Source organism: Opitutus sp. sgz309028 (assembly GCF_059821195.1).
On sequence record NZ_JCAMRR010000004.1, the window covers coordinates 334383 to 390573 of the forward strand.

Genomic DNA, 56191 nt, shown 5'->3' on the forward strand with positions numbered 1-56191 from the left:
CGTCGCGAATTTCCGTTCGATCTCCGACAAGGTCGCCAAGGGCGAAGGCACGCTCGGCAAGCTCATCAACGACGACCAGCTGTTCAACACCGCGCAGGCGACGCTCAAGAAAGCCGATCGCGCGCTCGACGGCATGAGCGACTCCGGCCCGATCACCGCCGTGGGCATCGTCGCCAATTCGCTCTTCTAAGCCACCGGTTTGTCCCACGAAAGGAGCCCGATCCAACTCGGGCTCCTTTTTTGTTGTCGGATCAAACCAGCGCTTTGACCAGATCTTCCCGCCGACCCGGCAGCAGGTCCATCGGCGCGATCTCCGGCATCGTATATGCGCCCGGCCGCAGTCGCAGCGCCGCCGCCCGCGCGCACGAGACCATGATCTGCGCGGTCAGCGCGGGGTTGTTGATCCTCATCTTGAACTCGAAGAGCTGATTGTGGGCGATGCCGCTCACGCCCTTGCGCTCCATGTGCACGCCGTGGCCGACATCCTTCAGGCTGTCGATGCTCGGCACGGCGATCACGCGCGTGTCGTCGTTGACGAAATAATCGTCCGACTTGATTGCCTTCTCCACGGTCGCGAAGTCCGCGCCGGGTTCGAGTTCGACATAAACCATTCGGCGGTGAACGCCTGCGCCCGCTGGCATCGTCATCGACAGCGCGTCCTTCACGCCCGGCTTGCTCTTCGCGCAAACGGAGTGGCCCATGCTCATCCCGGGCCCGAAATTCGTATAGGTGATGCCGCGCGGCGCCATCGCCAGCAGCAGCGCGCGCAGAACCGAGTCGCTGCCCGGGTCCCAGCCCGACGAGATCACCGCGACGCTGTTGTGCTCCTTGCCGATGGCGTCGAGCGCTTGCCGCAAGTCCCAGAGTTTTTGCCCGTGAATGTCGAAACTATCGACCGTGTGGATCCCTTTGCGGAGATAGAGGGGCGCGGTCTCCGGAATGCTGCGCGTCGGCCCGCAAAGGAGCACGACGTCGACCTTGCCCAACGCGTCGACATCATCGGCGACTGCGACGCCCGCCAGCTCCGGCGCGGCCACCGAGGCGTGGCGGCGAACGACGCCGGCCAGCTCCATATCCGGCGCGGTCTGCACGGCGGCGACCGCCGAACGACCGATGTTTCCATAACCGACCACTGCGACTCGAAGAGACGTGCTCATGTGAGCCGTCAGAAAAGACCAGCACCGGGCAAAAAGGAAATCCTCAATCTCGCTCGTGTGCGCCGCCGCAACGGAAACGCCTCAACAAAAAAGCCGGGCGAATGACTTCGCCCGGCTCACGTATTCACAAAACTTACACCTTCGGGCCGCCCTGCGCGTAATAACGCGCGCGGAGGCGGAGACCGTTGAGGCGGATGAAGCCGGTCGCGTCGGTCTGGTTATACCAGCTCTTCACGCCTTCCATCGACGCGATGTTTTCGTCGTAGAGCGAGTATTTCGACTTCCGGCCGCAGGTGATGATGTTGCCCTTGTAGAGCTTCAGCCGCACGGTGCCGGTGACGTTTTTCTGGCTCTCGTCGACGAGCGCCTGGAGCGCCTCGCGTTCCGGCGCGAACCAGAACCCGTAGTAAACCAGTTCGGCGTATTTCGGGATCAGCGAATCGCGCAGGTGCATGACCTCGCGGTCCATCGTCAGCGATTCGACCTGGCGATGCGCGTGCATCAGGATCGTGCCGCCGGGAGTCTCATACACGCCGCGCGACTTCATCCCGACGAACCGGTTTTCGACAAGATCGACGCGGCCGATGCCGTGTTTGCCGCCGAGCTTGTTCAACGTCTTCAACACGCCCGCGGGCGTGAGCTTCTTGCCGTTTACTGCGACGCAGTTGCCCTTCACGAAATCGAGTTCGACGTATTCCGCCTTGTTTGGCGCGTCCTCGGGCGAGACGGAAAGCTTGAACATGCCGCGGTTCGCCTTGGTCGTCGGATCGAACCACGGATCCTCGAGAATGCCGGCCTCGTAGGAAATGTGCAGGAGATTGCGATCCATCGAATACGGCTTCTTGAGTGACGCCTCGACGGGGATGTTGTGCTTCTGGCAATACGCGATCATCTCCGCGCGGCCGGGAAATTCGTCGCGGTATTTTTCAATTTTCCACGGCGCGATGATCTGCAGGTCCGGGGCGAGCGCCATGTAGGTCAGCTCGAAGCGGCACTGGTCGTTGCCCTTGCCGGTGGCGCCGTGCGCGACGGTGTCGGCCTTCTCCTTCTTCGCGATCTCGACCTGCGCCTTCGCGATCAGCGGACGCGCGATCGAGGTGCCGAGGTAATACTGGCCCTCGTAGATCGCGTTGGCGCGAATCATCGGGTAGATGAAGTCGCGCGCGAATTCCTCGACGAGGTCGAGCGTGTAGTGCTTCGAGGCGCCGGTCTTCTTCGCTTTTTGCGGGAGGCCTTTGAGCTCCTCCTCCTGGCCGATGTCGGCCGCGAAGGTGACGATCTCGGCGTCGTAAGTTTCCTTGAGCCACTTGACGATGACCGACGTGTCGAGGCCACCGGAGTATGCGAGGACGATTTTCATGAGAGAGGAATTTGGATTAGCCGCAAAAATACGCAGAACGCGCGAAAAAATCAGAGGAGAAATGGTAGAGGTTTTCGCGCCTTTTGCGCCTCCTTGCGGCCATTGTCAGCGCTTCGCGAGCGTCGCGAGAATCGCCTTTTGCATGTGGAGGCGGTTTTCCGCCTCGTCGAAGATGATGCTGCGCGGATTGTCGAGGACCGTCTGTTCGACCTCTTCGCCCGGATGCGCGGGCAGGCAGTGCATGAACAGCGCATCGGGCTTCGCGCCCGCAAATACCTTTGCCGTGACCGTGTAAGGCCGCATCTGCTGGATGCGCGCCGCGGTCTCCTCCTCCTTGCCCATGCTCACCCAGACATCCGTGTAAACGATGTCCGCGTCCCGCACGGCTTCCATGGAATCGGTGGTGAACTCGTAGCCGCCGGCAAAACCTTCCTGCGCGAGGAACGCGTCGAACTCCTTCGACGGCGCAAACTCCTTCGGTCCCGCCAGCGCGATTTTCATCCCGAAGAGATTCGCGCCGAGGATCCACGAATTGGCCATGTTGCACGCCGTGTCGCCGAGAAATGCGATCTTCCGTCCGCGCAGGGAGCCCACGAGGTCGCCCGACGGACCAGCCCAGCGCTCCGCCGCCGAAAACGCATCCGTGAAAATCTGACAGGGATGCAGGAAATCCGTGAGCGCGTTGATCACCGGGATGCTGCCGGCTGCCGAGAGTCGCTCGACGTCGGAGTGATCGAAGGTCCGCACGATCAAACCGTGCACGAAGCGCGACATCACCCTCGCCGTGTCCTCGATCGATTCGCCGCGACCGAGTTGGATGTCGTTGCGATTGAGAAAAAGCGGGTTGCCGCCGAGTTCGTGGATGCCGACCTCGAACGACACGCGCGTGCGCGTGGACGATTTCGAGAAGATCATCGCCCACGTCTGGCCGGCGAGCGGCTGCGGCTGATCTTTTTGTCCACGACCGCTCTTCAACGTCCGCGCGAGTGCGAACAAACCGGGCAATTCGGATGCCTTGAAATCGGTTTCTTTGAGGAAGTGCTTCATGGAAACGGTGAGGTCTAGAGAGTCGATTTCGCTCTCACGAGTGAAAAATGAGGTCCCTCTCGCCGCGCAGCCCTGGTAAGGCGGGGTCGGGAGACCCCGCCCTAATAATCGCACTCCGGCGCGACGAGCGGCTCAGGCCTTCGCCTGCAGCACCGCGCGGAATATCTCCACGGATTTCGCGAGATCGTCAGGCGACACGTTCAACGGCGGCAGCAGCCGGATGACGTTTCCGCCTGCGCTCGGCGCGAGCAAGCCGTGCTCGCGCAGCGCCGCCAGATAGGGCGACGGATCGCTCGCGAGTTGAATACCGACAAGATAACCGATTCCGCGGACCGCGAGCACCTGCGACGGGAAATCCTTCGCGAGTTGCTGCAGGGCCGCGAGCCAGGGCCCGCTGTTCTTTCGCACCTGTTCGAGCAGGCCGTCGCGTTCGATCACATCCAGCACCGCGAGCGCTGCCGCGCACGCGAGCGGCGTGCCGCCGAAGGTCGTGCCGTGATTGCCGGGATGAAAGAGGTCCGCGTAACGATCGCGCACCCACATCGCGCCGATCGGGAAACCGCCGCCAAGGCCCTTCGCCATGCCGATCGCGTCGGGCGTGATGCCCGCCTGCTCGAACGCATAAAAACTCCCCGTGCGGCCGACGCCGCACTGCACCTCGTCGAGCATCAGCAGCAGATTGCGTTCGGTGCAGAGTTCGCGAATTCCGCGCAGAAACTCGGGCGTGCAGACGTTGATGCCGCTCTCGCCCTGGATCGTCTCGAAGAAAATCGCGGCGGTCTGGTCATCGACCAGATCGGCGAAACTCTGCAGGTTGTTGATCTCGCCGAACGCGAAACCCGGCACGAGCGGACGAAAGCCTTTCTGGATCTTTTCCTGCGGCGTCGCGCTCATGCCGCCGAACGTGCGGCCGTGGAACGCGTTTTTCGCGCAGACGATCTTGTAGCATTTCCCTTCCTCGCCGGTCTTCTGCATGCCGTGCAGCCGCGCGAGCTTGATCAACGCCTCGTTCGCCTCGGCGCCGCTGTTGCAGAAAAACACGCGGCCCGGTCCGGCATACTTCACGAGCCGCCGCGCGAGTTCGCCCTGGTTCGGATTGCGAAAAAGATTGCTGACGTGGATCAGCTCGCCGGCCTGACGCTGCACCGCGGCGACCCACTGCGGATGACAATGGCCGAGCGCGCTCACCGCGATGCCCGACGTGAAGTCGAGGTAGCTGTTGCCCGCGTCGTCCCAGACCTCCGTGCCGCGGCCACGCACGAGGGTCAGCGGGGCGCGCGCATAGTTTTTCAACACATGCGCGTCGTAAAGCTCAGCCGTGCTGGTGCGAACGATCGAAGGACTCATGGCGTGAAAGTGAGAGTGAAAGTGAAAACGGGTTTAAAGCTTATTCCCTCCCCCGCTCACCCTCACCTGCCGTCGATTCCTCACTGCACAATTTCGGTGCCGATGCCCTTGTCGGTGAAGATCTCGAGCAACAGCGAATGCGGCAGGCGGCCGTCGATGAAGTGCACGCGCTGCACGCCTTCCTGCAGCGCGCGAATGGCGCTCTGCACTTTCGGCCGCATGCCCTTGTCGATCACGCCCTTCTTTTTCAGGTCGTCGACCTGGCCGACTTTCAGCGTGGAAATCAAAGTCTGCGGATCAGCCGGATTCGACAGCAGGCCCGGGACATCGCTCATGTAGACCAGGCGCCGCGCCCGCAGCGCACTCGCCACCCGACCGGCCACGAGATCGGCGTTCACGTTGTAAGGCTTGCCGTCGTAACCTTCGGCCACCGGCGAGATCACCGGCACGAAACCTTCCGCGATCTCCTTCTTGATCAGCTTCACCTTCACCTCGGTGACGTCGCCGACATAACCGAGATCGACGGCGTTGCCGTTGTCGTCCGTCGTGAGTTTTTGGCAGACGAGCACCGTATCTCCCGGCAGGCCTTTGGGTTTGCCGTTGGCGGAGACGATCGCGTCGCAGACGTCCTTGTTGACGATTTCGTCGAGGGTCCGCTTCACGACGGCGATCGTCGCCTCGTCGGTGACGCGGAGGCCGTTCACGAAATTCGCCTTCAATCCGGACGTCTCCATCGCGCGCGTGATCGCTTTGCCGCCGCCGTGCACGACGACGACGTTGATGCCGACGGCCGCGAAGAACGCGATGTCGTAGGCGACGCGCGTCCGGGTGACCGGATCGGGATCGTCCATGAAGCTCCCGCCGTATTTGACCACGAACGTCGAGCCGCGAAAATCCTGGATGTAGGGAAGGGCCTCGAGCAGCACCTTCGCCTTCGCTGTAACGTCAGCAACGTTCATCAGTCAGTGATCGAGGCTCCGCGGCCGGGCACGGCCACGCGGGAGTGGGATTGACGAGAGGGTGCGTTCACTTGAGTGCGAAGTGGGAAAAGCCATTACGCAGCCGGGCCCCGCTTTTCCACCAAATTCGTGGAAACTTTTGCAGCGTCGGTAAAACCACCGTGGCGAGCAGCAGCCTCCTTGCGGGTGCTCCGGTTCCTGTAACACCCGCGTCGCGACCGCGCGCAAATTCGACTTCACTCCCGCGCTCGACACTCCCACTTGTTGCGCGTGCCCAGCACGACTCTCACGTTCACGTCCCGCGACGCTCATCGCGCCTGGCTCGCCGAACAAGCGGCGCTGCCCGCCGGCTTCAAGGTCGGCACCACGCGCTTCGACTTCACGCCGCGCGAGGCGCCCAAGCCCGCGAAAATGACGCTCACGCTCATCGCGCTCGACCAGCCCACGCGCGACTTCGCCGCGGTGTTCACGCGCAACGCCTTTCCCGGCGCGCCCGTGATCGTCGGACGCAAGCGGCTGCAGGAGGACACGCTCGGTGCGATCCTCGTGAACAACAAGATCTCCAACGTCTGCGCGCCCGACGGCGTGCAAACCGCCGAGAAAATCTGCCTCGCCACCGCGCGGCTCCTCGGACTCGCCAGCGAACAGGTGCTGCCGAGCTCGACCGGCGTGATCGGCTGGACGTTGCCCGCCGACGCGATGATCGCCGCGCTACCCGACGCCGTGAAACAGCTCGCGCCCGGCTCGATCCTTCCCGCCGCTGAAGGCATCGTGACGACGGACCTGTATCCAAAAATCCGACGCGCTGCCGTGGGCAAGGGCTCCATCGTCGGCATCGCCAAGGGTGCGGGCATGATCGAGCCGAACCTCGCCACGATGCTCGTGTATATTTTGACGGACGTCGCCGTGCCGCGCGCCGAACTGCGCGCGATGCTGGTGCGCTGCGTCGATCCGAGTTTCAACTCGATCAGCATCGACAGCGACACGAGCACGTCGGACACCGTCGTCGCCGTGTCGTCCGGCCGTGTGCCCTATCCGGATCTGCGCGAGTTCGAAGCCGCACTCGCGGTGGTGTGCCGCGATCTCGCCGAGGACGTTGTCCGCAATGGCGAGGGCGTGCGTCACGTCGTTCGTGTGGCCGTGAAAAATGCCGCCTCGCGCGAACTCGCCCGTTCGCTCGGCAAGGTCATCGTCAACGCTCCGCTCTTCAAATGCGCCGTGGCCGGCAACGATCCAAATGTCGGCCGTCTCGTGCAGGCGATCGGCAAGCACGTCGGCGCCCACTCGCCTCACACGGATTTGTCGCGCGCCCGGCTGCGAATGGGCGGCATCGAGATTTTCGCCAACGGCGTTTTCCAGCTGAATCCGGACAAGGAAACCGCTCTCGCCGCCCATCTGCGCGGCGCCGAGCTCTACGCCAGCGCGGCGCCGAAGGACGGCGTGTTCGCGCCGCCGATCGATTATCCGCCGCACGAACGCTGCGTGGAAATCGAAGTCGACCTCGGCAGCGGCGAGCATCAGGCGACGATCTTCGGGGGCGACCTGACGCACGAATACGTCAGCGAAAACGCGGACTACCGGAGCTAGGGCGGAGGCGCCGAGGCCGCGAAGTCTCGCCGGGCTCCGATCGCCCGACGCTCTCGGCGTGAGCCACGGCGGACTTGCCGCCGCGGCGCTTCAAATCAAACCCGCCGTTTCGTCGAAGCCGCACCACAGGTTCATGATCTGCACGGCCTGGCCGCTCGCGCCTTTCACCAGGTTGTCCTCGGCCGAGGTGATCACGAAGTTGTTCGTGCGCGGATCGTGCACGGCGGACATGTCGACGCGATTCGTGCCGACCGTGTGCGCCGTATCGGGATACTCGCCGCTCGGCAGCAGTTGAACGAACGGCCGGCCGGCGTAAACCGCGCGCCACGCTTCATAGAGCTTCTCGATCGTCGCCCCGGCCGCGGCGGGCGCGGTGATTGTGGTCGCGATCCCGCGGCGCATCGGCGCGAGGTGCGGGTTGAACTGAATCACGGTCTTGCCGCCGGTGTGCACGGTGAGCTGCTCCTCGATTTCCGCCAGGTGCCGGTGTTTCACGAGGCCATAAGCTTTCGTGCTCTCGGCGCGTTCGACGTAGAGATACATCTCGTCGACTTTCTTCCCCGCGCCGCTCACGCCGCTGAAGGAATTCACGACGATGTGCTCCCGCGCGAGGACGCCCGCCTTGAGAAGAGGCAGCAGCGGCACGAGCACGCTCGTCGGATAACAACCCGGCGCCGCGACAAGCTTCGCCTCGGTTTTCCATGCCGTCGGCGTCAGCTCGGGCAGAACGAAACGCGCCCCGGGCAACAACTCGGGCGCGTGGTGTTCGCCATAGTATTTTTGATACGTCGCGAGATCGGCGATCCGGAAGTCGGCGCTGAGATCGATGACGCGCTTGCCCGCGGGCACGAGCGCCTTCGCATACATCGCCGCCGCGCCGTGCGGCAGCGCCAGGAAGAAAAGGTCGATGTCGCTGGCTGCGAGCGCCGCCGGATCGGAGTCGGTGAACTTCAGGCCCCGATCGGCACCGCGCACCGAAGGAATCACGGCCGCGAGCGGCTTGCCGGCGTGCGAGCGCGACGTCACCGCCGCGAGCGTCACGTTCGGATGGCCGAGCAGGATCTTGACGAGGACTTCGCCGGAATAACCGGACGCACCAACGATGCCGACTTTCATGAGAGGAGAGATTTGAAAATTGCGACGGGTGAATCGAGGCGGATTTCGTGCAAAGGCCAATCAGTGCCGCGGGTTCCGCCGTGGTTATTGTGTCATCGCCCGAGCTGGACACAAAAAAACCGTCCGGCACGAAGCGCGGACGGTTTGAAAGGGAGTCGAGTTCGTCGGGCGCTTAGCGCTTCGAGAACTGGAAGCGCTTGCGGGCGCCGGGCTGGCCGGGCTTTTTGCGCTCCTTCATGCGATCGTCGCGCGTGAGGTGGTTGGCCTTCTTCAGCGCGGGACGGAGCTCGCCGTTCATCTTCTGCAGCGCGCGGGCGATGCCGTGGGCGACCGCACCGGCCTGGCCGGCGACACCGCCGCCGGACACGTTGACCGTCACGTCGATTTTTTCGCGGAGGTCGACCGTGAGGAGGGGCGAGTAAGCCTGCTTGGCAAAATTCTCGTGCGAGAAGTAATTCTCAAAATCGCGGCCGTTGCAGGTCAGCTTGCCGGTGCCCTCGGAGATGCGGACGCGGGCGGTCGAGGTCTTGCGGCGACCCGTGGCGGTGAAAACGTTCGTGGCGGTGCTCATGGGCAATCAGATCAGACGGAAATCTTGGTCGGGTTCTGCGACTCGTGGCCGTGCGCTTCGCCGCGGAACACCCGGAGCTTCGTCAGCATCTTGGCCGCGATCCGGTTCTTGGGCAGCATGCCCTTGACCGCGTGCTCGATGATGAACTCGGGGCGACGCTCGCGCATCTGCGGAATGCTGCGGTAGCTCTCACCACCGACGAAACCGGAGAAGAACATATATTCGTTCTGCTCTTCCTTCTTGCCGGTGAGCGCGACCTTCTCGGCATTGATCACCACGACATAGTCACCCGTGTCGACGCTCGGGGTGTAGGACGCCTTGTGCCGGCCGCGGATCACGTTGGCGGCTTTCACGGCGAGACGGCCCAGCGGAACGCCCGCGGCATCGATCAGATACCACTTGGGTTGCACCGTCTCCTTTTTGGCGAGGAAGGTTTTCATGAGAAAAGAGGCCAAGAGCTAGGGGTTCGGGCAAAGCTGTCAACCCCTGTTTTCGCTCGCAGAGCCGGGCGTCTGCTTTCCGCCGCAAAAGCCGGGCAACAGGCGCACCTTCACGCCAGCGTTTCGGGCCCGCGAGGCAAGTCATGCCGCCGCGGCGCGGCACCGAAGCTTGTTTTGCCCGAAACTTGTGCAAGCCTGCGCCCATGAACCACCGGATTGTCTTGTTGGCCGCGGGAATCCTCGGCGCCACCGGCGTGGCGCTTGGCGCTTATGGAGCGCACGCGCTGCGGGCGTTTTTGATGGAACGCGGGATGAGCGTCGCTTGGGAAACGGCCGTCCGGTATCATCTCTGGCACGCCATCGCGCTCCTGCCGCTCGGTGTCTGGCTGCGGTTCGATGCGCTCGGCGGCGAACGTCTCGCCCGCTGGGCCGCGGGCTGCTGGATCGCAGGCGTTGTCGTTTTCTCGGGTTCGCTCTACCTGCTCGCGCTGGGCGGACCGCGGTGGCTCGGACCGGTCACTCCGCTCGGCGGACTCGCGCTGGTCGCCGGCTGGCTTTTTGTCGCCGTCGCCGCGTTCACGAAGAAGAAAACCTGACGCGATGACGCTGCCGCCGGACCTGCGCACGATGCTCGAGGCGGTCCGTCGCGTCGGACGGCCACGACTCGTCGGCGGCGGCGTGCGCGATGCGTTGCTCGGGCTTGAGCCGAAGGACTTCGACGTCGAGGTCGCCGGCGTCGATTTCGAAACGCTCCGGCGCGCGTTGACGCGTTTCGGGGCCACCGATGTCGTTGGCCGCAGCTTCGGCGTCATCAAGGTCCGCAGCGCCGCCACCGGAGCCGAATACGATTTCAGCCTGCCGCGCCGCGAATCGAAGACCGGCGCCGGCCATCGTGGCTTTGCGGTGGCGCCGGATCCGATGCTCAGCGACGCCGAAGCGGCCGCGCGGCGCGACTTCACCATCAACGCGATCGCGCAGGATCCGTTCACCGGTGAGATCGTCGACCCGCACGGCGGCCAGCGGGATCTGGAGCAACGCGTGTTGCGCCACACCAGCGCGGCTTTCGCCGAGGATCCGTTGCGCGTGTTGCGGGCCTTTCAACTCGCGGCGCGTTTCGATCTGACGCTTGCGCCGGAAACCGCCGCGCTGTGTCGCCAGATTTCGGCTACGTTTGCGGAGTTGCCCGTCGAGCGCATTTGGGGCGAATGGGAAAAATGGGCCGTGAAGTCCATCAAGCCGTCCCGCGGACTCGCCGTCCTCGAAGAGACGGACTGGTTGAGGCATTTCCCGGAGATCGCCGCGCTCCGAGGCACGCCACAGGAGCCAGAGTGGCATCCCGAGGGCGACGTCTTCACGCACACGCAACACTGTGTCGACGCCCTCGCGCGGATCGACGAATGGCAAACCAGCGATCCCGCTCGCCGGCGGCTGCTGATGTTCGCGGTCCTCGCCCATGACTTCGGCAAACCGGCCACCACCGTCCGCGCCGAGAAACGCGGCGTCATGCGATGGCTCAGTCCCGGCCACGAGTCCGCCGGTGGACCGCTGGCGAAAAACTTTCTGCGCCGCATCGGCGCGCCGCTCGAACTCGATCCGGTCGTCTGCGAACTGGTCGTGCACCATCTCGTCCACCACCACGGCACGGGAGAAACCTACACCGATTCGCAGGTCCGCCGGCTCGCGCGCAAGCTCGCGCCTGCGACGATCGACGACCTCGCCCTGGTGATGACCGCCGACTCGTTGGGACGCCCGCCGCTCGATTCTCCGGAAACGTTGAAACTCATCGCCGAGCTGCGCGCCAAGGCCTACGCCCTCGCCCTCGAGCGCGCGGCGCCCAAGCCGATCGTTCTCGGCCGCCATCTGCTCGCACGCGGCTATGCGCCCGGCCCGCTGTTTCGGCCGATCCTTGACGCCGCGTTCGAGGCTCAGCTCGACGGCGTGTTCACCGACGAAGCCGGTGGAGTGGAATGGCTGGAACGCCGTTTGCGCGAAACCAGTTCGCCATTAGGCTGACCAACGCGACCCGCGCCACCCACCTTTTCCCCTAGCCATGAACCAACTCGAACAGCTCAAGCAATTCACCAAGGTCGTCGCCGACACCGGCGATTTTTCCAGCATCAAGGAGTTCAAGCCGCAGGATGCGACGACCAACCCGAGCCTGATCCTGAAAGCCGCCGGGATGCCGGCCTATGCGCACCTCGTGGACCGCGCGGTCAAGGACACCGCCGCCGGTGCGCCGGTCGGCACGGTGATCGATGCGTTGCTCGTGCTGTTCGGCACCGAGATTTTGAAGATTGTCCCGGGACGCGTCTCCACCGAGGTCGACGCACGCTTGTCGTTCGACCGCGACGCGAGCATCGCCAAAGCGCACGAAATCATCGCGCTCTACGAAAAAGCCGGCATCGGCCGCGAGCGGGTGCTGATCAAACTCGCCTCCACGTGGGAAGGCATTCGCGCCGCCGAGCAGCTCCAGAAGGAAGGCATCAACTGCAACCTCACCCTGCTGTTTTCGTTTCCCCAAGCAGTCGCGTGCGCCGAGGCGAAAGTGCAGCTCATCTCGCCCTTCGTCGGACGCATCCTCGATTGGTACAAGAAGAGCACCGGCCGCGACTACGCCGCCACCGAGGATCCGGGAGTGCAGTCGGTCGCCGCGATCTACAATTACTACAAAAAATTCGGCTACAAAACCGAAGTCATGGGCGCCAGCTTCCGCAACAAGGGCGAGATCCTCGAACTCGCCGGCTGCGATCTGCTCACCATCTCGCCCAATCTCCTGGCCGAACTCGCCGCGTCGAACGATCCCGTGCAACGCAAACTCGATCCTGCTCACGCCACGGGCGCGAAGATCGAACGCGTGAGTTTCGACGAGAAGGGCTTCCGCTGGGCGCTCAACGAGGACCAGATGGCCACGGAAAAGCTTTCCGACGGCATCCGGCTCTTCGCCGCCGACGCCATCAAACTCGAAGACATGATCCGCAAAAAGCGCGGGTGAGCCGTTGCGCCGGGCCGGTCTCCGGACCGGCTCGCGTCTCAATGGGGAAAGGGCGGGTTGGAACCCGCCCTACGGGTTGCACCGCCGACGCGCTGCCGCCATGACTGGCGGCCACATGATTCGCTCGTTTCAGTGGGACCTCGCCCGCCAGGTCGAACGCCTCGACTGGCTCATTGACCAGCTGCCGCGCTACGCGGACTGGGGCTACCACGAGCTTCACCTGCATCTCGAAGACGCCGTCGCGTATCCAAGCTTCCCGGACATCGCGCGGGCCGATGCCTACAGCCGGCACGATTTCGCCCGGCTCGTCGACGCGGCGACGCGCGTCGGAATCGGCGTCGTACCGATCGTCAATCTCCTCGGACACACGCAATACCTGATCAAGGTTCCGGAGCTGCGCGATCTCAACGAGCTCCGCGCGCCCGACGGCTCGCCGCTCGAGCGCGGACAGATTTGTCCGGTCCATCCCCGCACGCTCGAAGTTGCCGGAAAACTCCTCCGCGACCTGGCGCCGTTCTGCACGGCCGGCAAGGTGCACGTCGGCCTCGACGAATCGTTTCACCTCGGCCAGCACCCGCTCAGCCGGCGCGAGATTGCGCGCATCGGGCTCGCCGGCCATTTCGCGCGCTACGTCCGGCGGCTCCACGCGCTTGTTCGCTCGCTCGGACTGGAGATGGGGCTGTGGGGCGACATGTTCTATTTCCTGCCCGACGCGATCCCGCTGCTGCCGCGCGGTCTCACCGTTTACGAATGGTATTATCATGCCTTTCACCGCTGGCCGCGCGTGGAGCTGTTCAATTTTCGCGAGATGGACATCGCGACGCCGCTGCGGCGTCAGGGCGCAAAACTCTACGGCTGCCCGATGAACGGCGCGTTTCGTTACGAACCGCTGCCGCACTTCTCCGACCGGATGAACAACATCGTCGCGTGGTGGCAGCACGCGCGGCGAATTGGCGCGACCGGCTTTCTCGTGAGTTCGTGGGAGCCGTATCGGCTCGCGATCGAGTTGACGACCGCAGTCGACGCCGCCGCCGCCAGCCTGTGGCTCGAGCCGGAAATCGCCGATCCGCAGGAGATGCTCGCCCGGGGCTTCGAGCGCACATTCGGCCGCAGCGGGCGCGCCGCCGCGCGCGTCGCGCTCGCCGGTGATCGGTATCCGTTCAGCGGATATCCGCGTTGGGAAATCAACGACGGCTGGGACGTGCTTTCCCGCCGGGAATCGCTCGCGCCTTACCGCGCCGAGGAAAGCCATTTCGCGAAACTCGCCGCGCGCGCCCGGCGGGAGCGGCTGCCTACAACTCTACGCGCGAGCCTCGATTTCCGCCACTACCTCGCGGTGCGCGACCGCGGCGTGCGGGAACTGCAGCGGACCGGCAAAGCCGGGACGGCGCGCGAACTCGCGAAGGCTATTTCACGCGGGTCCCAGGGCGCGCGCGCGATGTGGCGGCGCACGCGCAATCCGCAAATCGCCGGCCCGAACGAGCAGATCCTCCGCCGTGACGCCGAGCGCCTGCGGGCCTGGCAGCGCGGCGAGCCGGTGTTCGGCGGCGAGTGGCAGCTTTGTTATCGGGTCTGCAACTTTGCGCCGGCGGTCCAACGGGTCGGGGTGGAACAACAGCAGCCCGACGGCTCCTGGCGCGTGCTGCAGTCCTGCCACACCATCGAATTTCAAACCGCAGCCGCGCGCCGTCGCAGCGATTTCGTGCGCGAACATGCGGCACCGGTGTCGTGGGACGGCCCGCCCGCAGCATGGCCAAAGCTGCGGATCTTCGTGCGTGGAGTCGGCCGCGTGGCGATTCAGGATGTCGTGCTCACGGATGGACGCCGGAGATTCCATCCATCGATTGGCGGCCGGCAGGTGCGGCTCGGCCGCGCGGCACCGGCGCGGGGGTTTGTCGTGCCGGACTGGTCCCGTGCAACGGGTCTGATGCCGGTGACTTTTCGATCGAGAGCAAAAGCCCGATAGTCCGGTGCGGCGTAAAAAAAACTCCCGGCGAACGAACGCCGGGAGTTTGTCAGAAGATCGGATGACCGGACTACTTATGCGTCGCGATTTAGAAATCCTTTGAAGCGCGAACGTAGACGAACGCCTTCTCCGGAATGCTGATATCCTGATTATAGCCAGTCGGGGAGTGCGGATCGAACGGCGGATCCTGGTTGAAGACATTCCGCGCGCCCAAGGTCAGCTTGATATCGCGGAAGCCGCGGTAGGAAATCTGCGGATGCACCTGCGTCTGACGACCGACGGTGCCAACTTCGGAGTAATTTTCGAACTCGCCGATGTAGTCGACGATCACCGAGGCCGACCAATCGCCTTTGTCCCACGTGCTCACGAACGTGCCGCGCCAGTGCGGATAGTTGTAGGTGCCTTCAAAATCCTCGTCGTTATAGTGCAGCTTTTGCAGATAAGTGCCACCGAGCGAGAAGGTGAACCGACCCGCGGTATCCGTCTGCAGCCGATAACGGAACTCGAGATCGATGCCGCGATACGTCTGGGAGTCGATATTGCGATAGACGTCGTTGATATAGTTGATCACGCCGAACTGTTCACCGGCGCCCGGCGAATTGCGGACGACGCTACCCGGCAGCTCGTCTTCATGCTTCAGGATGTAGTCTTCGCCAAGCTGGGCGATCAGGTTGGTCTGCTTGAACTGCAGCCAGTCCACCGCCACCTCGAAACCGTCGAGCACGCCACCCGGATTGAGCTGGAAGCCCACGTAAACCGAATCCGTATCCTCGGGCTGGAGATCGGGATTTCCGCCGCCCTTGGTTTCGATTTGGCGCGGAGCGTCGTTCGGGCGCTTCGGGTCGGCCAGCGGGCTCGAGCTGAAGGTCGTCACCTGACTCGTATAGAGATAGGCGAGGTCGGGCGCGTGGAACGACTGGCCGTAGGAGCTGCGCAGGAGCAACCACTTCGTGGGACGGTAGGACCAGGCAATCTTCGGCTTCGTGGCGGAACCGAAGTCGCTGTAGTTTTCAAAACGACCCGCGAGCTGCAGCTGCATATCCTGGATCACGGGAACGTGAACCTCGAGATAGGCCGCCTCGACGGTGCGATCGCCAAACGTCGAGGTGCCCTCGGCGCCGCCGACGACGTTGCCCGTGGCGTTGTTGATCGTGCGGATGCTCGCCATCTCCTCGCCGCGCCATTCGCCGCCGACCGCGAGCTTCACCTCACCCGCCGGGAGGCTGAAGATCGGACCGTTGGCGCTGGCGTCGAAGGTGCGGAGCTCGAACGTGGCCGAGTTGGGATCGGTGTTGGTGTAATAAGCGCTCACACGCGGATCTTCCGGACCGAACGGATTGGCGTAGAGAACCGTGCCGCCAATATCGACGCCGTTGAGCGCCTTCTGGTAGAGATTATCGAAGACCGTGCCGCGATTGAGGTTCTCCGTGCGGTTCTTGCTATAGAGAGTCGCCGCCTCCCACTTCCAATCCGCGGGCAGCTCGCCGCCGAGGCCGATGACAAAACGCGGCGTATCGGAGGAGACTTCGTTGACGCGGTTGCCGGCGTTCACCAGACGGGCATACCACTCGTCCTCCAGATCCTCGCCGAACGGGTTGTTGGGGTTGGTCGCGGGGATGTTGAGCGTGCCGGTATTCGGGCCGTCGCCGTTCTCGGTATAGCTGAAAACGGGAGTGGGCGCCGCATTGATGATCGATTCCGTGCGGCGATAGGTGACTTCCGCGAAACCGTAGATCCGGTCCGAGAAATCATATTGGCCGCGTGTATAGAGTCCGAACTGATTGGTCTCGGGAATCTGACCGGCGGCTTCCTGGAAGTTATAGGTGCCGTGGCTCAGGTCCGCGACGACGAAATCGCTGCGCGTCGGATTCACCTTCGGTGCCGGCAACGTATAATAATCGTCGAGGCTCTTGACATAGACCATCGCCGGATAGCCCGCATAACTGCGCAGATCCTCGCCGCCGCGGGACGTCAGGTCCGCGTTGCGCGAAAAGGCGTAGTCCGCCTCCTGCGTGCCGTTGCGCTCCGTCCAGTCGATGGCGGTGGTGAAGGTGAGTTTGCCGGAGGTCGTGCCAAACACCACCGACGCCATCTTCTCGAGCGAATCGGTGTTGGTCGTGTTGCCCACCCCGATCGTCGTCGTGACGCCCTCGTAGTTCTTGCGCATGATCACGTTGACCACGCCGGAGACCGCGTCGGAGCCGTAGATCGCCGAAGCGCCGTCCTTCAGCACCTCGATCGATTCGATGGCAGACGCGGGAATGCTGTTCAGATCGAACATCGTCTGCAGGCCGTTGTAGCCAGGAGTGGCCAGCGGCGCGGCGCGGCGGCCGTTCAGCAGCACGAGCACGTTGTTGACGCCGAGACCGCGGAGATTCACCGACGCGGCGCCTGGAGTGAAGCTGTTGCCCGAACCGGTGGGGATGATCGAAGAGCCGGAAATGAACGACAGACTGCGGAGCGCGTCGCCGACGTTGGTGTAGCCGCCCAGATCAAGGGTGGCGCGGGGAATCGCCGCCACCGGATTGAGGCCCGCCGCATCAATTCCACTGATGTGCGAACCGGTCACCTCGTATTTTTCGAGCGTAACCAAATTTTGCGCCTCTCGATCGTCCCGATTGGCGGACGCATTCTGCGCCCAGACTTCAAGTGGCAGCAGCCCAGCTGTTGCGAGAGCCGCAGCAGCCATGACCCCTCGCGAACGGAGATGGTTCATAGTCGTATCCTGTTGTGTTGTGTTGGTGCAAGTTAACGGGCAGGACGCCCGTTGACTCGTCGCCGGACGTTGCCCGGAATGAAAAGAAAAGCAATATTTTCGTTAAGACACGTTTTTATGACGTCCACCTGTGAGTTACCTGCGGTAAACGGCACCATCTCTCCGTCGACTCCACCCCGTTTTCAGGCCTTTGCCGCGGTTTCCCCTTGGGTGACTTGCCGAGGCGCGACCGGGGAAGTATCCACCTGACTGGCACGCATGCACGAAACCCATCGAATCGCGGAGCGGCTGGATACACGCGGAAACTTCCCCTGCGCGCTGGTCACGCTGGTGGCGGTGAGCGGATCCTCCTACCGCCGGCCGGGCGCCCGGCTACTCATTGAGTCGGACGGAAGCCGGGTCGGCTCGATCAGCGGCGGATGCCTCGAGGCGGACGTGATTGCCCGTGCCGCCCGCGTTCGCGCCACCGGAGCCGCGGAAGTGGTCGTTTACGATACCACCTCGGAAAACGACCTCGTTTGGGGAGTTGGACTCGGCTGCCACGGCGTTGTGCACCTGCTGGTCGAGCGCATTGACGCGGCGCCGGACTGGGCGGCGACCCTTCGCCGAAACGCCGCGCAAAACCGCGCCACACCGCTCCGGACGGTCTGGACCTCGCCCGGCCCGCTGCCGCTCGGAACCTCGTTGGCCGAAGCTCCCCTCGAGGGGGCGGGCGAAATCAGGGTGTTCGAAGAACGCGTGCCACCGCCGACGCCATTAGTGGTGTTTGGCGCAGGGGATGACGTCCAGCCGCTGGTGCGGTTCGCCCGGGAACTCGGCTGGCACATCACCGTGGCGGACCCGCGTCCGGACTTCGTCACGCCTGGACGCTTCCCCGCGGCCGACCGCCTCGTCACCGCCCCTGCCGCCCATCTGGTGGCGGCGGTCGATCCGCCGGCCAACGCCGTGGCGGTCGTGATGACCCACCACTACGTGCACGACCTGCCGATTCTCGGCGCCTTGTTCGAGCGCGACCTCGCCTACCTTGGCCTGCTCGGTCCGAAAAAACGCGCAGCGCGGATCGTTGGCGATTTGCAGCGAAGCGGCACGACCGTCACCGACTCCCAGGTCCGGCGGCTGCATGCGCCCGTCGGCCTCGATCTCGGCGCCGACGGGCCCGCGGAGGTTGCACTCAGCATCGTCGCGGAGATCCAGGCCGCGCTCGCCGGCCGCAATGCCCAATCCCTGCGGCATCGCGACACTCCGATCCACGAGCCGTCCTCCCTCTCGCTGCCCGCGTGAAACCCGCGCCTTTTCGCTTCGGCCTCGTTGTACTCGCCGCCGGCGCATCGTCCCGCATGGGCGAGCCGAAGCAACTGCTGCCGGTCGCAGGCAAGCCGCTGCTCCTGCGCACCGTCGACGCCGCGCTGGAGTCGGAGGCGTGGCCCGTCGTCGTCGTTCTCGGAGCACAGAGCGCGGCGATTCGGCCGCTGCTTGCGCGACATCCCGTGCTCGTCGCCGAAAACCCCGCGTGGGCCGAGGGCATGGCGTCGTCGCTGCGCGCAGGCATCGATGTCCTGCGGCAATTTTCCCGGGCGCTCGATGCCGCGGTGCTGACCCTCTGCGACCAGCCCAACTTCTCGGCGGAAACCGTCTCGCGCCTGATCGCGCGTCAGCGCGAAAGCGGCTGCTCGATCGTCGCGGCGCGCTACAACGATCGCAACGGCGCGCCCGCGCTTTTCCTGCGCGAGCATTTCCCGACGCTGTCCGCACTCACCGGCGAACAAGGCGCCCGCACGCTGCTCAACGGCGTCGATGACGGCCGGATCGCGACCGTCGATCTGCCCGAACTCGCGGTCGATCTCGACACGCCGGAAGACTACGCACCGTTCCGCCCGTGATCCGCGGCTCGATTAGCGCGGCGCGGTCCACCTTCGCAGACGAATGGGCGATCGGGACGATCGACGCTACCAGCGACCTGATTTTGACCACAGAGTGCCAGAACGCACGGAGTGCCGGTCGCCGGAGCCGTCAGCATTCCGTGCACTCCGTGCTTTCCGTGGTTAAGATTTCGGCGGAGCACGCAGCCGGCGCATCCGCAGGCCGCGGTAAGCCCAAACCGGTTTTACAGCGCGGCCTTCAACTCCCGCGCTTTCTCGATCGCGGCTTCGAGGTCGCGATCGCGCACCGTGAAATGGCCCATTTTGCGCCCGGGTCGCGGCTCGGCCTTGCCGTAAAGGTGCAGCTTCGCGCGCGGCTCGCTCAAAATCGCCTTCCAGTTCGGATCACCGGCGACGGCGCCGTCGCGCCACTTCCAGGCGTCGCCGAGGATGTTCACCATCACCGTCGGCTCGCGCACGCCCACCGGCCCCAGTGGCAGGCCGCAAACCGCGCGCACATGCTGCTCGAACTGACTCGTCTCGCAGCCGTCGATCGACCAGTGCCCGGAGTTGTGCGGGCGAGGCGCGAGTTCGTTGACCAGCACCTCGCCGTTGTCTGCGAGAAACAGCTCCACCGCCAGCAGGCCGACGATGCCGAGTTTTTCCGCGATCGCGGTCGCGAGCTGCTCCGCTTCGCGGGCGATCGCGGCGCTCACGCGCGCAGGCACGATCGAGAAATCCAGGATATGTCGCGTGTGGATGTTTTCCGCGACGGGAAACGTGCGCGTTTCACCGGTCGACGATCGCGCCACGATCACGGACAACTCGTTCTTGAAATCCACCCAGCGTTCGACGACGCAGCGACGGCCGCGGAAAATCGCCGCCGCTTTCGCCAGGTCAGCGTCGTCCACGATGCGCATCTGCCCCTTGCCGTCATAGCCGAAATCGGCGGTTTTCACGACACACGGCCGGCCGACCTGCGCGACCGCGGCGGCGACATCGCCGTCCAGCGCTTCGGCGAACCGCACGTGGGGAAATTGATTTGCGCGCAGCCAGGCTTTCTCGCGCTGACGATTCTGACAAATGTGCAACACGTCCGAGCGCGGGTGCAGCGGCACGAGCGGCGCGATGGCGGCGAGCGGCTCCGACGGGATGTTCTCGAACTCGTAAGTCACCACGTCGACCTCGCGCGCGAACTCCTTCAGCGCGGCGACGTCCTCGTAGCCGGCGTTGATTTCCTTGTTCGCGACCGCACCGGCCGGGCAGTTCGCCTGCGGCTCGAAGACATGCACGCGATAACCCATCGTTTGCGCGGCTTGCGCGAACATCCGACCGAGCTGGCCGCCGCCGAGCACGCCGATGGTTTTTCCGGGAGGAATCATGCGAAGAAAGCTGCGCGCTTACAGCTCAGAGCCAAGACCGAAGCGCCCATCACGGCAGCTTCGCCTTCAGCACCTTGCGGGTCTGCAGCGCGCGGAAGCCTTTCCACGCCTTGAGCGTCGCCGGATCCGACTGCGCGAGCATCGCCGCGGCAAACAACGCGGCATTGATCGCGCCGGCCTTGCCGATCGCAAACGTCGCCACCGGCACACCGCCGGGCATCTGCGCGATCGACAGCAGCGAATCCATGCCTTTCAACGCCTTCGACTCGACCGGCACGCCGAGCACCGGCAGCGAGGTCAGCGACGCCGTCATGCCTGGCAGATGCGCCGCACCGCCCGCGCCCGCGATGATGACCTTCAACCCGCGGCGCTCCGCGGTTTCGGCATACGTGACCATCAGTTTCGGCGTGCGATGCGCGCTGACGACCCGCTTCTCGAACGGCACGCCCAACGCTTCCAGCTGCGCGGCGGCATGCTGCATCGTCTCCCAATCCGACGTGCTGCCCATGATGATCCCGACGAGAGGTTTGGCCATAGACGCAATCGCTAGCCGATCTTCCCGGCGCGCTGCAAATCCAACCTCTGCCCGCCAAAACAAAAAAGCGCGGTGCCGAAGCCCGCGCTTTTGTTTTCCGAAGGTTCAGATCGCCGGTCTCACACGAGCGACACGCCGCGCGGCACCTGGACGATGGTCGTGCCGGCGATCTTGTCGTGCCACGACTGTTTCTGGTCGTCGAAGGCCACCCAGATGAACCCGAGGCCGGCGGTGACGAACGACAGGAACCCGCCGAGCGTCCGCACGATCGCCGTCGGCCAGTCGACACGACGGTCGTCGAGCCGCACGATCTTCAATCCGCACACGATGCCGCCCACCGTCGTGCCTTTGAGGCCCCACAGCACGGAGCAATACGTCGCGAACAACAGCAGGAAGTTCGGCTGCCAGAAATGCGGCATCAGTTTCACCGCCATGCCGACCAGCAGCACATCGAGCAGCGAGGCGGCGACGCGAATCCAGAATCCGGCGCGCGGCAGCGTCGCCGCCGAAATCACCACAGTGGGCGCGGTCATCACGGGCGGCGGCGTCGCCGAAGCGGAAGCGGCAGACGGAGCCTCGCCCGGAATCACCGGCGGCACGACCACGCCGGCGGATGCCGGCTCGCTCGACAATGGCACGGCGGAGACGGTCGGCGGAGGCGGCGTCACGATCGCGGGCGCCGCCTTCGGCCGGCGATTCATCGCGATCAACGTGTAAACCACCACGCCGAGACCGAGCCAGGAGGTGAACTTGGCGACCGCAAAACCGACGATCGGAATCGTATAGAGCAGGAGCACCACCACGCCGCCAATCAGGACGGCGAGCACCGGCACGATTGGCTTGCCGCCCATGAGCGGACTGGTGATGCGGCGGCCGATCCACGCGAGCATGACGGCCTTGCCAAAAAGTCCGGCGACGAACAACGCGATCACCAGCGCCGGCGTGCCGATCAGGGTGATCGCCAGCACTACCGCCGCCAACGGCGTGAGCAGCGTAACCAGGAGCGCTGCGAGCAGCGAATACCCGGGACTCTGCTCCAGCGTCGCCGCGCATTTCTCCACGCCGCGCGGGAAGAGCAGCGCGAGCACCAGATAAAGTCCGAGAAACGTCAGCGCGATCCACCACGCCCAGGCCAGATGCGGCCCGAAGGCCAGGGGCCGGCCGAGCAGCAGGCAGCGCGTCACCCACGTGTGCAGCCACTCGAAACCGCCGAAATCGATGCCAAACGAGATGTTGTTGATCTGGCCATGCACCTGCGCCGCGGGATCGCGTTTCACGACACCGCCGACGCACACGACTTCGTTGTGGACGATCGCGTTGGGCCCGAGCTCGACGTTGCCCATCACCGCGATCGCCTCACTCACCTCCGTATCCACATAGGTATTACCAAGCACGGAGACGACGGGACCGCCGACGCGTCCGCCGGTCGCGCGAGAGCTGCCCAGCACCGACACCACCGCGTCGCCCACGGAACCGCTCGAGGTGGAGGAACCGAGAATCGACACCACCGCGTTCTCGACCTTCCCCATGGAGGTCGAAGAGCCGAGGATCGAAACCACCTCGCTCGCCTCCTCATCCGAGGCCAGGGTCGAGTTGCTGAGGAAGGTCACCCGCTGCTCGACCCGGGTGCGGCGGACCGGGCGGGACGTTTCTATCGCCGTCGAGGCGGCTTCTTCCGCAGCCGGTTCGGATTCTTTTTCCGCCATCGCATCCGCCGCCTCGGATTCCGAGGCGGCCGGCGGGGCGGGCGGAGCCACGTCGAGGCGGCGCAATTCGCCGCTGGGCGCCGGTGCCGGCGGCGGGACGGCGTCGTCGGCTGCGGGCTTCGTCGCCTCGGGCGGAGGCGGCGCCGCTTCCTGCGCGCCGACCGGCAAGGTCAACGCCGTCAACCCCGCGAAGGCGAGGCACAGGAAGAGTGAACAAACTGGAGTTTTCATGAAGGACGAAGAGTTGGAAGCTTGGGAAAAATGCGCGGCAGAAGACGGCATGGCTCAACGCGATTGCTGGTAGAGCGCACGGTAAGCCGTCGCCCCGAGGCCAAACAGAAGCGCGTAGACGCCCACGAAACCGGCGAGCGCGCCGTAAAGCCAGCCGGTCGGAATGCTGCGAATCACCAGGCTCGCGAAATCGCGGAGACCGGCCAGTGCCTGCTGCAGCCCATCGATCCAGCCAATGCGGTTCGCGAGCGCGGAGCCGAGCTGCGATGTATCCACATTTCCACTCAGCCACATGAGCGCCGCGACCATGGCGGCGGCGATCGCGGTCGAAAGGGCGACGAAGCCGATGCGCGCGGCGAGCGGCCAGTCGGCAAACGAGTGCCGCCACCACGGGAGCGCGGAACGGGCTTCGATCGCCGCGAGCACGCGCGCCTCGAGGCTGCGCGGAGCGCGCCGGTCCGGCAGCGCACGCAGGGTCTCGTGGATCAGTTTCTCGAGTTCTTCGGGAGAGCGTTTCATGGCGAAGTCAGGCACTGAATTTTTCGTGCGACGCCCCGCTGTGCGCGAGGATGCGCGCGAGGGCGGCGCGGGCGCGGAGGATGTCGGTTTTCACCTTCGCGAGCGAGACGTGCAGGCGTTTCGCGATCTCGTCGTAAGGCATGTCCTCGAAATGGAAAAGGACCAGCGGCACGCGTTGGTGTTCGGGGAGCTGGTCGAGGGCTTTCTCGATCCACTCCCGGCGTTCGCCGGCGTCCATGCCGGCGAAAAACGCGTCCGGCGCGGCGAACTCCACGTCCGGCTGATCGGAATCGTCGGCCGCGTCGTCACGGCGAAATTCCGAAAAGAACTTCCAGCGGTTACGATAGCGCGACAGGTGGTTCAGCGACAGGTTCGTGGCCACGGTTTTCAGCCACCCGCCGGCCGTCGGACTCGACTGGAGCGTGTCGAAACGCTCGTAGGCCTTCAGAAACACTTCCTGCGAAATATCCTCGGCCTGGGCGTCATTACCGACGAGCCGGACGGCCGTGGAGAACACCATGTCCTGATAATTTCGCATGAACGTCGTGAAGTCTGTCGGGGTGATTAATCCCGTGGTTTGGGTCTGCACTGGAATGTCATCGTTCATGTCCAGAACACGGCCGGTGCCGGAAAGTCGCACGAATTCTGAGACGCCGACCCGCCCATCGCGAGCGCGATCGCGCAGGCGGTTCGGCCCGTCGGCACGTGGACGTCCGCTCGTTTTTTCAAACGCGCGGAGATCAGCCGGGCGTTTCCCGCCCAGGCACTTAGGCGGCTCAACCCGCAAACGCATTTCGGCGGCGATTCGCCGCGGACGAATCAACTCACCGCCGCACACAGCGCGGTGTAGTGATCGCGGGCCCGCTCGGCGCATTCTTCGAGCGCCGATTCCGGGATGTGCGCGAGCTTCAGCTCCGCCGGGCTGCTGATCCAGTGGCTGGTCTCGCCGGGCAGATCCAATCCGAAACGGGAAACGACGCCGCACGCGAGGTTCAGCACGCAGGCGCTGGTATTGCCCAGTTCCTTCCCAAACGGATCGAAATGGCACCGCACGCCGTCGACGATCTCCGCCGGGAAACGCCAATGCTCGAGCAGCACGGCGGTCACTTCCGCCGACGTGATGCCGAAAACCGATTGCTCCCACTCCGCCACCATCGGCCACTCCGCTTCGCCGGGATAAACCTGTCCCGCAGCGGCGCCGTCGATGATCACGCGGCCGAGCGTTCGCAGCAGGCCCGCGGTGTAGGCCAGGCCGGCGTCGCAACCGGCCGGCACGGCGAGGACCTCGGCGGCGGCGGCGGTGGCGACGGAGTTTTCCCACAGGCGATCGGCGCGGAGCCGGTAGTGTGCGAGGTCGCGCTGGCAAACCTGCTGCGTCGCCGCCAGCCCGACCAGCCGGTAAATTTCACGGAAGCCCACGCGGCCGACGGCGCCTTCGAGCGAGTCATTCTGCTCGCGCAAGCCGAAGATCACGCTGTTGCTCATCCGGATGACGTGAAAGGTCAGCGCCTGGTCGAGCCGGATCAGCTGCACGATGTCGTTGGTATCCGTGTCGGGATCCTCGAGCAGATGGCGCAACTGACCAAAGGTGGCAGCCGCCGGTGCGAGCTTGCTGCCGAGTGAAAGGATGGTCGCTCGATCGAGAGGCATGGGCAATGCGTTCGCTCCCCAGTCGGCACGATTTGCCCCGACCGTAAGTAAAAAATTCGAGAACCGACGGTTTCGCTGCGCCGCAAGCCCGGTCGCGCCCGCGGCTTGCGCCTGGCGCCCACGGCCTTAGCCGCCTTGCGGCGGCGGATCCACGCGCTGGAAGTCGCCCCAGGAATACTCCACGCGATCGCCGAATTTGGTCACGACCACTTCCGCGGTGCCGTTGGGCTTCGCTTCCGCCGGATGCGGCGAGGGTGGCGGCTCCATCTGGACGTTGAGATCGATGTCGAGGATCCGCGCGAGGCCGAGCACCACGCGAAACGGCTCGCTGATGCGCGCCTGGACCTGCTCCAGCGCGGGCCCGGTCTTGTTGATCGTGACCAGCAGCTCGACCTTGTTGATGGGAAACAGCCACTGGACGCTCGAGCGCAGCGGCAGTTCGTAAACGATGCGCTGCGAGGTTTCGTTCACCACCTTGGCGTGCTCGAAATCGAAATTATCGGCGACCTCCGCCCGCTTTTTGCGCTGCTTGCGGTTCTTGCGGTGCCACCAGGCCTCGCGTTCCGCCGGCGTGGGCGGCCGGCCATCGATCGAAACGAGCTGCCAGCGCGCCTCATAACCGCGCGAGGGGTCGTAGCGCTCGATGCGTTCTTCCTTCAGCTTGTCGCCATCATATTCGCGAACCCGTTGCGTGAACGCCCACCGATCGGCTTCGCCCAGCCAGTTGTCGGCGACCTGCCGCAGGAGCACCGCGTCCGGCGCAGCGGCGACGCCAGCCACGAAGGCCACGAGATAAATCAGGGCAAGTCGGCGCATCATGGGCTGCACCGACTTGGCCTGAGCGCGCCGGTTCCGGCCCGGTGGCCGCGGTCGGGCTCCTCTCCGACCCGCCGATCTGCGCTTTCGCACCCGGCCCGAACCGGCCAGCCCTGATGTCGGGCAGGCAAAACACCTGCCCGACCAGGCGTGCTACATCCGGCAGATCAGCAGCTCGCGTTCGTAGATCATTTCCTTGGGCAGGTGATCGTGGAGATCGATGAACAACTCCTCATGCCCGATCACCTCGGTGCGCCACGCCGTGCGGTCGAAGGCCTGCAGTTCGTCGAACTTCTCCTTCGCGAAATCGAGGCCGGTCCAGTCGATGTCCTCGTAACGCGGCTGCCAGCCGATCGGCGATTCGCAACCCAGCGCCCGCCCATGAGCGCGGTCCACGATCCATTTCAACACGCGCATGTTTTCGCCGAAGCCGGGCCACATGAACTTGCCGTCCTTGTCCTTGCGGAACCAGTTCACGTGAAACACCCGCGGCGTCTCGCTGAGCGCGCGCTGCATCTTGATCCAGTGGCGGAAATAGTCGCCCATGTGGTAGCCGCAGAACGGCAGCATCGCCATCGGATCGCGGCGGACCTTGCCGATCGTGCCGGCCGCGGCGGCCGTCATCTCGGAGCCCATCGTCGCACCCATGTAAACGCCCGCGGTCCAGTTGAACGCCTGATAAACGAGCGGCATCGTCGTCGCGCGCCGGCCGCCGAAGATCAACGCGCTGATCGGCACGCCCGCGGGATCCTCCCACGCCGGGTCGATCGTCGGGCATTGCGAGGCGGGCGCGGTGAAGCGCGCGTTCGGATGCGCCGCCTTCGCGCCGGTCTGCGCGGCAATCTCGGGCGTCCACTCGCGGCCCTGCCAGTCGAGGCATTTCGCCGGCGGCGCTTCGGTCATGCCTTCCCACCACACGCCGCCGTCGGGCGTGAGCGCGACGTTGGTGAAGATGGTGTTCTTCGCGAGCGCCTTCATCGCGTTGGGATTCGTCTTGTGCGATGTGCCGGGCGCGACGCCGAAGAACCCGGCTTCGGGATTGATCGCGCGCAGCTTGCCGTTCGCGTCGGGCTTGATCCACGCGATGTCGTCGCCGACGGTCCACACCTTCCAGCCTTTCTTCTGGAAATGCGCGGGCGGGATCAGCATCGCGAAGTTCGTCTTGCCGCAGGCGCTGGGAAAGGCCGCGGCGACGTAGGTTTTTTCGCCTTTCGGATCCTCGACGCCGAGAATCAGCATGTGCTCGGCCATCCAGCCTTCGTCGCGCGCCATGTTCGAGGCGATCCGCAGCGCGAAACATTTTTTCCCGAGGAGCGCGTTGCCGCCGTATCCAGATCCGTAGGACCAGATCTCGCGCGTCTCCGGAAAGTGCACGATGTATTTTTCCTTGTTGCACGGCCACGGCACGTCCGCCCGCCCCTTGGCCAGCGGGGCTCCGACGGAGTGCAGGCACGGGACCACGCGTTTCTCGCCCTTGTCGATCTCCTGGAAAACCGGCAGTCCGATGCGCGCCATGATGCGCATGTTGACGACCACGTAAGGCGAGTCGGTGATCTGGACGCCGAGCTGCGACATCGGCGAACCGAGCGGGCCCATGCTGTAGGGCAGCACATACAGGGTGCGGCCCTTCATGCAGCCGGCGAACAGCTCCTTCAGCTTCTTCCTCATCTCGAAAGGATCGACCCAGTTGTTCGTCGGGCCGGCGTTGTCCTTCGAGAGCGAGCAGATGAAGGTCCGGTCCTCGACGCGCGCCACGTCGCCCGGATCGGAACGCACGTAGTAGCAGCCGGGCCAGAGTTTCTCGTTGAGCTTGATGGCCGTCCCGGCGGCAACCATTTGCGCGCAGAGGGCGTCGTATTCTTCCTGCGATCCGTCAACCCAGTGAATGGCAGCCGGTTTCGTCAGCTCCGCCATCTTTTCGACCCACTTGAGCAAATTCTTGTTCGCAGCGAGGGGTTGGGAGGGATCGCGTTTCGACATCGGGGATTCAGGATGGAACATGGCGATGCGAAGCAAACTCCTATCGCGCCGAGGCGTCTCCGTATTTTCTGTGTTTCTGACCGCAGAAATTGGTCTTTGCGGCGCCGACTTTCGCCGAGCGTGACTACAGAGTCGCCCGCGCGCATGGCAATCCTAACCTGCCGCCATGGTGAAGCTCTGCATCCTCGTGGGCACCTTGTTCGGCGGCTACGCGGGCTGGGCCGCGGGCGCCGGAATCGGACTCGAATTCTTCGGCTCCTTTCTGCTTAGCGGAGTCGGCAGCCTCGCAGGCGTGTGGGCTGGCTGGAAGCTCGGCCGGAAACTCGAGTGAGGCCGCTCACTCCGCCGCTGGGGGCGCGCGACGCTCGATCGGCTCGATGTGGACGGAGACATCGCTGACGCGCAAGGGCGACGCGAGCAGCGCGTCCTTGACCGCATGCGCGATGTCGTGGCCTGCGCGCACGGTCAGCGCGTCGTCGACGCAGACGTGGATATCGACCAGATGGCTCAACCCGCTTTTGCGCACACGGCATTTGTCGATCGCCCGCACACCGGGCACCGTGCCCGCCAGCGTGCGCACCTCGTTCTCGAACGATTCCGGCACCGCCGTATCCATCACGTCGCCGATCGCGCGATTAAGCATGCCGACGCCGTTGAACAGAATCACCGCGCACGCGACCAACGCCGCCCAGTCGTCCGCCGCCTCGTAGCCTTTCCCGCCGATCACCGCGATGCTGATGCCGACAAACGCGGCACCGGAGGTCACCGCATCGGAATAGTGGTGCAACGCCTCCGCGCCGAGCGCCGTGCTGCCGGCCTCCTCGCCCGCCGAGTGCATGCGACGCGAGAACCAGATTTTCACTCCCACGATGCCTGCCAGCAACGGCAGCGTCGCCCAATGCGGGCCGTGGTGCGGCGTGATGATTTCCTCGATCGCCCGCCACCCGATCCAGCCCCCGGCCGCGAAGACAAACACCGCCACCGACAACGCCGCCAGTGGCTCCGCCTTTCCGTGACCGTAGGGATGATTCGCGTCCGGCGGTCGGGACGCCACGTGAAAACCAGTCCACACGAGCAGCGACGAAAGGATATCGAGTAACGACTCCACGCCGTCGGCGATCAGCGCGTAGGTGTTCCCCAGAATGCCGCCGGCAAACTTCAATGCCGCGAGCGTCGCGTTCAGCGCGATCCCGCGCAGCACGAGCGCCGCGCTCGCGCGGGCGCGGCGCTGCGGGCCGGCCAGATGTTCAGGAAGCTCCCGGGTCACTCCGCCAGCGTTAAAGTCCGCGTTGCCATTCGCCAGCCCGCAATTGACCCCTGACGGCGCCCCGCTCAGTTTCTTCCCCAAGCATGAGTGCGCCCAACCTTTCGATCGGCCGCGATCCGGTGAAACAGTTCTCGATTTTCGCCGAGAACCGCGTTGGCCGGCTCAACGATCTCGTCGGGCTTTTCAAGCAAAACGACGTGCACATCATGGCGATCACCGTGCTCGACACGACGGATAGCGCGATCGTGCGCGTGATCGTCGACGATCCGGAGAAGGCGCGCGAGCTGATGGTGAACAACGATTTTCCCTACACGGAATGCGAGGTGCTCGTCGTCGAGATCGGCGACGAATCGAAGCTGCGCAACGTCCTCGGCGCGTTGTTCGTGGCCGAGATCAACGTCCACTACGTCTACAGCTTCATCAAACGGCCCGACAACGAGGCCGCGCTCGTGCTCAACGTCGAGGACAGCGACGTCGCCACCCAGGCGCTCAGCCGCTGCGGCTTCAAGGTCATCACGCAGCGCGACATCTCGCGCTGAACGCCCGCCGCCCGGTTCAGCTTTTTTCCTGGCTCATCTTCTCGCCGTCCAGCGAGTAGATGCCGGTGAGATAACCGTTCTCCAGAATCGCCCCGACTTTCAGCGCGCCGTAAAGCGAGACGGGCACATCGAGCAGCGGACGCACGCCTTTGTTCATGCGCACGACAACCCACTCGTTCATGTTCGGCACCACGCCGTAGCAGCACATCATCGCGTCTTTCACGAGAAGGAATTCCGTCACGAGGCCCTTCTCCATTTTCGTCGGCAACATGAAGCCGGTGACGATCGCCTTCTTCCCGCTCCACGCTTTCACCGATTCCGGAATCTGTTCCTCGCCGGTCGGCGGCGGCGTGCTCGCATCCGCGGTCGCCTCCGGCGCGGGCACGACAAACGGGAATGACGCGAGCCGGTCAAAACCGAGCCGCAAATAACCGTCCTCGACTTCCGGCGCGGCCGATTCGGCGGCTCGCAACGGCAGCAGCGCAGGCGTCACGGCCCCCAGCAGCAGGCAGAAAACAAGGATGCGTTTCATGGGTCGGAAAACCTGCACAGCGCCGCGCGAGCGTCAAAGTCTTTGGCCCGCGCCCGTCCTCGTCACGACACCGGCGCGATCGTTTCCGCCACCGGCACGCGGTAGGCCTTCAGCGCCGGCACGAGTCCGCCGAGCGCGCACAATCCCGCCAGCGCCGCCGGGCCCCACGCCAACACCGGATGCCACTGCCACGGCTCGAGCACGACGCCCGTCTGCGCGCGCACGATGGACGCCACGACCGCCGCCAGAATCGCAAACACCGCGAATCCCGCCGCCGCGCCCAGCGCTCCGATCACCGCCGCCTCGCCCAGCACCGCGCCAAACACCGTGCGCCGTCGCGCCCCAAGCGCCCGCAGGATCGCGATGTCGCGCTGCCGCGCGCTCATCGAATTGTAGATGCTGACCAACACCGAGCCCGCCGCCACCGCGGCCACGAGCCACGCGACGAGCGTGAGCACGCGATCGACCCAGCCAATCTTGTTGAACAATTCCGCGACGATCGTGCCGATCGGATACGCAAACGTGAGCTTCCCGCCCGACTGGTTGAGGACGTTGTTCATCATCAACCCGGCCGTGCTCGCACGCAGTTGAATCAGCACCGCACTGATCTCGGTTTTCGCGAGCGGGTTGTGACCGCTCATCGTCTGCAGACCTTCGAGCGGAATCCAGATCACGCGATCCACCGGCGAATTCGTCGGCTCGAGCACGCCCACCACCGTGTAAAGCTCCTCGTGATCGTGATCGCCGCCCACGCCGTGCTGCGGATGGAAGGTGCTGCCCACTTTCCAACCGAGCTGGCGCGCGGCGTAGGCGCCAACGACCGCCTCCTCCGTGCCGAGCTTGAAATTCCGCCCGCTCGCAAACGCATACCGCCGGCCGGGCGCATATTCGATCTCGTCGAACAGCGTTTCTACCGTGCCGACGATCCGCCAGCCGTGATAACTGTCGCCGACCGCGATCGGAATCGCGTGCCTGATCGCACCGGCAAACATCGGATTGCGGCGCAGCATTTCGAAATCCGCGGCGCTGATGTTTCCCGGGGAGGTTTCGACGTGGAAAATCGAGTTCAACACCAGCTGCAGCTTCGAGCCGCGCGCGCCGAGCACGGCGTCGAACCCGGAATTTGTCGCCGCAAACACGGCCTGCGACTGCGTCTTCACCACCCAAACGGTGAGCAGCAACCCGGCGGCGAGCGCGATGCTGCCGGCCGTGACGAGCGTCGACAGCGCGTGCTGGCGGAGCGAACGATAGATGATGAGCGGAAGCGTCATGACGATCGATGCGAGGCTCAGCTTTGCCCACGGAGCGCGGCGTTGATCTGCGCGAAATCCTGCACCTGCTCGAACTCGCGCAGCACGCTTTCGTCGTGGCTCACAAGCAGGAGCGCCGCGCCATTTTCGCGGCAGACCTCGCGAATCAGCCGCAGCGAATCGTGCGCGTGCTTGCGATCGAGATTGCCGGTGGGCTCGTCCGCGAGCACCAGCCGCGGCCGGTTCGCCAGCGCCCGCGCGACCGCCACGCGCTGCTGTTGTCCGGTTGAAAGCTGTCGGGGAAAATGATGCAGCCGGGTGCCGAGCCCCACGCGTTCGAGCAGCTCGCGCGCATGACCACGATCGGCGCCGCGCGGACCGAACGACATGCCGAGCACGACGTTTTCGATCACCGTGTAGCCTTGGAGCAGATTGAAGCTCTGAAAAATGTAGCCGATCTTCGCGGCCCGCAGTCGATCGCGCTCCGCCTCGCCGAGCGCCGTCATGGTCTCGCCGTCGACGTTCACGGTCCCGCTGTCCGCCGCAAGAATCCCGGCGATGAGATGCAGGAACGTCGTCTTGCCCGAACCGCTTTCTCCGCGGAGTCCGAGTTGCGCGCCAGCGCCGAGCGCAAACGCGGGGACGTTGACGATTTCGACCCGCTCGCCGTCGGGCGCGACGAAGGTTTTCCTCAGCTGAACGACGTCGAGCATGCGCCGAGTTGAGCGAAGATGCACCGGTGCTCAATTCGTTTCGGTGCGCACCTGTTCGCCGTGTGGCGCGATCGCCAACGCACGGCAAAAAAAACGGCGCGGATCGCTCCGCGCCGTTTGACCCATGGCGGAACGCATCTAGTCCCAATAGCCTTCGTAATAGCGATACGCGCCACCTTCCTGATCCCACCGCGGCGGGATCCACGTGGCACCGGCGCGCGGCGGAATGGACCAGCGACCGGCGACCCATTCGTAGCGGCTGTTGCGCCAGGTCCAGTAACCGGGCACCCAGACGTGATCGCTCGACGGACGCGGTGGCACGCTCTCGGACTGCACCGCCGGCGGCGCTTGCGTCACGACGATGGTGCTCTGACCGGTGGCGGTGGTGGTGGGCGTGGCCACAACGGTCGGCGGAGCGGAAGCGACGACGGGCGCAGCCGGCGGCGGCGCCGCCACGACATGCGATTCAGGCTCGGTGGCGCAGCCACCCAGGAACGCGGCCGCGCCACAAACGACCAGGAGCGGGGCGAAGTTTGAGGTATTCATAACCCGCGCCGCAGACCCTCCCCGGGCGGCGTGGTTCTTGGGGAAAACTCCCGAATCTGGCGCCTTTTACGTTCCCTCAGCCTTTCCACCCGGTCGCGGCCGGGGTTGACGCAGCCGACACCGCCAGCCCGCGTTCCGCCTTGATAAAAAAAGCCCGCCGTAATCGGCGGGCTTCGTCTACAAGATTGGTTCGCAGGCTTACCGCGTGTGCGCGCCCTTCTCGAGCCTGCCACGCAGCGCGAACAACACCGCGAACGCCACGATCAACACGAGCGGGAAGGTTACCATGTTCGCGAGCGTCGCCTGTCCGGCGGCAAGTTCGATCGCGGACGGCTCCGTCAGCGTCTGCGCCGCTTTCGCGCGATTGCTGTCGATCCAATTTCCGATGATCGGATTCCAGATCGAAACGGCAAACATGCCCGCGCCGCCCATCAGCGACATGCCGAGCGCGCCCGTCTTCGGGATGTACTCGCTCGTGAAACCGATCATGCAGGGCCAGAAATAACAGACGCCGAGCGCGAACACGATCACGGCCACATACACCGTCGCCCCCGTCGCCTTGCTCAACAGGAACAAGCCGATCGCCGCGACGATCGCCGAGCAGAGCAGCACGCCGACCGTGTGCAGCTTGTGCACGATCGGACCGGCAAACTGCCGGCCGACCGCCATGAGGCCCGTGCCCAGCGCGAGCACCATCATCGGGTGCGCACCGGTCTCGCTCAGGATGCGTCCCACCCACTGCTGCGTGCCGAGTTCGGTCGTCGCCGTGAGCGTCATGCAGAGAATCATGAACAGATACAGCGGGCTGAAGAGGCTCTTGATGTTCGTGCCGGTCGAGGTCTCGATGTTCGCCGACGTCGGGAAGTTGGTCGTGAAAAGGAGGAAGCCGTAGATTGCCGTCGGCACCAGCATGGTCGCGATCTGCAGCTGCCAGCCCATGCCGGCCGAGGTCATGAACTGCGACACCAGCGCGCCGATCACGATGCCGCCCGGAAACCAGACGTGAAACCGGTTCAGCATGGTCGTCTGCTTTTTTGGATACATGTCCGCGATCAGCGGATTGCACGCCGCCTCCACCGAACCGTTGGCAAAGCCGATACAGAAGGTTGAGATGATCAGGCCCCAGAATCCGCCCGCCGTGATCGTCAGCACGAGGCCCGCCACGTGACCGACCAGCGCCACGCACAACAGCACGCGCGCGCCGAGGTAATTATACAGCAGCCCGCCGACCATCATCGCGACGGGAAAGCCGAGGAACGCCATCGCGTTCACCCACCCAAGCTGGGTGTCACTGAGTCCAAAATTCTGACTTAGCTCCGTGAGGATGCCCGCGCGGATCGCGAACGTCATCGCGGTCACGATCAATGCCAGGCAACTCGCAAGGAACAGTTTGGAAGCGTTGTCTTTGCTCATGTAGAGAATCGCTGTAACAACTGGAGGGGTTGGGGTGAAACGAACGACGGATCGACACAGGAGAACTATCGCTGGTTCAGCAACGGTGAATTTCAGCGTCGCGGGGCCAGCGCGTTCCTCGCTGGAAACACGCCCGCCGCGCCGCGGCTCCGGCCGGCCCGCGGTCCCTTACGACATTTCTCAACCGCTCACGCCTTCACCTCGACGCGCTTCCCGCCCGCCGCCGCCGAGGCGTAGATCGCCTCAATGATCGCCACGTCGCGCCGGCCCATCTCGCCCGGGACGGGCGTGTCGCGATTCTCGACGATACAGCGCGCAAAATCGTCCATCTGCGCCGCCTGCTGGTTGAGATTATTGATGTTCATCGGTCCGCGACTCGTGCGGCCCTCCAGCCCACCATAGGCAAAGGCCGGCTTGATCTCGACCCAGTTGCGGCCGTCCCGCGATTCGGCGCGAAACTCGTTGCCGCCGGCATTGTAGCTCGTCCAGCCATCGCACACCGCGCCATTGGAAAATTCCATTTTCCAGCGGATCGTTTCCTCCACCTGATCGAACACCTGCGGGCGCGTCTTCGGCTCCTCCGTCGCCGTGACCGCCACCGGGGCGAGGTCGCCGGCCGCGCGACAGCCCGCCTGAATCACGTAGATGCCGACGTCCGGCAGCGGCCCGCCCCCCGCGAGCTTCTTGTCCAATCGCCAGCCGCGGCCCTCGCCCACGCGGAAGCCGTGCTTTCCGCTCATCTTCGTGAACGGCCCGAACTGCGGGTCGCGAGCGAGCCGCTCCATCTCGATGTGATGCGGCTCGAACTCCAGCCTGTATCCAATCGACAACTTCCTGCCCGCATCACGGCACGCCGCGATCATCTCGTCGCATTCGCGCGCGGTCGGCGCCATCGGCTTCTCGCAGATCACATGTTTACCCGCCTTCGCGGCCCGCAGCACGAAATCGCGGTGTGTCCCCGGCGGAGTCACGACGTAGACGATATCGATGTCCGGATTGTCGGCGATGCGCTCGAGGTTTTCGTAAGTGTAGACGTTTGGATCGGTGACCCCGAACTTCTTCTTCCAGAAGTCGACTTTCGACGGCGTGCCCGTCACCACGCCCGCGAGCCGGCAGTGCTGCGTTTGCTGCAGCGCCGGCGCCAGCTGGTAGGTCGAATAGCCGCCGAGGCCGAGCAGCGCGATGCCGAGTTTCCGGTCGGGCCGTGGCTCGGCGGCGAGGAGATTCCGCGGCAGCGTGAGCGCGGCGAGCGAAGCGAGGGAGACGTGGCCGACGAATTGCCGGCGCGTGAGGGACGGGCGCGATTTCATGGGGCAAGGGGTGCTGCCCGTCACGTAAACGGCTCGCTTCCACTTGGCAACTGGCAGCGACACTCGAAGCTCAATCTGCCGGCACGGCCAGGCGCGTGACAACCGCGTCGATCTCCCGCATGGCCAGACCGATCTCAGCCTGAATCGCGGGGGTCTGGTCCGCGAGTCCTCGCAGGCGCTCCCGCGCCTGGTCGAGATCCGCCAGCGCGGTCTTCGTCCGCTCGATGCCGACCCGCAGATCGCCAAACATGACCTCGAAGGAATCGTCCTCTTTCAACCGGCGCGCCTCCACGAGCCCGCCGACCTGCGCGACCTGAAGCGCCAGCACCAGACGCCGCAACTCCTCGGAGTTCTCGCCGAGGCGGCCCAGCTCCCGTTCGATTGCCAGCAAGGCGGCGGCGGCGCGGGCGATCGTCCCCGCAAACCCCGCCTGAAGTTGTCCGATCATCCGCCGGCACCCGTCCGCATCCCCGCCCGCTTTCGCCTCCCGGCACAGGAGCTCGCCGCAGAATCCGATCACCATCTCGATCTGCAGCCGCGCGGCCGCGAGATCGAAAATCACCGCGCTCAGGCCGGTCGACACCGACCTCGTGCGTTCCGTGAACGCGCCGACGAGGTTGCTGGTGTTCTCCAGCGACGCGCCGAGATAGTCCGCGATCACCGCCAGTCCCGAACCTTCGACTCCCACGCGTGCGGATCGCAGCGCCGCGTTGAAGGCGATGAAGCGAAACTCCTGCGTAAGCCCGAGCACGAATGCCGACCTTTCCGCGAGACGTTCGTTGAGCGACGCAAACTCGTCGAGCTGCGCGTAAAGCGTATTGATTTCCCGATACGCGCGGCGCGCGGCGCGATCGATGATCGCAATTTCGCCGCCGTTGCGGCTGATCGCCTCCGCGGGAAACAGCCGCAGCTTCTCCCGCGCCAGCGTCGCATCGCGACTCTTCAGTTCCTCGTGCAGCAGTTTCCGCATGAACGCGTCGTAACTCTCGAAACTCTGCGCGCGCAATTCGTCCGCCAGCAGCTTCTCGGCGGCATCCATGCTGGCCGGTCCATCGGCGCCACCGTCACGCGCCGCTTCCTCGCACGCCCGCATCCGCCGGTAAAGCGCCGCCACCCGCGGCGTGAGCTCGCTGGACGGCTTGAAGCGAACCGACAAGAACCCGTCGCCCACCGGCAGCAACAACGCGATCACGCTGTAATGCCGGCCATCCGCCGCGAGGTTCTTGACCAGACCCGCCACCGGACTCGCGGCGAGCAGCCGGCTCCAGATCAGACGAAAAACCGCCCGCGGCATCTCCGGATGGCGGATGATGTTGTGCGGCTTCCCCACGAGTTCGTGGCGAGCATAACCGCTGACTCGCACGAACACATCGTTACCCGACAAAATCACGCCCTTCCGGTCGGTCGTGGAGAAAAACATCTCGTCGATCCGGAATTCGCGGGCGGCGTCGATCGGCTGGGGCCGTTTCATAAATTACCTGGACCCAATGCAATCGACGCCGCCGGCCGCAGGATGAACGCCGCGCCCAAGTCAGTAGCCAGCCGTATGCGTCTTCAAAAAACGCGTAGGCACAAAAAAGCCCGGCGTCGCCGCCGGGCTGGGGAAATCAAGGTGCCGGGTTTTCGGCGGCTGACTCCGCCGGCCCGCTCTCGGGAGTCTCCGCTTCCGCTTTGCGGCCCCGGCCGCGACCGCCACGGCGCGCGGGTTTCTTCTCGGCGGCTGCTTCGCCGCCGGGCTCGCTCTCCTGCGCAAACTTGGAGGCCTTGGCGTTTACCCACAGCTCGCCTTTCGCGTTCTTGTTGAACCAGAAAATCTCGCCCGCGTGCTCGACGAAGACGGGCTTTTCACGAGCCTTTTCCGGCACCTTCAAGCCAGCGTTCACGAGGCCTTCAACCAGCGCTTCGGGCGCTTTGCCGAGCTCGCTCGCGACGCGCTCGACCTTCCCCGCCACGGCGCCGGTCTTGGTCTCTTTCAACAAGAGTCGGACCGCCGCGAGAATGTTGGCAGGCGACGGCAGGTCTGCCGCCGACGCTTCACCGGCGGGCGTGGACGCCTCGGCCGGAGTCTTCGGCGCCGAAGCCGCGACCGGCGATGCCGGCTCGAGCGGCAGCTCCGTCGGCTCCGCCGGCGAGGTCTCGATCGCGGAGGGAGTCGTGTCAGCCGAGCCGGGCTCGGCGGTCTTGGCGGCATCGCCGGCGCGTTTCTCGCGGCCATTGATCCAGAGTCCGCCGCGCGAATCCTTGTTCAACCACCAGATTTCGCCCTCGATCTCGACGTTGACGGCGGGATCGTTGGGCGTGGCCGGCACCGTGAGCCCCAGCGCGGAAAACGCCTGCACGAGATCGGCCTCGCTGCACTTGAGCGCGCGCGCCAGGAAGCTCGCGCTGCCCGAACCACCCGGACCGCGGCGATTCCGCCGCATCAGCGGGCGAATTTTTTGGAGCAACGTAGCCCCTTCGGGCAGTGGCGCGCCGCCGGCGGGCGCCGGCATCTCGGGCTGTGTCGCGTTGGTCTCGTTGCGCGGGTGACGCACCGCCTCGGTCTTTTCGGGCTTCGCGTGCTTTTCCTCGGGCTTCTGCTCCTCGGTCGTCTCGGGAGTGACTTTCGCTGCCTGGACGACGCGGAAGACCGGACGTGGCTTTTCGCGGGTGTTGATCCACACCTCACCGCGGCGGTTGATGTTTACCCAGAAAAGGTCGCCGTCGTATTCGACGTAAACGGGCTTCGCATTCTCGTCGGCCGGAATCTGCAACCCGCACTCGACGAGCGCGCCCTTGATGTCGCTTTCGTCGAGACCCCACTTCTTCGCCAGATAGTCGGTGCCGACCGACATGCCCGGGCCGCGCTGATTGCGGCGCATGTGGGGCTTGAGAGCTTCGAAGAACGTCGGCAGCTCCTCTTCTTCGGCGAGCTGATCCCATTCGTCCTTTTCGGCGGAGTCGTCCTCCGGCGCATCCGGATCATCGTCGCGCGACGTGTCGATCGGCTTCCGGAAGCCGTCGTCGGGGGCGACCTTCTCTTCGAGGAAGCTGGCCGGGCGGTCTTCTGCCGTGGCGTTCGACGTGGCGGCTTGAAACTTCGCGGCGAATTCGGCGCGGAGCTTTTCGGCCTCCGCCTTGGCGGCGGCGGCCGCCGCGTCCTGCAGCGTCCAGTCCCGTTGCGTCGAGCGCCGGGCGAGACCGGTGAACGCGAGGGGGTTGTCGGGGACAGTGCGAAATTCGACGATTTCCCAATCCTCGCGGCCGAGGTCGTTGAGAAATTTTTCCAGCAGCGCCGGCGTGGCGAAGCCACCCTTGCCGCTGGAGATGACCTTGTATTCCCAAAGTGCCATAATGGTTGCGAGGCCCACGCATCCCAAAACCCGCCCCGCATGCCGAGCCTTAATTTGCAACCGGCTGCATCTGGGATCGCGCCCGCACCAGGCGCTCGGCACCGCACGCAGGTCGGCCACGGTCCGACGGAAAACGTCGCCCCACCTTGCCCGTCGGGCGCATCTCGCCACGGTTTCCCGCGTCAATCGAGCCCCATGCATCCTTCCCCGCTCACCCGTTTCCTGCTGCTCGGACTGCTCACGGCCGGCCCGGCCCTGGCCGCCAACCTGCCGAAGCCGGACGCCGACAACGGCGGCCTCATGTTGCCCGCCGGCTTTCGCGCGCTCGTCGTTGCCGACAAGCTCAAGCCGCTGCGCAATCTCGTCGTCGCCAACAACGGCGACCTCTATATCAAAACCCGCCAGGCCGGCATCGTCGCGCTGCGCGATACCGATGGCGACGGCCGCGCCGACCAGACTGAGGAATTCGGCGAAGGTGGCGGCACCGGCATAGCGATTCACAACGGCTGGCTCTACCATTCGACCGACAGCGCCATTTACCGTTACAAGCTCACGCCCGGCCAGCTCGTCCCCGCCGGTCCCGCCGAGCGGATCGTGCGCGATCTGCCCAACAAGCGCCAACACTCGGCCAAGGTGTTCGCGTTCGGCGCGGACGGTCAGCTCTACGTTGAAGTCGGCTCGCCCTCTAACGCCCTCGGCCAACCCGATCGTGCCAAGGGCGCCGTCGGTCAGGATCCGACCGAATTCCTCAAAACCCACGGCGGCTACTGGCGCTTCGATCCCGACAAACCCGACCAGACGCAAGCCGACGGCCATCACGTCTCCACCGGTCATCGTCACTCGACCACGATCGCGCTGAATCCCGTGTCGAAAAAGCTCTTCATCGCCATCCATGGCCGCGATCAGCTCAACACCGTCGCGCCGCAATTCTACAGCGAAGAGGACAACGCCGAGAATCCCGCCGAGGTCCTCCACGTCCTCGAAGAAGGCGCCGACTTCGGCTGGCCGACCACGTATTGGGACCCGCGCGCGAAGCAGCGGAAGCTGAATCCCGAATATGGCGGCGACGGCAAGAAGCTCGCGCCCGCCGGCAAATTCCCGGATCCGCTGGTCGCGTTCCCCGCGCACTGGTCGCCGATGCAGCTCGCGTTCTATTCGGGCACTCAGTTTCCGGAAAAATACCGCGGCGGCGCCTTTCTCGCTTTTCAGGGCTCGTGGAACCGCGCGCCCAAACCGCAGCGCGGCTACAACGTGACCTTCATTCCGTTCAACAAATCCGGTTTTCCGGTCGGCACCTTCGAAGTGTTCGCCGACGGATTCTCCGGCGCGAAAGACCTCGCCTCGCCCGGCGACGCGAAGCATCGCCCGAACGGTGTCGCCGTCGGCCCCGATGGCTCGCTCTACGTCTCGGATGCAACGGCCGGTCGGGTCTGGCGGATCATCTACACCGGCGAAAACCGGTAAGCGTCGCCCGTGCGCGCCCTGCTCCTCGTCCTCGCGACGCTCTCGCTCGTAGCGTGCCACCGCCGCGAGCCGGAGCCGGCGCACGCGTCGGCAGAGAAGTCCGCCACCACGCCGCCATCGGCGCCCGCGCCGGTCGCTGCCACGGTCGAAACTCCGCCCCCGCCCGCATCCGGCGGGGCGACGGTGGCGAGCGCCGACGGCGAACAGCTTTTCCAACAAAACTGCGCGACGTGCCACATGGCCGACGGCAGCGGCGTGCCTTTCCTGCAGCCATCGATTCGCGGCAGCGCCTGGATTTCCAACGAAAATCCGCAACTGCTGCTTTCGCTGATCCTGCGCGGCTCGGCGGTGTTGGGCGAAGCGGCGCAGGCTTACGAAAACGACATGGCACCGTTCGACCATCTCAGCGATGTCGAGATCGCCGCACTCGCCACCCGCGTGCGCGAGCGCTTCGGCCAGCCGCCGCCGTCGAAACCGGTCACGCCCGACGAGGTCGCGATCGCGCGTAGCCGGCCCGGTTTGCCCTGAACGGATCGTGGGGCGTCACCGCGTCACGCGGGCCAGAAACCGCTCCAGCGCATACGTGGTCAGCTGCCCGCCCGGTCCGCAGAGATTGAACTCGAACGCGTGCGTCGCCCACGGCAGCTGGATCGCGACGTGCGGCACGCCGGCCGCGCTGAGCCGGGCCGCGAGCCGCTCGCTGTGCCGGTGCCACACGAGCGGATCGAGCCGGCCGTGCAGCAGCAGCGTCGGCGGCGACTCCGGCCTCACGTGCGACGTCGCAGACGCATCCGCGTAATTCCCGCGCACCTCGTCCGGCGAGCCGCCGAGATACTGACGGAGCAGCCGCCGGGATTGCAGCACGTCGTCCTCGCGCCCCGAGCGGTAGCCGAGCAACAAATCCGCCGGCGCGTAGAGGCCGACCACCCCGCGGATCCCCGGCTCGCCCAGCGTATAGGCCGCCGTTTGCGCGATCTGTCCGCCGGCGGAACGACCGAGCAGGACCAGGCGCGAAGCGTCGAGCCCGAGCGCCGGCGCCCGCTCCTGCAGAAACGCGAGCGCCGCCCGCACGTCCTCGCGCTGTGCCGGCCATTTGGATACGGGAGCGAGCCGATACGAGATCGCGGCGACGACATAGCCGCGATGCGCGAGCCAGTGATTGAAATGGCGCATCTGTCCGCGATCGCCGCCGTCCCAGCCGCCGCCGTGGATCACGAGCACGCCCGGCCGCGAAGCCGCTGACGGCAGCCGGTAGACATCCATCTCCAGCGCGCCGGCGAACGCGAACGTCTCCGCCCCGACCGCCGCTGGCGCACGACCGAGCAGACCGCGCCAGGAAAACGCCCGTCGCGACACCGCCGGCGCGCCGAAACTGTCGCATTGCGACTCCAGCGTCCGCGCGACGCGCCGCGCTTGCAGTGCCGGCTTGAGCAACAAGCCCGCCGCCACGACGGCGAGGCAGGCGGCGATCCACCCGACCGGGTTCCGGCCGACACTTCCCGCCGCCACGGCCAAAGCCAACGCCGCCAGGGCGAGCCAGTGGCCAAACTCGCCGGCGCACACCGCGAGCCGCCATTCGTTCCAATCGGGCGAGCGCAGCGTCGTAAGCAAACCGAGCCACACGAGCGCCAAGGCCAAAAACAGCAGCAGCCAGATAAACATGAAGACGGCGCCGACTTCCGCAGAACGCGCCGGCGGTCGCGATTCATTTCGCCTTTGCGCTTTGCCGGCGGGTTTGCCGCGATGACCGCCCATGCGTCGTCTCGATCAACTCCTCTCCAGCCTCGGCTATTGCACGCGCAGCGAGGCGCGCGACTGGGTCGCCGACGAACGCGTCACGATCCGCGGCGAACCCGCCCGCAACGTTTCGCAGAAGGCCGCGCCCGCCGACGTGGCGGTGGACGGCGAGCCGCTCGATCATCCCGACGGGCTCCTGTTGATGCTGCACAAGCCGCTCGGCCTCGTGTGCTCGCACGATCAGCGCGAAGGCCCGAACATCTATTCGCTGCTGCCTCCGCGCTGGCGTCTGCGCCGTCCGCAGGTGACGAGCATCGGTCGCCTCGACAAGGAGACGAGCGGCTTGATCCTGCTCACCGATCGCTCGCCGCTCGTGCACCGGCTCACGTCGCCGAAGCACAAGGTCCCGAAGGTCTATCGCGCGATGGTCGACCGCGACTTGTCACCGGAGCTGATCCCGCTTTTCGCCAGCGGCACGCTGCCGCTCGAAGGCGAGGACACGCCTTGCGCGCCGGCGCAGCTCCGCCTCCTCGGTCCGCGCGAAGCCGATCTCACCTTGACCGAGGGGCGCTACCATCAGGTGCGCCGGATGTTTGCCGCGATCGGCGCGACCGTGCTCACGCTACATCGCAGCCAGTTCGGCGATCTCACGCTCGGCGAACTGCCGCCGGGCCAGTGGCGGGAGCTGCCGCTGGATCATTTTGACCGCGCGGACGCGTCGCCCGCTTCCTGAGCCTGCGCCGGCGTCGCGCTCATTCGTCCTCGCGCACTGTGAAAACCAGCGGCTGCAGCATGCGGACGTTCACCCTGCGGCCATTCTTGATACCCGGCCGGAATTTCCATTTCGAGATCGCCATGAGTGCCGGATCTTCGAGCCGCCGCTCGGTGGTCCGCACGACGTAGGGGCCGACGACCGCACCGTTCACATCGACGATGAACCCGACGGTCACCTCAGCCCGGAAGCCGGGCTGCCGCATGCCCACGGGCATCACCGGCGCGATCCGCACGATCGGATCCGGCGCGCGGTCGAGATCCTTCAAATCGAAAATCTTGCCCATGCCCTCGCCGATCTTGGTGCCGCGATGGATGATCGGAGGAATCGAAATCACCTTTGCCGAACTCAGGTCCTGCTGCGGAACCAGCGTGGAGTAGTCGATCTGCTGCACGAACGCGTTCGACAAGTCGACCTGGCTTGGCACGTCGGCCAGCATCGGCACGGAGACGCCCGCCGCCACCGGCTCCTCATCGCCCTCGAAGGGAGTCGTTTCCGGCTCCAGGTCCTTGAGCTCCGGCATGATCAGCGTGACCGCCACCGGCTCGTCGTAAACGAGCTGCCGCTTCGGCGCGGACTTGAAGTTGAACCCAAACAGCAGCAGGCCATGCAGACCGGCGGAAAACGCCATCGCGCCCCACAGTGCGACCCGGGAGCGACGCCGGGCGCGATAACGCCAAGTCCCGGTGGGCCTGATCGTTCGGAGGGGCGGACGAGGGAGGTCGGCGGGGTTGACGAGCGTCGCAGGGGTATGCCCGTTCATACTGGGAGTATCGTTCAGAACCCAACGATCCCTCCGCATCCTTTGCAAAAAACCTCGCATTCCTTGTGCGACGAAGACGTCCCCGCCGGGATTCCGGCTTGGCGCCGCGGTCGGTCTCCGCGACGGTCACTGCCTCCTTTTCGATTATGTATGATTTTCCCCTGACCGGCGCCCAGCGCTCGTTCCTCCGCGGCATCGGCCAGACGCTCGACGCTTCGCTCAAGCTCGGCAAAGGCGGCCTCACGCCCGCTTTCACCGCCGAACTCCAGAAACTCCTGCGCGCCCACGAACTCGTGAAGCTGCGCTTCCTGGGGCTCGATCGCGACGAACGCGCCGCGCTCTGCGAACAGATCGCCGATGAAGGCCGCTGCCTGTGCGTCGGCGCCGTCGGTCACACGGCGCTCTTTTACCGTCAGCATCCTGAGCCGGACGGACGTTCGATCGTTCTGCCGGAGTGATCGTTCGCGCGGTGCGTCGGCGAGCGGCCGATTGACGCGCCGCGGGCAGGCTGTTTCGTTGCGCGGCATGTTCATCATCATCGGCGGCGACGGAAACGAATACGGGCCGGCCAGCGCGGAACAGATTCGTGGCTGGATCGCAGCCGGCCGCGCCAACCTCGACACCCGCGCCAAGGTGGCCGGCACCGACGAATGGCGCCGGCTCGCGGATTTCGCGGAATTTTTCCCTACCGCGAATACACCGCCCGTGATCGATGCGGAGCGCAGCCATACCCTGCTGGCGGAACGCTGGCGGCGGTTTTTCGGCGCGCTCATCGACGGCACGCTGGAGATGGCGTGCTGGATGCCCACGTCGGTCGCCATCATGCGCTCGGTGGGCGACATGGCTGCTGACGGAGCGGTGGATCCCGAGCACGTGATGGAGATCTTCTGGTCGTCCCTTGGACTCTCGCTGCCTTATCTGCTGGCGCTCTTCGTCGTGCAGGTCGTGCTGCTGAGCTGGCGCAGCCAGTCGATCGGAAACATCCTGCTGCGCACCCGGATCGTGCGCGTGAGCGACGATCAGCCCGGCGGATTTCTGCGGGCGTTTTTGCTGCGCGGATTCCTCGCGCGGATTTTTCGCCAGGTGCCCCTCTTCGGATTCTTTTTCTGGCTCACCGACAGCCTCTTCATCTTCCGCGACGACAAGCGCTGCCTGCACGACCTCATCGCCGGCACGAAGGTGATCAAGGTGTGAAGCGCCGCGACGGGACTCGGCGCTGACGCGAGCGCCCGGCTCAGACGATGCGATCGATCAGCGGCTCGCCGCGTTGAAACGCCGTGAAATTCCTCAGGAAATGCGCGGCCAGCGCCTCGTCCTGATCGTGCCGGCCGCCGGCGGTGTGCGGCGTGATGAAGCAATTCGGCGCGGTCCACAACGGATGCTCCGGCGGCAACGGCTCGGGGTCGGTCACATCGAGGTAGGCGGCGTTCAACCGGCCCAAGTGCAGCGCCTCGAGCAAGGCCCCCTGATCGACGGTGGTGCCGCGGCCGACGTTGTAGAAGCGCGCGCCGCGTTTGCAGCAGGAAAGCCGGCGGGCATTGACGAAGCCGCGCGTGTCCTCGTTGTCGGGAAGGATGTTGATGACGTGGTCGGCCTCGGCGAGCGTGCTGCTGAGGTTCTCGGGCGAAATCACCCGCACAGCCGCTTCGCTGCGACTCTGGCGGCGCAGCGCGAGCAATCTCATCCCGAACGGCGCGAGCAACTCCGCCAGCCGGCGACCGATCGCGCCGTAACCAAGCAGCACCGCCGTCTGGCCGGTGAGCAGACGGGAGTCGTAGCGGCGCTCCGCATAATGCCAGGAACGATCCGTGAACTGGTCCCGCCACGATTGAGGCAGCTGGCGGCCGAGCGAGAGCATCATCGCGAGCAGGTGCTGCGCGCACGAATCGGCGAAGACCGTCGAGGCATTCGTCAGGATCGTGCCGCGGGCGCGCAGGGCCTCCTTCAAGTCCTCGCGATCGTAGCGGGTGTAGCCCGCGCTCGAGAGCTCGATCCAGCGGAGATTCCGATAACGCAGGCAGTCCTCGACGTCGGGCTGCCCGAAGGCGATGTCTGCCTGCGCCAGCTCCGGATCGCTTCGTCCGGCCGTCAACACCGACGCGCTGGCGGCCGATGAAAGCATCAACCGGTGCCCCGCGGTGCCGGCGAGCAATTGCCGCGCAGCGGCGTCCGCGAGCTTGGTGTTGGTCCAGATCGTGTGGCTCATCGCGCGATTGACCACGCGACGCCGTCAGCGGTTCGCCGCTTCCACCACGACGACGTGCGAATCGTTGACGTTCGCGAGCGTGACCGGATGGCCCTGCACCGTCGTGTAGCGAAGGCGGCCGCCGACCGCGATCCGCGCCTCGACATTCACGCTGCGCATCAGGAGCTGGTCCTCTGCCGTGTATTCAACGCGAAACGACACCGGCATGCGCGCGGGATTCATGATCGTTTCCTCTCCCAGCACTTCGCCGCGCCCCTCTCCGCGCGACAAATCGACGACGCGAATCGTGACTTCGGTGTTCGGCGGGAGTTCGCCGCCGCCGGTGTTGTTGGTGATCACTCCGGTCAGCACCCGGTCCGCCGGACCCGGCGCAAACGAATCGAGGTTGGCACAGCCCGCCGCAAACAGGGCCACGCTCGCGGCCAGGGAAAAAAGAAGGGCTTTCATGAGGCGTTGAAGGAGGCAGTGCCGCGCAACGTAGCCACGCGCCGGTTCATGTCAGCCACCAACTCCGTGTGCTCGCGCGCCTCGCCGCCGTCGACATGCACCAGCCCGCCGGCAAACGGCGGCCGCTCGCCGGGCCGGTCGCGCCAGCATTCCCAGGCATAGCCGACGACCGCCGGATGCGTGACCAACCGCCGCAAGCTCGCGCGGCCCCGCCGCAGCATCCGCTCCACCGAAGTCAGCGACGCTGCGCCCCGCGACGAGTCCAGAAAATCTCGTGCGACCCACGTGAAGTCGCCGGCGAACACTGGCCCGGACGTCGCCGGCCCGATCTCGCGCCACGGTATCCACGGCACGTCGACGAGCGGAAACGCTCCCGCTGTCCGCACCGGCGCCATCGCCTCGACGCCGACGCCGGCCCGGCGTTCGCGGGCGCCCAGCAGCAGGTGCCGCGGCGCATGCGCGCGGATCGCGGTCGCCGTCGAGAGGAAATAACGCTGCGCCATTTCGCCGAGCCAGCGCGCGTGATCGCGCAGGTAGCCGCGCGACGCGAGCGCCTGATCGTTGCGAGTGCATTCGCGGATCGCCTCGCGATGCAGGAGCGACAGCCCCCACGCTTTTCCCACGTCCGCGAGCCGCCCGCCGTGCAACGCGAGGACAAACTCCCACGCCGCGTGATAGGCGGCGAAGCCGGGTTCGAGACTCAGGCAGACCTGCAGCAGCGAGGGTCGTCCCGGCTCCGTCGCCGCGCCCCAATCGAGCGCGTCATCCGCCAGCCAGCCCAGAACCTCCCGCTGCTCCGCCCAAGGGGCGCATGCCTCCTCCGCCCGGCGATGCGCGAACGCCGGCCAAGCCGGATCGAAAACATCCGGCAGCCGCACTCCCGGTGCGTGGATCGGCCGCGCGGCGCCCACGAAATCCACCACCGCCATGCACGCCATGCCGGAGGGCGCCCGTTCTGGAGCGGCCACGACGACATTCATCCCGCAGTCGCGCAGAAGCTCCGGCGCGCCCTCCGTCGGTTCGAAGCCCCCGACCGCGCACGCGAAACATTCGTTTCCCGCCGGATCGAGCCACGTCCACGCTCCGTCGAGCCGGCGCACCACGCGGAAAAATCCATCATGACCGCGGACGGTCTCGGGCCTGAGGTGGGGTGAAACGTCGCTGGCCGGCGGCATCGCAGGAGCAAGCTGGTTGGCAGCTCCGTGAATGGAAAGCGTGAATACGTCCGGCCCCGCCGCGGCGGGCGCCGAACGATACGAAAGTAAATTTGTCGGCGGGCTCGCAACGCCCCGGACATTTCCCGGTCCAAGCCCGCCCTCGATCCCCGCGAAGGAGCGCGAGTTGACCGACTGTTGTCGTCACCTTGCAATTTTTCGCCGGAATCGTTCCCGTCTGGTCCCCCGCGCAAGCGTTTTCGACGGGCTGCGTCGCGTGAACCCCTCCCTTCAACACAAAACCACCGCCGCCTTCGCCATTGCCGTGCTGGTGCTGCTGCTGTTCGCCCTCGCCGCGGGCTGGAATGCGCGTCGTTTCGACGATACCCTCGACTGGGTCGAGCACACGCACGATGTGCTCGGTCACCTGGACCGGGTGAGCGGCGGGTTGATCGGATTGCAGAGCGTAGCCTTGGAAATACCGCTCGCCGAGGATCGCGATCTCATGATGAGCCGACTCGAACAGGCGACGTCGGCCTTGGAGCATACGCTGACCTCGCTGCGCCGGATCGTGGCGGATAACGACGTCCAAGGCGCACGGCTGGCGGAATTGGAGGCGGCCTCGCGCGAGGCGTCCCGCCAGCTCGAGGAGGTGATCCTTCAGTTGCGCGGCGGCTCCGCGCGGGCGCGAGTGTGGGCGGCGACGAGCGGACCGGTCGAACGGGCGCACACGCTCGTCAGCGAGATGCAGGCCACCGAGCGACAGCTGCTGTCGGAACGCGGACGCCGGGCGCGTCAGGCGGCGCATCGGGCGTTGGGAGCATCGCTCGTGGCCTGCGCGCTGGCGACCGCGTTCCTGATCGCGCGCGCCCTGATGGTGCGGCGCGATCTGCGCGAACGGCAGCGAACCGAAGCGGCCCTGCGGAAGAGTCAGCTCATGTTCAAACGTCTGTTCGATCAGGCGCCGGACGCCGTCATCCAGGTCGATACCGGCGGCCGGATCGTGCGCGCCAACCAGAAGGCCGAGCAGCTGTTCGGCTGGAATGTCCGCGAACTCGACGGCCAGCGGCTTGAACAGTTGCTGCCGCAGCGCTACCACGCCCGGCACGCCGGCCATCTCGCGGCGTATTTCGCCGCGCCCCGTAAACGGGAGATGGGCGCAGGCCTGGAGCTATTCGGCCGCAAGAAGGACAATTCGGAATTTCCGCTCGATATCATGCTGAGCCCGATCGAGACGGATGAAGGCCTGCAGGCGCTCGCGATCATCCGCGACGTTTCGGAACGGAAGGCCAACGAGGAAAAGATCCGTCACCTGAACCTCGACCTCCAGCTCCAGAACGCGCGGCTGGAGATCGCCAACAAGGAGCTGGAGTCGTTCTCGTATTCGGTTTCTCACGACCTGCGGGCGCCGCTGCGGCACATCGACGGCTTCGCGAGCCTGTTGTCGAAGCACGCGGGAGCATCGCTCGACGAGAAGGGCCGCCGGTTTCTCGCCGTCATCTCCGACTCCGCCCGGCGCATGGGCCGACTGATCGACGATCTGCTCACGTTTTCGCGCATGGGGCGGGCGCAGCTGGAGCCGGGGGAGATCGATCACGACCAGCTCGTCGCGGCCGTCATCCGCGAAAGCGGCCTGGACCGTGACCGTCGCATCGTCTGGGAAATCGAGCCGCTGCCGCGCGTCCAGGCCGACCCCGCGATGCTGCGACAGGTGTGGTTCAACCTCATCGAGAATGCCGCCAAGTATTCGGCGCGTTCGGAACCGCCCCGTATCCGGATCGGCAGCCTCCCGCCCACGCCGGCGACAGCGGAGCTCGTGTTTTTCGTCCGCGATAACGGCGTCGGCTTCGACATGAAATATGCCGCCAAGCTCTTCGGCGTGTTTCAACGCTTGCACAGCGAAGCAGAGTTCGAGGGCACCGGAATCGGCCTGGCGAACGTCCGCCGCATCATCACCCGCCACGGCGGCCGCACTTGGGCGGAGGGTCGGGTCGGAGAAGGCGCGACCTTTTATTTTGCGCTGCCGCTCGATCCCGCGCCGACGCCGAACTCCACCTCGCCCTTTCCGAAGCCGTGAGCGGTCGCGCCACGTTCGATCTATTTGACGTTCCTCTATATAATCGCATCCGTCTTGCTAAAGTATGAGCCAGCTTCGTCCGATTCTGCTCGCGGAAGACAATCCGTATGACGTTGAACTCGTTCTCACTGCCTTCGAGCAGGCGCGGCTTCTCAACGAAGTCGTCGTCGCAGGCGATGGCGAGGAAGCGCTGGATTATCTTTATCGGCGCGGAAAATTCGCCGGCCGCCCCTGGATCGCGCCCGCCGTGGTGTTGCTCGATTTGAAAATGCCCCGCGTCGACGGACGCGAGGTGCTGCGGCAGATCCGCGAAGACCCGGATCTGCACCGCACCCCGGTCGTGGTCCTGACCTCTTCGCGGGAAGAACGGGACCTTTATCAGAGCTACGATTTGGGCGCCAACGCCTACGTCGTGAAACCGGTCGGCTTCGAGGACTTTGTCAGCGCCGTGGCCAAGCTGGGCGTTTTCTGGGCCGTCCTCAACGAGCCGGCTCCCCCCGGCCCGCCCCAGCGGCGCGACGACGCGCTCAACCCGAGCCAGGCATCGTGAGCCTGGTTCGCTGCCGCTTCGCGGCCACGCTACCCCTTTCCTTCCCTGCCCGCGCGCGATGAGAATTCTCCACCTGGAAGACGATCCCCGCGATGCCGAACTCGTGCGTCTGCTCCTCCGGGAGGAGTGGCCGGAGTCCGAAATCACCCTCGTCGCCACGCGCCAGGCGTTCTGTGAGGAAATCCGTCGCGGAGACTTCGACCTTATCCTGTCGGATTTTGCCCTCGGCCAGTTCGACGGCACCGAGGCGCTGCAGATCGCGCGGGAAATCCGGCCCGAAATCCCGTTCATTTTCGTTTCCGGCAACATCGGCGAGGACCGCGCGATCGAGGCGCTCCATGCCGGCGCTCACGATTACGTGCTCAAGGACCGCATGAAGCGGCTCACGGCCGCGATGCAGCGGGCCTTGCGCGAGAGCCATCAGCGCAAGCGCATGCACGCGATCGAGCTCGATCGCGAACGGCTGGCTGCGACGCTGGAAAACAGTCCTGACTTCGTCGGCCTCGCCGCGCCGGACGGCCGCGTGCTCTACCTCAACCGCGCAGCGCGCGAGATGCTCGAACTACCTCCCAGCCTCGATCTCTCCCAGCTGAACGTGCAGGACCTCCACCCCCCCGCGCGCGCCGCGCAGATTCTCGGCGAGCACATGCACGCCGCCGCCCAGGAGGGCACGTGGACCGGGGAGAATCTCATTCTTGGCCGCAACGGCCGCGTCACCCCCGTTTCCCAAGTCATCGTGGCCCATCGCAGCCCGCAGGGATCGGTGGACTATTTCTCGACCGTCATGCGCGATGTGACGCGGCAGAAGCAGAACGAAGCCCTGGTCAATGGCCAGAACCAGGTCCTCGAAATGCTCGCCGGCGGCGAACCGCTGAACGACACGCTGCTCGCGCTGCTGCGGTTCATCGAGAGCCAGTGCCCCGAGATGTTCTGCTCCATTCTCCTCCTGGAGGAAAACGGTCTCACCCTCCGCCAGGGCGCTGCGCCCCGACTGCCGGAGAGCTATCGGGCCTTGCTGGGTGAAATCAAAGTGGGTCCCGCCGCCGGCGCCTGCGGCACCGCAGTGCACCGCCGCAGCGAGGTGATCGTCACCGACATCGCCACCGATCCGCTGTGGGAGGGTTATTGCGAAGCGGCCCTCCAACACGGATTCCGCGCCTGCTGGTCGACGCCGATCTTCGACGCCCATCATCGGATCCTCGGCACCTTCGCCGCCTATCTCAAGCAGCCCGTCGCGCCGAATCCCCGCCAGCGACAGCTCACCGAGATCGCCGTGCACATTGCCGCGATCTGCCTCGGCCGCTACGAGATCGAGCGCCAGATTCGCGATCAGGCGAGCATTCTCAACAAAGCCAGCGACGTGATCGTCATCACGGATCGCACGGATCGGGTGATTTTCTGGAATCAAAGCGCCGAACGCCTCCTCGGCTGGACGGCGACCGAGGCGATCGGCCGCGAAGACCGCGATCTCTTCGGACCGAAAGCGCTGGCCGAGGTAGAAGCTGCCCGACGCGCCGCGGACACCGGCGACGAATGGCACGGCGAGGTCCGTCTTCAGAACCGGAAAGGCGAGGAACTGATTCTCGCCAGCCGCGTGACCGTGCTGCGCGACGAACAAGGCCGGCCGCAGGGACGCCTCTCGATCGCCACCGACATCACGGCCCGCAAACGGATCGAGGAGCAGTTTTTCCGCGCCCAGCGCTTGGAGAGCATCGGCATGCTCGCCGCCGGCATCGCGCACGATCTGAATAACATCCTCGCCCCGATCCTGCTCGCCGCGCCTATGCTCCGGGACCACATCACCGACCCGGGCGACTTGCGCATGATCGGCACGCTCGAGAAAAGCGCCGAGCGCGGAGCGGCGCTCGTCCGGCAGATCCTCGGTTTTGCCCATGGCGCCGAAGGCGAACACCGCCTCGTGCAGGCGAAGCATCTGTTGCGCGATGTGGCGGCGTTCATCCAGGAAACGTTCCCCAAATCGATTCACTTCGAGGACTCGATCCCCTCCGATCTCTGGCCGGTCAAAGCCAATCCGACGCAGCTCCACCAGGTTCTCCTCAACCTTTGCGTCAACGCCCGCGATGCCATGCCCGACGGCGGCACGCTCATGTTGCGCGCTGAGAATCTTCTTCTCGACGAACACCTCGCCAGCGAGATCCGCGGGGCACGTCCCGGCGCCTTCCTCGTGTTGCACGTACAGGATTCCGGCACCGGCATCCCGCCCGACGTGCTCGCCCATATCTGGGAACCGTTCTTCACGACCAAACAATCCGGCAAGGGCACCGGCCTCGGCCTCTCGACGGTCCGCGGCATCATCGACAGCCACGCTGGCTTCGTCACCGTCGCGACCGCGCAGGACCAGGGCACCACGTTTCGCATTCACCTGCCCGCGCACGAAACGGGCGTCGGCAGCGGCGCGACGATCGCCGCCGCACCGGTCGCACCGGGCGGCGGCGAGCTCGTACTGGTCGTCGACGACGAGCCGAACATCCGCAACATGTCCGCGGCGATCCTCGCGCGCCACGGCTACCGGGTGCTCACCGCGGCCGACGGCGCGGAGGCGATCGCGCTGTTCGCCGCGCGCAACCGCGATATCCGAATTGTGGTGACAGACATGAGCATGCCGAACGTCGACGGCGACGCCCTTGCCGCGCTCGTGCGCCGGCTGAACCCCGCCGTCAAGGTGATCATGGTCAGCGGCCTCGCGCCCTCCGGATCGACCTCCGGACCCGCCGCACGCCCTTCGTTCGCCGACGCTTTTCTCTCGAAGCCCTACGGTCCGGAAACGCTGCTCGCGACGGTCTTCCGTCTGCTCCACCCCGCTGCGTGACGCAACGGCCGCGGCGCGATCGCGAGGCCCCGGCGATCGCATCGGGCGATTCCCCGCCACTCACCCAACTGCGTGCGACCGCTTGTCTTGGGATAGCGCACGGCCTCGCGTCGCGTCTGCCAAATCCCGAATTCCCTTGCGTTTAACGGGGGCTCATGCCTTCTTCCGCGCATCGTTAGAGAAAGCGTTAGGTGACAGTATCTGGTGAGTCGTAGGCTGAGCGTTGGCTTAAGTGATGATTTCGAAACCCACGGTGGGAACGGACTGGCAACAGACGATGGATCTACGAGACATCAGTAATGAGTAACTCCAAGCTATACGTTGGAAACCTGTCGTTCAAAACCACCGAAGACGAGCTCCGCTCCACCTTCGGCCAGTTCGGCTCGGTGACCGACGTCTATGTTGCCATGGACAAGATGACCGGCCGCCCGCGCGGTTTCGCGTTCGTCACCATGGGCACCGCCGATGAGGCCAAGTCCGCGGCGGAAAAGTTGAACGGCACCGATCTCGGTGGCCGTCAGCTCACGGTCAATGAAGCCCGTCCCAAGGAAGAACGCCCGGGTGGCGGCTTCGGCGGCGGCGGCGGCGGTGGCCGTGGTTTCGGCGGCGGCGGTGGCCGCGGTGGTTTCGGCGGTGGCCGCGATCGCGGCGAGCGTCGCTACTAATCGAATCGGTCTAACGAGCTGATTTTTCTGAAGGACGGAGCTCCTTGTGGGCTCCGTCCTTTTTTGTTCCTTCTGTTCCCTGTCTCTCTGCTGCCCGTTGTCCGACGCCGCGCGCCCGCCATGCCCTTCAAAGCTCTTCAACTCTCCGAACCGATCCTCCGCGGCATCCAGGCCGCCGGCTACACCGACCCGACGCCCATCCAGCTGCGTGCCATCCCCGTCGTCCTCGGCGGCGGCGACCTGATCGGCTCCGCGCAAACCGGCACCGGCAAGACCGCCGCGTTCGCACTCCCGATTCTCTCCCGGCTCGGCCGGCACAACCCCCGGCCCCGCGTCCTCGTCCTCGAGCCCACCCGCGAACTCGCGGCCCAGGTGGAAACTTCTTTCCGCGACTTCGCCCGTTTCACCGATCTGCGCACCGTCGCGATTTTCGGCGGCGTCGGCTACGGCCTCCAGCGCACCGAACTCAAGCGCGGCGTTGACATCATGGTCGCCACGCCCGGCCGGCTGTTGGATTACCTGAAGGATCGCACCGTCAGCCTGCAGGACATCACGGTGCTCGTCCTCGACGAGGTCGACCGCATGCTCGACATGGGCTTCCTCCCGGTGGTGAAGGACATCATCAACCGCTGTCCGCGTGAACGGCAGACGTTGTTTTTCTCGGCCACCGTGCCGCCCGAGATCCAGGCGGTTGCGTCCTTCGCGCTCCGCAACCCGACCCGCATCGAGGTCGGCGTCAACCGCTCCGTCAACGAGTCCGTCAACCACGCGCTGTATCCCGTCGCGCACGAGCAGAAGTTCGACCTGCTCGTCGCGCTGCTCGCGAAAACCGACTTCGACAGCGTGCTCGTCTTTTCCCGCACCAAACACGGCGCCGACAAGATCGCCCGCCGACTGAAGGCCGCCAATCACTCCGTCGCCGTCCTCCACGCGAACCGCTCGCAAAACCAGCGCATCGAAGCGCTCGCCGGTTTCAAATCCGGCAAATACGAGATCATGGTCGCGACCGATATCGCCGCCCGCGGCATCGACGTCGCCGGCGTGACGCATGTCATCAACTACGACGTTCCCGAAAACCCCGAGGACTACGTGCACCGGATCGGCCGCACCGGTCGCGCCCAGGCCGTCGGCGATGCGTTCACGCTCGTGACGCCGGAGAACGCCGCGGACATCCGCGACATCCAGCGCTTCATCGGCGCCAAGATTCCCGAGCTGCGGCTCGAAGGCTTTCCTTACAAGCCGATCACCGCCCGCGACCGCCAGCCCGAGTTGCCGCGCACGCGTGGCAGTCTCCCCGGCCAGATCCGCCACAAGGGCAGCTTCAACCGCTACCGCGGGCGCCGCTGATCCGCGCTACCCGCAGCCGCGCCGGATTGAATGCTTTTTCGCATCGTCCCGGCGCGGACGCTCTGCCACACCGAGGCCCAAATGCCCTCGGTCGCCGCCATCGAAGAACACCTCGCCGCGCTTCGTGCCTGCACCCGTTGCCCCGGCATGTTTAGGCCGCCGGTGGTCGGCCGACCCGTCGCTTCCCGCGTGCTCCTCGTCGGCCAGGCGCCCGGCGACAAGGAGCCGAAGCTTGGCCGCCCGTTTGCGTGGACCGCCGGCAAGACGCTGTTCAAGTGGTTCCACGCCGCACTCGGGTGGACCGAGGACGAGACGCGCGATCGCATCTATTTCGCGGCGGTCTGCCGTTGTTTTCCCGGCAAACGTCCGGAAGGCGGCGATCGCGTGCCGAATCCCGACGAGATCGCGCGTTGCTCGCACTGGTTGGATCGCGAGTTCGCGTTGCTCCAACCCGAGCTCGTCCTGCCCGTCGGCAAACTCGCCATTTCGCAATTCCTCCCGCCGGCCCCGTTGAACGACACGATCGGCAAAGCCTTTACCATCACCCGGCGGGGCCGGACGATCGATTGCATCCCGCTCCCGCACCCGTCCGGCGCTTCGCCCTGGCACCGGATGGAGCCCGGCAAAACGCTCCTGCACCAGGCCCTCGCCCGCATCGCCGCCCATCCCGCCGTGAAAAAATCCGTGTAATCGGCGCGATTGCCGGTAAACCGGTGCGCGTCATGGCTCACCCCTTCCTGCGCCTTTTTCTCCTCGCGGTTCTCGCCTTCAGCGCCCCTTGGCTGCACGCCCAGCGCGAACGCCTTACCCCCGACGAGCTCGACTACGTCGAAAAGAAATGGCCCGGCACGAAGAAAACCAGCACCGGGATCCGCTATCTCATTTTGCAGGAAGGCTCCGGGCCGTCGCCGCAAAGCGGCGATCGCGTCGGCGTGTATTACGTCGGCACGCTGCTCGATGGAAAAAAGTTCGACGAACGGCTCGCCCCGAAGGAGCCGCTCACCTTTCGCGTCAAACGCGGCGATGTCATCGTGGGCTGGGACCAGATCCTCATCGCGATGAAGCTCCACGAAAAGCGCCTCGTCATCATTCCGGGCGAGCTCGCCTATGGTTCCCGCGGCCGCGCTCCGGACATCCCGCGGGACGCACCGCTGGTATTCGAGATGGAGCTCGTCACCATCGGGGGCGACTAAACCCGCGGCCCGCGGCGCTGCGTCCACACGTTGTCGATCGTGTAGAGGGCCAGACCGCACCAGATCAGCGCAAAGGCCGCGAGCCGTTCGGCCGTGAACGGCTCGCGATACACCCACGCCCCGAGCACAAATTGCACGGTGGGCCCGA

Annotated in this window: 54 protein-coding genes (2 of these 54 only partly in view); 22 read left to right on the forward strand and 32 right to left on the reverse strand. The window is 65.4% G+C overall.

All coding sequences use genetic code 11. The features are described from left to right. On the forward strand, positions 1 to 190 hold the 3' portion of the coding sequence (locus AC6RV7_RS17075; RefSeq protein ID WP_500095240.1) for an MlaD family protein. Its footprint begins 809 nt before the window's first position; 190 of the gene's 999 nt are visible here — the last part of the coding sequence; the start codon falls outside the window, past its left edge; it ends in the stop codon at positions 188 to 190. A 61-nt stretch (positions 191 to 251) separates the two neighbouring features. Here the strand turns inward: AC6RV7_RS17075 and AC6RV7_RS17080 are convergent, their stop codons facing one another. From AC6RV7_RS17080 to argB, 5 genes are all read right to left on the reverse strand, one after another. Beyond that, complete coding sequence (locus AC6RV7_RS17080; protein ID WP_500095241.1) at positions 252 to 1157, reverse strand: diaminopimelate dehydrogenase; 906 nt, start codon at positions 1155 to 1157, stop codon at positions 252 to 254. Between the two features lie 133 nt (positions 1158 to 1290). Further along, positions 1291 to 2517, reverse strand: a complete 1227-nt coding sequence (locus AC6RV7_RS17085) for an argininosuccinate synthase (RefSeq protein ID WP_500095242.1) — start codon at positions 2515 to 2517, stop codon at positions 1291 to 1293. Between the two features lie 105 nt (positions 2518 to 2622). Beyond that, positions 2623 to 3564 carry an ornithine carbamoyltransferase gene (argF, locus tag AC6RV7_RS17090; protein WP_500095243.1) on the reverse strand — a complete coding sequence of 314 codons (942 nt, stop codon included), beginning with the start codon at positions 3562 to 3564 and terminating at the stop codon, positions 2623 to 2625. A gap of 132 nt (positions 3565 to 3696) precedes the next feature. Further along, positions 3697 to 4911 (reverse strand): aspartate aminotransferase family protein, encoded by a 1215-nt coding sequence (locus tag AC6RV7_RS17095; RefSeq protein ID WP_500095244.1) that lies wholly within the window; start codon positions 4909 to 4911, stop codon positions 3697 to 3699. A gap of 80 nt (positions 4912 to 4991) precedes the next feature. Next, positions 4992 to 5870, reverse strand: a complete 879-nt coding sequence (gene argB / locus AC6RV7_RS17100) for an acetylglutamate kinase (RefSeq protein WP_500095245.1) — start codon at positions 5868 to 5870, stop codon at positions 4992 to 4994. A gap of 270 nt (positions 5871 to 6140) precedes the next feature. Between argB and argJ the strand changes: the two genes are divergently transcribed. Continuing rightward, positions 6141 to 7457 (forward strand): bifunctional glutamate N-acetyltransferase/amino-acid acetyltransferase ArgJ, encoded by a 1317-nt coding sequence (gene argJ, locus AC6RV7_RS17105; protein WP_500095246.1) that lies wholly within the window; start codon positions 6141 to 6143, stop codon positions 7455 to 7457. 90 nt (positions 7458 to 7547) lie between these two features. Here argJ and argC read toward each other — a convergent pair whose 3' ends face one another. From argC to rplM, 3 genes are all read right to left on the reverse strand, one after another. Further along, positions 7548 to 8573, reverse strand: coding sequence for an N-acetyl-gamma-glutamyl-phosphate reductase (gene argC / locus AC6RV7_RS17110; protein WP_500095247.1), 1026 nt, complete (start codon positions 8571 to 8573; stop codon positions 7548 to 7550). Between the two features lie 172 nt (positions 8574 to 8745). Continuing rightward, positions 8746 to 9144, reverse strand: a complete 399-nt coding sequence (rpsI, locus tag AC6RV7_RS17115) for a 30S ribosomal protein S9 (RefSeq protein ID WP_500095248.1) — start codon at positions 9142 to 9144, stop codon at positions 8746 to 8748. An 11-nt stretch (positions 9145 to 9155) separates the two neighbouring features. After that, on the reverse strand, positions 9156 to 9584 hold the full coding sequence (rplM, locus tag AC6RV7_RS17120; protein ID WP_500095249.1) for a 50S ribosomal protein L13: 429 nt from the start codon (positions 9582 to 9584) through the stop codon (positions 9156 to 9158). Positions 9585 to 9787: 203 nt separating this feature from the next. On the opposite strand from rplM, the gene AC6RV7_RS17125 reads away from it, so the two are divergent. The 4 genes from AC6RV7_RS17125 (at position 9788) to AC6RV7_RS17140 (ending at position 14542) form a co-directional block, all read left to right on the forward strand. Beyond that, positions 9788 to 10180, forward strand: a complete 393-nt coding sequence (locus AC6RV7_RS17125; RefSeq protein WP_500095250.1) for a DUF423 domain-containing protein — start codon at positions 9788 to 9790, stop codon at positions 10178 to 10180. 4 nt (positions 10181 to 10184) lie between these two features. Then, the gene (locus AC6RV7_RS17130) at positions 10185 to 11597 is read left to right on the forward strand and encodes a CCA tRNA nucleotidyltransferase (protein ID WP_500095251.1); all 1413 of its coding nucleotides are present in this window, start codon (positions 10185 to 10187) and stop codon (positions 11595 to 11597) included. Positions 11598 to 11634: 37 nt separating this feature from the next. Then, entirely contained in the window at positions 11635 to 12576 is a 942-nt protein-coding gene (gene tal / locus AC6RV7_RS17135) for a transaldolase (protein WP_500095252.1), read from the forward strand. A gap of 115 nt (positions 12577 to 12691) precedes the next feature. After that, entirely contained in the window at positions 12692 to 14542 is a 1851-nt protein-coding gene (locus tag AC6RV7_RS17140) for a family 20 glycosylhydrolase (RefSeq protein ID WP_500095253.1), read from the forward strand. A gap of 88 nt (positions 14543 to 14630) precedes the next feature. Here AC6RV7_RS17140 and AC6RV7_RS17145 read toward each other — a convergent pair whose 3' ends face one another. Then, positions 14631 to 17231, reverse strand: a complete 2601-nt coding sequence (locus AC6RV7_RS17145; protein WP_500095254.1) for a TonB-dependent receptor domain-containing protein — start codon at positions 17229 to 17231, stop codon at positions 14631 to 14633. Between the two features lie 285 nt (positions 17232 to 17516). Here AC6RV7_RS17145 and AC6RV7_RS17150 point away from each other — a divergent pair, with 285 nt between their 5' ends. Both AC6RV7_RS17150 and AC6RV7_RS17155 read left to right on the forward strand, forming a co-directional pair. Continuing rightward, on the forward strand, positions 17517 to 18539 hold the full coding sequence (locus AC6RV7_RS17150; protein WP_500095255.1) for an XdhC family protein: 1023 nt from the start codon (positions 17517 to 17519) through the stop codon (positions 18537 to 18539). Further along, positions 18536 to 19138, forward strand: a complete 603-nt coding sequence (locus tag AC6RV7_RS17155; protein ID WP_500095256.1) for a nucleotidyltransferase family protein — start codon at positions 18536 to 18538, stop codon at positions 19136 to 19138. Before AC6RV7_RS17150 ends, AC6RV7_RS17155 begins: the two co-directional genes overlap by 4 nt. A 224-nt stretch (positions 19139 to 19362) precedes the next feature. On the opposite strand, the gene AC6RV7_RS17160 is transcribed toward AC6RV7_RS17155, so the two are convergent. The 8 genes from AC6RV7_RS17160 to AC6RV7_RS17195 all read right to left on the reverse strand — a co-directional run bounded on the left by AC6RV7_RS17160 (position 19363) and on the right by AC6RV7_RS17195 (position 27936). After that, the gene (locus AC6RV7_RS17160; RefSeq protein ID WP_500095257.1) at positions 19363 to 20499 is read right to left on the reverse strand and encodes a 5-(carboxyamino)imidazole ribonucleotide synthase; all 1137 of its coding nucleotides are present in this window, start codon (positions 20497 to 20499) and stop codon (positions 19363 to 19365) included. Positions 20500 to 20548: 49 nt separating this feature from the next. Next, a complete protein-coding gene (gene purE / locus AC6RV7_RS17165; RefSeq protein WP_500095258.1) occupies positions 20549 to 21034 on the reverse strand; it encodes a 5-(carboxyamino)imidazole ribonucleotide mutase in 486 nt (161 codons plus the stop codon). Positions 21035 to 21153: 119 nt separating this feature from the next. Continuing rightward, positions 21154 to 22971, reverse strand: coding sequence for an RDD family protein (locus tag AC6RV7_RS17170; RefSeq protein WP_500095259.1), 1818 nt, complete (start codon positions 22969 to 22971; stop codon positions 21154 to 21156). 54 nt (positions 22972 to 23025) lie between these two features. Continuing rightward, a complete protein-coding gene (locus AC6RV7_RS17175) occupies positions 23026 to 23490 on the reverse strand; it encodes a hypothetical protein (protein WP_500095260.1) in 465 nt (154 codons plus the stop codon). Positions 23491 to 23497: 7 nt separating this feature from the next. Beyond that, the gene (locus AC6RV7_RS17180; protein ID WP_500095261.1) at positions 23498 to 24097 is read right to left on the reverse strand and encodes an RNA polymerase sigma factor; all 600 of its coding nucleotides are present in this window, start codon (positions 24095 to 24097) and stop codon (positions 23498 to 23500) included. 212 nt (positions 24098 to 24309) lie between these two features. Next, positions 24310 to 25140 carry an HDOD domain-containing protein gene (locus tag AC6RV7_RS17185; RefSeq protein WP_500095262.1) on the reverse strand — a complete coding sequence of 277 codons (831 nt, stop codon included), beginning with the start codon at positions 25138 to 25140 and terminating at the stop codon, positions 24310 to 24312. A 126-nt stretch (positions 25141 to 25266) separates the two neighbouring features. Then, positions 25267 to 25959 carry a hypothetical protein gene (locus tag AC6RV7_RS17190; RefSeq protein ID WP_500095263.1) on the reverse strand — a complete coding sequence of 231 codons (693 nt, stop codon included), beginning with the start codon at positions 25957 to 25959 and terminating at the stop codon, positions 25267 to 25269. Positions 25960 to 26109: 150 nt separating this feature from the next. After that, positions 26110 to 27936: a phosphoenolpyruvate carboxykinase (GTP) gene (locus tag AC6RV7_RS17195; protein ID WP_500095264.1), complete on the reverse strand. Its 1827-nt coding sequence runs from the start codon at positions 27934 to 27936 to the stop codon at positions 26110 to 26112. A gap of 166 nt (positions 27937 to 28102) precedes the next feature. Here AC6RV7_RS17195 and AC6RV7_RS17200 point away from each other — a divergent pair, with 166 nt between their 5' ends. Continuing rightward, positions 28103 to 28267 carry a hypothetical protein gene (locus AC6RV7_RS17200; protein WP_500095265.1) on the forward strand — a complete coding sequence of 55 codons (165 nt, stop codon included), beginning with the start codon at positions 28103 to 28105 and terminating at the stop codon, positions 28265 to 28267. Between the two features lie 6 nt (positions 28268 to 28273). Here AC6RV7_RS17200 and AC6RV7_RS17205 read toward each other — a convergent pair whose 3' ends face one another. After that, complete coding sequence (locus AC6RV7_RS17205; RefSeq protein ID WP_500095266.1) at positions 28274 to 29203, reverse strand: cation diffusion facilitator family transporter; 930 nt, start codon at positions 29201 to 29203, stop codon at positions 28274 to 28276. Between the two features lie 83 nt (positions 29204 to 29286). Here AC6RV7_RS17205 and AC6RV7_RS17210 point away from each other — a divergent pair, with 83 nt between their 5' ends. Beyond that, entirely contained in the window at positions 29287 to 29742 is a 456-nt protein-coding gene (locus tag AC6RV7_RS17210) for an ACT domain-containing protein (RefSeq protein WP_500095267.1), read from the forward strand. Between the two features lie 16 nt (positions 29743 to 29758). On the opposite strand, the gene AC6RV7_RS17215 is transcribed toward AC6RV7_RS17210, so the two are convergent. The 8 genes from AC6RV7_RS17215 to AC6RV7_RS17250 form a co-directional block, all read right to left on the reverse strand. Then, entirely contained in the window at positions 29759 to 30274 is a 516-nt protein-coding gene (locus AC6RV7_RS17215) for a DUF3299 domain-containing protein (RefSeq protein ID WP_500095268.1), read from the reverse strand. Positions 30275 to 30336: 62 nt separating this feature from the next. Then, complete coding sequence (locus AC6RV7_RS17220) at positions 30337 to 31545, reverse strand: ABC transporter permease (RefSeq protein WP_500095269.1); 1209 nt, start codon at positions 31543 to 31545, stop codon at positions 30337 to 30339. A gap of 17 nt (positions 31546 to 31562) precedes the next feature. After that, on the reverse strand, positions 31563 to 32237 hold the full coding sequence (locus AC6RV7_RS17225) for an ABC transporter ATP-binding protein (protein ID WP_500095270.1): 675 nt from the start codon (positions 32235 to 32237) through the stop codon (positions 31563 to 31565). A gap of 138 nt (positions 32238 to 32375) precedes the next feature. Beyond that, complete coding sequence (locus tag AC6RV7_RS17230; RefSeq protein WP_500095271.1) at positions 32376 to 32783, reverse strand: YXWGXW repeat-containing protein; 408 nt, start codon at positions 32781 to 32783, stop codon at positions 32376 to 32378. A 198-nt stretch (positions 32784 to 32981) separates the two neighbouring features. After that, entirely contained in the window at positions 32982 to 34196 is a 1215-nt protein-coding gene (locus AC6RV7_RS17235; RefSeq protein WP_500095272.1) for an MFS transporter, read from the reverse strand. Between the two features lie 188 nt (positions 34197 to 34384). Continuing rightward, complete coding sequence (locus tag AC6RV7_RS17240) at positions 34385 to 35506, reverse strand: Gfo/Idh/MocA family protein (RefSeq protein WP_500095274.1); 1122 nt, start codon at positions 35504 to 35506, stop codon at positions 34385 to 34387. 70 nt (positions 35507 to 35576) lie between these two features. Next, entirely contained in the window at positions 35577 to 36977 is a 1401-nt protein-coding gene (locus AC6RV7_RS17245; protein WP_500095275.1) for a PAS domain S-box protein, read from the reverse strand. Positions 36978 to 37113: 136 nt separating this feature from the next. Further along, complete coding sequence (locus AC6RV7_RS17250; protein ID WP_500095276.1) at positions 37114 to 38838, reverse strand: DUF4177 domain-containing protein; 1725 nt, start codon at positions 38836 to 38838, stop codon at positions 37114 to 37116. Positions 38839 to 39033: 195 nt separating this feature from the next. On the opposite strand from AC6RV7_RS17250, the gene AC6RV7_RS17255 reads away from it, so the two are divergent. Both AC6RV7_RS17255 and AC6RV7_RS17260 read left to right on the forward strand, forming a co-directional pair. Further along, on the forward strand, positions 39034 to 40302 hold the full coding sequence (locus AC6RV7_RS17255; RefSeq protein WP_500095277.1) for a PQQ-dependent sugar dehydrogenase: 1269 nt from the start codon (positions 39034 to 39036) through the stop codon (positions 40300 to 40302). 9 nt (positions 40303 to 40311) lie between these two features. After that, complete coding sequence (locus AC6RV7_RS17260; RefSeq protein WP_500095278.1) at positions 40312 to 40830, forward strand: c-type cytochrome; 519 nt, start codon at positions 40312 to 40314, stop codon at positions 40828 to 40830. A 15-nt stretch (positions 40831 to 40845) separates the two neighbouring features. On the opposite strand, the gene AC6RV7_RS17265 is transcribed toward AC6RV7_RS17260, so the two are convergent. Beyond that, on the reverse strand, positions 40846 to 41964 hold the full coding sequence (locus AC6RV7_RS17265) for an alpha/beta hydrolase (protein WP_500095279.1): 1119 nt from the start codon (positions 41962 to 41964) through the stop codon (positions 40846 to 40848). A gap of 91 nt (positions 41965 to 42055) precedes the next feature. Here AC6RV7_RS17265 and AC6RV7_RS17270 point away from each other — a divergent pair, with 91 nt between their 5' ends. Beyond that, positions 42056 to 42772, forward strand: coding sequence for a pseudouridine synthase (locus AC6RV7_RS17270; protein ID WP_500095280.1), 717 nt, complete (start codon positions 42056 to 42058; stop codon positions 42770 to 42772). A 19-nt stretch (positions 42773 to 42791) separates the two neighbouring features. On the opposite strand, the gene AC6RV7_RS17275 is transcribed toward AC6RV7_RS17270, so the two are convergent. After that, the gene (locus AC6RV7_RS17275) at positions 42792 to 43442 is read right to left on the reverse strand and encodes an energy transducer TonB (protein WP_500095281.1); all 651 of its coding nucleotides are present in this window, start codon (positions 43440 to 43442) and stop codon (positions 42792 to 42794) included. Positions 43443 to 43720: 278 nt separating this feature from the next. Here AC6RV7_RS17275 and AC6RV7_RS17280 point away from each other — a divergent pair, with 278 nt between their 5' ends. Both AC6RV7_RS17280 and AC6RV7_RS17285 read left to right on the forward strand, forming a co-directional pair. Then, positions 43721 to 44032, forward strand: a complete 312-nt coding sequence (locus tag AC6RV7_RS17280) for a YhbY family RNA-binding protein (protein WP_500095282.1) — start codon at positions 43721 to 43723, stop codon at positions 44030 to 44032. A 67-nt stretch (positions 44033 to 44099) separates the two neighbouring features. Then, positions 44100 to 44768 carry an RDD family protein gene (locus AC6RV7_RS17285; protein WP_500095284.1) on the forward strand — a complete coding sequence of 223 codons (669 nt, stop codon included), beginning with the start codon at positions 44100 to 44102 and terminating at the stop codon, positions 44766 to 44768. Positions 44769 to 44808: 40 nt separating this feature from the next. On the opposite strand, the gene AC6RV7_RS17290 is transcribed toward AC6RV7_RS17285, so the two are convergent. From AC6RV7_RS17290 to AC6RV7_RS17300, 3 genes are read right to left on the reverse strand one after another with little or no spacing between them, the layout of a single operon-like run. Further along, entirely contained in the window at positions 44809 to 45780 is a 972-nt protein-coding gene (locus AC6RV7_RS17290) for a D-2-hydroxyacid dehydrogenase (protein ID WP_500095285.1), read from the reverse strand. 24 nt (positions 45781 to 45804) lie between these two features. Beyond that, positions 45805 to 46227 carry a YbaY family lipoprotein gene (locus tag AC6RV7_RS17295; protein ID WP_500095286.1) on the reverse strand — a complete coding sequence of 141 codons (423 nt, stop codon included), beginning with the start codon at positions 46225 to 46227 and terminating at the stop codon, positions 45805 to 45807. After that, the gene (locus AC6RV7_RS17300; protein ID WP_500095287.1) at positions 46224 to 47402 is read right to left on the reverse strand and encodes a hypothetical protein; all 1179 of its coding nucleotides are present in this window, start codon (positions 47400 to 47402) and stop codon (positions 46224 to 46226) included. Before AC6RV7_RS17300 ends, AC6RV7_RS17295 begins: the two co-directional genes overlap by 4 nt. 256 nt (positions 47403 to 47658) lie before the next feature. Between AC6RV7_RS17300 and AC6RV7_RS17305 the strand changes: the two genes are divergently transcribed. The 7 genes from AC6RV7_RS17305 to AC6RV7_RS17335 all read left to right on the forward strand — a co-directional run bounded on the left by AC6RV7_RS17305 (position 47659) and on the right by AC6RV7_RS17335 (position 56043). Continuing rightward, positions 47659 to 49458 (forward strand): sensor histidine kinase, encoded by a 1800-nt coding sequence (locus AC6RV7_RS17305; protein ID WP_500095288.1) that lies wholly within the window; start codon positions 47659 to 47661, stop codon positions 49456 to 49458. A gap of 64 nt (positions 49459 to 49522) precedes the next feature. Then, positions 49523 to 50008: a response regulator gene (locus tag AC6RV7_RS17310; protein ID WP_500095289.1), complete on the forward strand. Its 486-nt coding sequence runs from the start codon at positions 49523 to 49525 to the stop codon at positions 50006 to 50008. Between the two features lie 58 nt (positions 50009 to 50066). Further along, entirely contained in the window at positions 50067 to 52838 is a 2772-nt protein-coding gene (locus tag AC6RV7_RS17315; protein ID WP_500095290.1) for a response regulator, read from the forward strand. A 299-nt stretch (positions 52839 to 53137) separates the two neighbouring features. After that, entirely contained in the window at positions 53138 to 53503 is a 366-nt protein-coding gene (locus tag AC6RV7_RS17320; protein WP_500095291.1) for an RNA recognition motif domain-containing protein, read from the forward strand. Between the two features lie 120 nt (positions 53504 to 53623). Further along, on the forward strand, positions 53624 to 54850 hold the full coding sequence (locus AC6RV7_RS17325) for a DEAD/DEAH box helicase (protein ID WP_500095292.1): 1227 nt from the start codon (positions 53624 to 53626) through the stop codon (positions 54848 to 54850). A 30-nt stretch (positions 54851 to 54880) separates the two neighbouring features. Continuing rightward, on the forward strand, positions 54881 to 55540 hold the full coding sequence (locus AC6RV7_RS17330; protein ID WP_500095293.1) for a uracil-DNA glycosylase family protein: 660 nt from the start codon (positions 54881 to 54883) through the stop codon (positions 55538 to 55540). 32 nt (positions 55541 to 55572) lie between these two features. Further along, positions 55573 to 56043 (forward strand): FKBP-type peptidyl-prolyl cis-trans isomerase, encoded by a 471-nt coding sequence (locus AC6RV7_RS17335; RefSeq protein ID WP_500095294.1) that lies wholly within the window; start codon positions 55573 to 55575, stop codon positions 56041 to 56043. On the opposite strand, the gene rarD is transcribed toward AC6RV7_RS17335, so the two are convergent. Then, positions 56040 to 56191, reverse strand: the 3' portion of a protein-coding gene (gene rarD / locus AC6RV7_RS17340) for an EamA family transporter RarD (protein WP_500095295.1). Its footprint extends 751 nt past the window's final position; the window shows 152 of its 903 coding nt (coding positions 752-903); its start codon lies off the right edge, out of view — the gene reads right to left on this strand; the stop codon is at positions 56040 to 56042. The two genes, AC6RV7_RS17335 and rarD, sit on opposite strands and share 4 nt — an antisense overlap.

Bases quoted from the DNA above. Each gene is read 5' to 3' on its own strand.
- AC6RV7_RS17095 (WP_500095244.1), bottom strand. From the start codon at position 4,911: ATGAGTCCTTCGATCGTTCGCACCAGCACGGCTGAGCTTTACGACGCG.
- AC6RV7_RS17290 (WP_500095285.1), bottom strand. From the start codon at position 45,780: ATGAGCCACACGATCTGGACCAACACCAAGCTCGCGGACGCCGCTGCG.
- AC6RV7_RS17220 (WP_500095269.1), bottom strand. From the start codon at position 31,545: ATGACGCTTCCGCTCATCATCTATCGTTCGCTCCGCCAGCACGCGCTG.
- AC6RV7_RS17335 (WP_500095294.1), top strand. From the start codon at position 55,573: ATGGCTCACCCCTTCCTGCGCCTTTTTCTCCTCGCGGTTCTCGCCTTC.
- argB (WP_500095245.1), bottom strand. From the start codon at position 5,870: ATGAACGTTGCTGACGTTACAGCGAAGGCGAAGGTGCTGCTCGAGGCC.
- AC6RV7_RS17280 (WP_500095282.1), top strand. From the start codon at position 43,721: ATGTATGATTTTCCCCTGACCGGCGCCCAGCGCTCGTTCCTCCGCGGC.
- AC6RV7_RS17085 (WP_500095242.1), bottom strand. From the start codon at position 2,517: ATGAAAATCGTCCTCGCATACTCCGGTGGCCTCGACACGTCGGTCATC.
- AC6RV7_RS17200 (WP_500095265.1), top strand. From the start codon at position 28,103: ATGGTGAAGCTCTGCATCCTCGTGGGCACCTTGTTCGGCGGCTACGCG.
- AC6RV7_RS17180 (WP_500095261.1), bottom strand. From the start codon at position 24,097: ATGAACGATGACATTCCAGTGCAGACCCAAACCACGGGATTAATCACC.
- AC6RV7_RS17265 (WP_500095279.1), bottom strand. From the start codon at position 41,964: ATGTTTATCTGGCTGCTGCTGTTTTTGGCCTTGGCGCTCGTGTGGCTC.
- argC (WP_500095247.1), bottom strand. From the start codon at position 8,573: ATGAAAGTCGGCATCGTTGGTGCGTCCGGTTATTCCGGCGAAGTCCTC.
- AC6RV7_RS17170 (WP_500095259.1), bottom strand. From the start codon at position 22,971: ATGAAAACTCCAGTTTGTTCACTCTTCCTGTGCCTCGCCTTCGCGGGG.
- argF (WP_500095243.1), bottom strand. From the start codon at position 3,564: ATGAAGCACTTCCTCAAAGAAACCGATTTCAAGGCATCCGAATTGCCC.
- AC6RV7_RS17325 (WP_500095292.1), top strand. From the start codon at position 53,624: ATGCCCTTCAAAGCTCTTCAACTCTCCGAACCGATCCTCCGCGGCATC.
- AC6RV7_RS17330 (WP_500095293.1), top strand. From the start codon at position 54,881: ATGCTTTTTCGCATCGTCCCGGCGCGGACGCTCTGCCACACCGAGGCC.
- AC6RV7_RS17240 (WP_500095274.1), bottom strand. From the start codon at position 35,506: ATGAAATCGCGCCCGTCCCTCACGCGCCGGCAATTCGTCGGCCACGTC.
- AC6RV7_RS17245 (WP_500095275.1), bottom strand. From the start codon at position 36,977: ATGAAACGGCCCCAGCCGATCGACGCCGCCCGCGAATTCCGGATCGAC.
- AC6RV7_RS17150 (WP_500095255.1), top strand. From the start codon at position 17,517: ATGCACGAAACCCATCGAATCGCGGAGCGGCTGGATACACGCGGAAAC.
- AC6RV7_RS17275 (WP_500095281.1), bottom strand. From the start codon at position 43,442: ATGGCGTTTTCCGCCGGTCTGCATGGCCTGCTGCTGTTTGGGTTCAAC.
- AC6RV7_RS17300 (WP_500095287.1), bottom strand. From the start codon at position 47,402: ATGCCGCCGGCCAGCGACGTTTCACCCCACCTCAGGCCCGAGACCGTC.
- purE (WP_500095258.1), bottom strand. From the start codon at position 21,034: ATGGCCAAACCTCTCGTCGGGATCATCATGGGCAGCACGTCGGATTGG.
- AC6RV7_RS17190 (WP_500095263.1), bottom strand. From the start codon at position 25,959: ATGATGCGCCGACTTGCCCTGATTTATCTCGTGGCCTTCGTGGCTGGC.
- AC6RV7_RS17295 (WP_500095286.1), bottom strand. From the start codon at position 46,227: ATGAAAGCCCTTCTTTTTTCCCTGGCCGCGAGCGTGGCCCTGTTTGCG.
- tal (WP_500095252.1), top strand. From the start codon at position 11,635: ATGAACCAACTCGAACAGCTCAAGCAATTCACCAAGGTCGTCGCCGAC.
- AC6RV7_RS17140 (WP_500095253.1), top strand. From the start codon at position 12,692: ATGATTCGCTCGTTTCAGTGGGACCTCGCCCGCCAGGTCGAACGCCTC.
- AC6RV7_RS17310 (WP_500095289.1), top strand. From the start codon at position 49,523: ATGAGCCAGCTTCGTCCGATTCTGCTCGCGGAAGACAATCCGTATGAC.
- AC6RV7_RS17250 (WP_500095276.1), bottom strand. From the start codon at position 38,838: ATGGCACTTTGGGAATACAAGGTCATCTCCAGCGGCAAGGGTGGCTTC.
- AC6RV7_RS17160 (WP_500095257.1), bottom strand. From the start codon at position 20,499: ATGATTCCTCCCGGAAAAACCATCGGCGTGCTCGGCGGCGGCCAGCTC.
- AC6RV7_RS17230 (WP_500095271.1), bottom strand. From the start codon at position 32,783: ATGAATACCTCAAACTTCGCCCCGCTCCTGGTCGTTTGTGGCGCGGCC.
- AC6RV7_RS17320 (WP_500095291.1), top strand. From the start codon at position 53,138: ATGAGTAACTCCAAGCTATACGTTGGAAACCTGTCGTTCAAAACCACC.
- AC6RV7_RS17215 (WP_500095268.1), bottom strand. From the start codon at position 30,274: ATGAAACGCATCCTTGTTTTCTGCCTGCTGCTGGGGGCCGTGACGCCT.
- AC6RV7_RS17175 (WP_500095260.1), bottom strand. From the start codon at position 23,490: ATGAAACGCTCTCCCGAAGAACTCGAGAAACTGATCCACGAGACCCTG.
- AC6RV7_RS17185 (WP_500095262.1), bottom strand. From the start codon at position 25,140: ATGCCTCTCGATCGAGCGACCATCCTTTCACTCGGCAGCAAGCTCGCA.
- AC6RV7_RS17210 (WP_500095267.1), top strand. From the start codon at position 29,287: ATGAGTGCGCCCAACCTTTCGATCGGCCGCGATCCGGTGAAACAGTTC.
- rplM (WP_500095249.1), bottom strand. From the start codon at position 9,584: ATGAAAACCTTCCTCGCCAAAAAGGAGACGGTGCAACCCAAGTGGTAT.
- rpsI (WP_500095248.1), bottom strand. From the start codon at position 9,144: ATGAGCACCGCCACGAACGTTTTCACCGCCACGGGTCGCCGCAAGACC.
- AC6RV7_RS17145 (WP_500095254.1), bottom strand. From the start codon at position 17,231: ATGGCTGCTGCGGCTCTCGCAACAGCTGGGCTGCTGCCACTTGAAGTC.
- AC6RV7_RS17225 (WP_500095270.1), bottom strand. From the start codon at position 32,237: ATGCTCGACGTCGTTCAGCTGAGGAAAACCTTCGTCGCGCCCGACGGC.
- AC6RV7_RS17270 (WP_500095280.1), top strand. From the start codon at position 42,056: ATGCGTCGTCTCGATCAACTCCTCTCCAGCCTCGGCTATTGCACGCGC.
- AC6RV7_RS17125 (WP_500095250.1), top strand. From the start codon at position 9,788: ATGAACCACCGGATTGTCTTGTTGGCCGCGGGAATCCTCGGCGCCACC.
- AC6RV7_RS17285 (WP_500095284.1), top strand. From the start codon at position 44,100: ATGTTCATCATCATCGGCGGCGACGGAAACGAATACGGGCCGGCCAGC.
- AC6RV7_RS17255 (WP_500095277.1), top strand. From the start codon at position 39,034: ATGCATCCTTCCCCGCTCACCCGTTTCCTGCTGCTCGGACTGCTCACG.
- AC6RV7_RS17080 (WP_500095241.1), bottom strand. From the start codon at position 1,157: ATGAGCACGTCTCTTCGAGTCGCAGTGGTCGGTTATGGAAACATCGGT.
- AC6RV7_RS17315 (WP_500095290.1), top strand. From the start codon at position 50,067: ATGAGAATTCTCCACCTGGAAGACGATCCCCGCGATGCCGAACTCGTG.
- AC6RV7_RS17235 (WP_500095272.1), bottom strand. From the start codon at position 34,196: ATGAGCAAAGACAACGCTTCCAAACTGTTCCTTGCGAGTTGCCTGGCA.
- AC6RV7_RS17195 (WP_500095264.1), bottom strand. From the start codon at position 27,936: ATGTCGAAACGCGATCCCTCCCAACCCCTCGCTGCGAACAAGAATTTG.
- AC6RV7_RS17130 (WP_500095251.1), top strand. From the start codon at position 10,185: ATGACGCTGCCGCCGGACCTGCGCACGATGCTCGAGGCGGTCCGTCGC.